We start from the raw sequence: 55,063 nt of genomic DNA, 5'->3' as shown, positions 1-55,063 counted from the left end.
CGCCGGGGAAACCCAGCATCTTCCAACTGACCATGTCACGGTTGCCGCCATACACCGGGTCGGCAAAGAAGCCTTCCATGGTGTTTTGCAGCACTTGCTCGAAAAACACCTGCGACGCGACGCCGGCAAACTCGATCTTGCCACCCTCCAGCGCTTGCAGCACTTCGTCGCGCTGCGCATCGGGCAGCTCGCTGAAATGCTTCTGGTAGGTCTGTTGGCAGTGTTTTTCCAGTTGTTCCAGACCCAGCCGATAACGCTCGCGCGGCACATGATCGGACTTGGGTTCGACACCAGCGACGAACGGCCCGTGCTGATACAGACGCTCGTAGGTGCCGTACTGGCCGGCCAACTGGCGGTCGATGAACACCGCACAACCGGCCTCCTTGCCGCTCACCGATAGCTCATCGCCGGGAATCAGGCGCTCGACGATGGCTTCGACTTCGCGCAACTGCTCGGCGCTGAAGAACTGTGGCTGCTGGTCCTGGTAGTGCAAAGGGCCGTTATGGTCGAACGGCAGCCAGCTCGGCACGCCCTTGACCGTGGCGGCCTGGGTATAGGCTGCCGCGCCTGCGGCAACGGTGGTGGCCGAGGCCTTGAGCAGGCTGCGCCGGCTCAGTCCTGGGACAGGGGGTGTGGTCATATCACGCTCCATTTATGTCCGCGCAACACAGCTGCACGGCTCAGGCTTTGGTATTGGAGCCACTGCACGACGGCATGCGGATGCACGGACATCCATGGCTAAGGGCCGCGAAACCTTTGCCGTTGCCTGGACAGGCGACAGCAGTGCCGGTGCTTGGAGCGCTGTAGTACCTTGCAACAATCCACTGGGCAGCTTTGCGGAACTTCCTCAATGCAGCTAGACCGCTGGCACAACGATAGCGTTCCGCAATTTTCCTGATGGATTGAACGGCGTGTGTATTGACGAGCCCGTCACATTAGAGGTCAGGGCAGGTTGAGTCAGAGCGGCAGGGTGGTTCAATCGGTAGACACGGTCTGTTACAGTCCGCGCCTTGTTCAAATCAGTAGAGAGGGATCTTGGATGCGGCAATTCATAGCGATGACCTTCGGCGGCCTGACGCCCGCCTATTACCTGCGCCAGCTGTTCTTCGGCGCGCTGTTCGCGGCGCTCTTCATCTGGATGAAGTCCCAGTCGACCCAGGGCCTGGACGTCGCGAGCGTGCTGATGGCGGTGGTCAGCACCTTGCTGTACCCCTATTCGCGATTCGTCTACGAGACCGTGATGGGCTTCATCATGGGGGGCAACCTGTTCGTGGTAAACGCGTTGCTGATGCTGTTCGTCAAGTTCATCACCATGATGTTCTGCTGGTTCCTGGCGGTCTTCATCGCACCCGTCGGACTCGCCTACCTGTATTGGCATCACCGCCGTCAGCAGGCGTCTTGAATGGCGACTGCTTGAGCCACTGTGGCTGAAGTAGAGTCGGTTTGAGCCCTGGTAAATGCCAGGGCTTTTTCGTTTTTGTGGTCGTACATACCGAGTGTCCTTGCACGCGCAGACCATGCTTGATGCGTTACACCTGGCACCCTGCTCAAAGGTGCACTTTGGCATGACAGGCACCGGCAATCAGACTCGCACCACAGGCCGTCTTCATCCCTTCCAGTGCGACAGGCGTGCCATTGACGTGATAGGTGCTGCTGCCCTCGATAATCGCAAACTCACCCTTGCAGAGCGGGCATAGAACCTTGTCGCCCTTGCCGGCGATGGGCTTGCCGTTGAGGTCGGTGTGAGAAATGGCGCTGAGTACCACCCCGCCGTGGGAAGTGGTGTCGCCGAGGCGGATGATCTTGTTCATGGGCAGGAATCCTTATCGGGGAGCGCAGCTTTAGTTGAAGAATTTCGATTTCGAAGTTTGATTTGCTGGGGTGTCGGATGAGAAAGGTGTTGCCAGCCATAAATAGACTTAGATATAACGAAATGTTGTTTTCGCTTTCATTTCGAAATAGTTTACATGAATGGCATTACTGATTAATTCTGTGCTGATTTTGATTGTTTTCTTGTTTGCAAGGATGATGTCTACATGCTCTTCAGTCCACAAATTATCGCACCGATCCTGAAGATGGATATGCGCTGTCATTTCTTGTGCAGCACATAAGAAGAAATTTCTCAGAGCGTGCAGAGTGTCAAGTGCTGCAAGTAGTACTATTTCGTCGAGAGCCATGCTCTGTACACTGCCAACTTCAGTGCCCCACGCTTAGTTGTTTTTTCAAGCTTGCCAATGAACCACCCAACCCGCGGGTCGTAATATCGATACCGGTTGTAATGCAACCCCGTCTCGGCATGACAGTACTTACTATGAAGCTGTGAAAGATTTCGTCCACGTATTGACAGAATCTGTACGGAAAAATTTGATACTTTGTTATGCTGCGTTGAAAACAGCTGAGTCGCCCATTCGGAGCCGCCATTGCCTTGTCTCGCCGATGTCTCAAATTTTGTCGTACAGAGCCTAGCAGTGTTGGAAGTTGCGGTGATTTATCTAGCTCTAAGACCATTGCTTCAACTGATTGTACCCTGAGTCATGATGGCTTTAAGTTTACTTTGCTCAAGTATTGTGTACTTGTAGGCTTGCCCAGCGCATAAGATCTTTCCGTGCTCTTTTTAAATGTTTTATTTTTATGACAAGGCATACTTCATTGCCTCCTTCAATTTCCTTGTAATGCTTTGCATATCCCCGAACTTGGTTGTATATGACGATTCTGAAGGCGTTGCCGGTCCTCTTATTGCGCACCGAGAAAATCGGATTGGCTTCTCTTATTTTAGCCCCATTGGCGTACTTGGCATTATAGTAAGGGCTAACAAACTCATCGGGCTTGATGCGCATTTTTTTTATGTAACCCTCGAAATAGGACGAAAAAATCTTTCAAGGTTGTCGTATGTTTCCTCATTGCACAGGAAGTCTTCAAACATCTAGTCCTCCACAAATGCCTTTCCGGCTCTAATCTCTATATCCACACGCTCGTGTCTAGTGCCATCCACCATAAAAGTCTGGCTTCTCTGAGCATATATTCCGCCGCGATTGCAGGCTCGCTCAACCCATCGTTCTGCACGGCTGAATGCGCCTTGTCTAAGCTTTAGATCTTTTTTCGACAATTTTCTTTTAAGCTCTTCCATCTTAGCTTGTGCATCAGATGCGCTTAAAGGAGAGTCCTGATCCCAACTGACCGATTCCTCAAGCGTTTTTCCTTGGGCTTGGAACCGCCCTCTGTGTGCGGCCAAACCAAGCGGATCAATCCAGTTTACTGGACTCGGCGCATACCGATAAACATTAACCCCACCCGCAAACCCAATCGGGTACTTGCTTATGCACCGCCCTGTCTGTGGATAATAGATTGCTTTTGACGTAGGGGGGTGAAGGTCAACTTCCTGAATTGGCTATCCAATGGCGCAAGCTTTCTAACAGCTCATTCAGGTTTTTTATCCCTCCGAAAGCAATGGTTTCAAGTCCGTTATCTTTGTTTTCCTCAACCACTGAGACATTATTGCTATCTTCTTCAATGATAATTCTAATGGTGTTGCTCGATTTCAAACTCTTTGCCGAAAATATCGGATTTGCATCACGGAATGGCTGCCCATTGTTAAATGCCGTATGATAATAAGGCGTAATAAAATTCCCGGATAGACCGTACGCCTCAATGGCTTCCTTGAATGTTCTCGCAAAGCAATCCTCAAGCATGTGGTAGCTGATAGCACTTGCCAAATAGTCTTCATGCATACTTTCTATTCCTTGAATGCTACGCCATTTATAATTTCTACATCGACGCGCTCGCCCTTTGTATCTTTCACCTTAAATGAGCGAGATGTCTGAGCGCTGACTCCCCCGCATCTGCAGGCATCGTCTATAAATCGCTCGGCCTTTTCGAAAGCTGTGCGCCTTAGAGTCAGGTCTCGATCAGTAAGTTTTGCCTTTAGCTCTCCCATTAGCCTCTTTCCATCTGAGACGGTGATGGGTTCGTCTTGATTCCAAGAAACAGATTCCTCCAGCTTTGCCCCTTGTGCTTGGAATCTTCCTCTATTTGCTGCTAACCCTAACGGATCAACCCAATTCCCCGGACTCGGCGCATACTGATAAACATTGACCCCACCCGCAAACCCAATCGGGTCCTTGCCAATGAACCGCCCAACCTGCGGGTCGTAATATCGATACCGGTTGTAATGCAACCCCGTCTCGACATCGAAGTACTGCCCCTGAAAGCGTAACGCATTGTGGATGTTTTTCCGCTTGGCGGTGTCGCTGCGCTCTTCGGTGGCCTGGCCCCAGGCTTTGTAGTTCCCGCTCCAGGCGATCTGGCCGTCGGTGTCGGTCAGCTCCATCGGGGTGCCCAGCTGGTCGCACTGGTACCAGGCGAAGGTATCGACGTTCCCGGGGGTCGGTTTGTGTTGCCAGACCGGGTCGCGGGCGGTGCTGTAGTACTCGCCGTAGAAGGGCTGGGGGATCAGTGTGAGCGGGGTGTTGATCACTGCCTGGGCGACGGGCACGAAGGTGCCGGGTTCGAACACGTAGTGCACGGTGAAGCCATGCTGCTGTTCGTCTACGCGGCACTCGATGGCGAGGGTGTCGCCGTCCCACAGGTAGCCGGTCAGGCCGCTGTCGGGGGTTTCGGCGCGCTTGCGCCGTATGTATTCGTTCCAGCGCGCTGGGGCCTGGGGGTCTTCGCGGTATTTGCACCTCGATTTCTTGTACAGGCGACGGCCGAGGGCGTCGTAACTGAATTCGACGATCAGCCGGTCATCTTCATAACGGCGCAGGCGGTTGTGGAGGTCCCAGCGGAAGTGGCCGTGTTGGCCTGCTTCGATGCGCTCGAGCAGGTTGCCGCGTGCGTCGTAGCGGTACTGGTTGCCGCAGTAGCTGCGCAGCAGGTTGTCGCTCAGCTTGACTGGGGCGTAGGGGTTGGGCCCGGGTGGGGCGTCGGGGTCGAGCAGGTTGCTTGCCGGGTCGAAGGCGAAGGTTTCTTGGCTGCGAAAGTGGCTCGCTTCGAGCAGTCGGCCTATGGGGTCGTAACGGTAGCGGATATCGCCGCGGCTCAGGTCCTCGAGGGCCGTGAGCTGCCCGCTGTCGTCGTAGCGGTAGCGGCGCAGCGCGGTGAGGTGGTGGGTGTCGCGCGGCCCCAGCATCTGTTCGCGCAACTGGCCGTTGGGTGTCCACTGTTGCCGCTGGATCAGGCCATTGCCTTGTTCGCGGGTGATTTCCCGGTGCAGGTCGTCACGCCGGTAGCTGAGCAGTTCGCGCTCGTCGAATTTCAGGCCCAGCAGGTGTCCGCTGCCGTAGGTCAGCCAGCTGACGCGGTGGCCGTCCGGGTGGGTGGTGGCGATGCGCTGGTTGAGGGCGTCGTATTCGTGGGTGAAGACGGCGACCTGGGGCTGCGTCAGGTAGCTCAAGTGCTGGTGTTCGCGGGTGTTGTTGCCGGCCAGGTCGTAGACCCACTGCAGCTTGCAGGCGCTGTTGCGGGCGAGCAGCAGGCGGCCGTTGCCGTCGTAGGCGAAAGTTTCGCTGTCTGGGTCTGTTCCGTCGGCTCGCTCGGCCTGACGCCGTACCAGCCGGCCCATGGCGTCGTACTCGAAGTGGGTGATGCGCTCGCCATCGGCGCGGTGCGTGGGCAGGTCGCTGCCACGCGCGTAGCGGTAGTGGGTGGTCTGCCGGTCGAAGCCGGTTTTGGCGAGCAGCCGGCCCAGCGGGTCGTAGCTGAAGGTCGCCTGGCTATCGTTCTCGTTGTACAGCCGCACCAACTGGCCGAGCGCGTCCCAGTGGTAGGTGAGCCGGGTGTCGTTGGCGTTGATGCGCTGGCGGATCAGGCCGGCTTCGTCGTAGGTCCACGCGGTTTTGCGATACAGGGCATCGGTGAAGCTGAGCAGGCGGCCTTCGGCGTCGTACTCGAACTGTTCACGGGTGCTGTCGGGGTAGATCACCTGGCTCAGGTGGCCGGCTTCGTACTGATACAGGGTGACCTCGCCGGCCGCGTTGGTCAGTTTGCGCAGTTGGCCGAGGGCGTTGTAGTGCCACTGAGTGGTCTTGCCGGAGCAGTCGATGTAGTGGCTCAGGCGCCCGTCGCGGTCGTAGGCGAGCTTCTTCTCGGTGCCATTGGCCTCGATGATCGCGGTGAGCCGGTTGTCACGGTCGTAAACGTACTCGGTCTTGTGCTCCAGCGGGTCCTGGGTCTGGATGAGGTTGCCGCGCGGGTCATGGTCGTACTTCCACAGCCCGCCCTCGGCATCGCGGGTCTTGAAGCGTTGATTGAGCTCGTCATAGGCGTGGTGCACCGAGGAGTTGTCGGCGCGGGTGTGCTGCAGCAGGTTGCCGCGCGGGTCGTAGGTGTAGTGGTCGATACCGCCATCGCGGTGCACGTGCTGCACCACATTCATCGCCGCGTCGCGGAAGAACCATTCCTCCAGGCCGTCGGGATGGACGATGCGGTAGGTGTAGCCGTCGCGGTTGTAGTAGTGGCGGGTTTGGTGGCCCAGCGCGTCGGTGACGCAGGTCATGCGGATAGTGGCGTCCCAGGCCAGACGCACCGCGTGGCTGCCATCGTCGGCCCACTCGGCAATGGCCCGGGCGTCGGGCGTGGTGCCCTGCCACTGCAGGTTCATGCCGCGGCCGGTGCGGTCGGTGTGGCGGGTGAGCAGGTGGTGCTGGTAGGCGTAGGTCCATTGCCGGCCGTGTTCGTCGCGGGCCGATGCCAGGTCGCCTTCGGCGCTGTACTGGTAGGCCGCCAACTGCCGGGTCGGCTCGCCGTCGTGCATCGACCACAGGCTTTCGATGCGGCCGCTGGCATCGAGGCGCGTGCGGATATGCTGGTGCAGGCGCTCGTCCTGGTAGGTGAGCAGGTCCGAGAGCACCTGCACGCCCTGGTGGCTGTGCTCGTAATGCAGCGCGATACACGCGCCGCCGCGCTGGCGGATGGCACAGAGGCGGAAGCGATCACCGCCCTGCTCGTAACATTCTTCGACCCGGTAGCCCCGGGCCAGTGACAGCGTGCGCTCGCCGGTGCGCATCAGGACGATGTCCTCGACCGGGTCATGGTGGAACTTGCCCACCCTGGGCAGCGGGTAGTCATGGCTGCGGCCATCGGCGGCCTGGTGGCGCACGGTGTTTTCGATCACTTCGAAGAACACGATGAAGGGGCTGATCCAGCGCGCGCCCAGCGGGCCGTCGTCCAGGGCCGCCTGGCTGGAGCGGTAATTGCGGCTCCAGGTCACGGGAAACGGCCCTGGCAAGATGAAGTCGGTATGCACCAGTTGCTCAGAGCCGCGGGCGAAGCTGATCGAGTTGCAGGTGCCCGAACAGGCGCCGTTCTTCGCAGCGCCTGGGTCCTGCCGCGCCGGGCGCTGCCGGCCGATGGCGCCCAGTTGCTGCTGGCGGGTGACATGCCTGACCTGCTTGGTGCCGGCCGGCGGAATGTTGATCGAGAGGTGGGTGCGCTTGTGCTTGGCCGCCTGCGCCAGCATGGACAACAAGTGGCCAATGCTGTGCGGGGTGTCGGCGTTGGCCAGCCTGCGCAGGTTCGGTGCCACCTCGGTCGCCAGTTGGCGCAGGCGCTGGGCATAGGTCAGGCCCAGGGTTCGGGTAGAAGCGGGAAGCAGTGTGGACAAGCGATTGAGGCTGGCCACGGTGGCCACTTCCAGCGGCAGCGTCGCGTGTCTGACCAGGGTGTCGAGCAGGGAAGCGTGCTCGTCCTGGACCACCGGGCTGGGCTTCAACTGACCGTTCAGAAAATCTTCGATGCCGCCTGCGAGCGCCAGGACGATCGCCGTGCCCGGGCCTGGGTGACGAAGTTCTCGAGTTCGCCAAGGATCGTGGCGTTCATGTGTCCGGCCAGCACGGTGACCAGGCCATTGCCAAGAGGTGCCCTGGGGGTGGCCTTGAGCTGCTGGCGGACCAGGTGCAGGGTGGGCCTCAGGCTCTTGCGGGCAAAGGCCAGGGCCGGCGGGATGGGGATGATGCCGATCAGGTTGATGCCCAGGCTGACCCAATCGAGTGGGTCGTTCTGCTCGCGCTCGGCCAGGGCGATGATGTCGCCAACGGCATCCACCGCCGCCATGATGTTGTTGGCGATGGGGATGTATTCGGCGGCCTGCTTGAGCGTGGCCAGGGTCAGGTGGTTGTCGCTTAGTTGCCGTAGCCAGAGGTCGACATGGTTGGCGGCCTCGGTGATGTCTTCGAGGGCGATGTCGGTTATGGGGGCGATGGCGGTTTCGGCGGTGTGCGGGGCTGGGGGTGGGGTCATGCTCGCGTGCTCCCGATGAGCGCGTCGGCTGACACCGGCGATTGCTGAGGGGCATGAGTGGCTTCGGGTTGCCTGAACAGGTTTTTCAGGCCGGCTCGACTGGCTGTCGAAAGGCCGCAGAGCAGCGTTGTCGCAAGTTGCTCTGCGGCCTCGCTGGCAGGGTCGACGGCGTCGGGACTGGCGCCGGACTCGTCCGAGCGTTGAATTGCACTGGCGTGTGACCAGGTGTCGGTCGGGTCGGCGCCCAATGCCGCGCTTGCCGGCCCGGTGGCAAGCCCGGCCACGCCGGCGAAGCCTTCACCGTTCAGTTTGCCGCTGAACACCTGACCCAATGCGTCTTCCACGCGGTAGTCAGCCGTCTCATAGGCATGCTGGCTGGCATAGTGCTGGAACAATTCAAGCTCGCCAGCGCTCGCCTGGATGTCCCCGGGAAACACCGCGCCCTGGCTTTTCGAACCTTTGTAGATGAAATCCGTCGCGTGGGTGGTGTACTGGCCCGCCGTGGCGTGGTGAATGCCGCTTGCGTTGTAGGTGCTGCTGCTGCCGCCGCCCTGGATGATCAGTTCTTCCTTTGCACTCAGGGTGATGCGTTCGGCGGTTGCGGTGACGTTGAGCTTGGCCAGCAGGTTGATGTTGTCCTTCAGGGCCTTGAGGTCGATGTCGCCTGACGCCGCCACCAGGCGCCAGCCCATGCTCTGCACGAACTGCCGCACGCCGCGACTGGCGCTGATCAGCAGGCGCTTGCCAATGGCCAAGCTGGTGTGGCCGCCGGTGCTCAGGCCCAGGTGTTCGCCGCTGGCGATATGGGTCGATTGCGCTGTGCTGGTGGCGATCCCGGTCGGACTGGCGAGCACCAATTGCGGGTCGGCCAGCTCGGGAAAACGATTGGCTTGAGGATTGCTGGCGTTGCCACGAATGGCGTCGTGCTGGAGCAGCAGAGCATCGCCCACTTCATCCTGATCGCCAAGGTCCTGGGCGAGGTGAGCGCGGGCTTCGCTGGCGAAGGTGGCATGATGCTCCTGCGCCATCTTCAGACGTTCGGCGGTTTCGCCGAGGTCGGTGTGGTGTTCGCTGGCTCGGATGCGGGATTCGGTGGTGAGCAGCAACCCGCCACCTGCACGCAGCACGCCATGGCTGTCGGTGCGCAGCTCGAAACCTTGTCCCCGAGGCTTGCCGCCAGCGTGGCGCGGGTGGGTGAGGTAGCCCAGGTGTATCGCCGAGTGATCGTGATCACTCATCAGCGCTGCGCTGATCTGCCCGGTGGTGTCGTCCAGGCGCAGTTCGTTGTGCCGTTTGCCGTGGTGCTCCTTGCTGCGGATCGGGCTGAGCGCCTTGAAATCAGGCAGGCGATAGGGCGGGCGGTTGACAATGTGATAACTGCGCCCGGTGATCATCGGTTGGTCGGGGTCGCCGTCAAGAAAACTCACCAACACTTCCTGGCCGATGCGCGGAATCGCCATGTGGCCCCAGTTGGCCCCCGCCCAGGCCTGGGTGACGCGCACCCAGCATGAGCTTTTTTCATCGTCCTGGCCGCGCCTGTCCCAAGGGAACTGCACGCGCACGCGGCCGTGTTCGTCGCAGTAGATTTCCTCACCCGGTGGGCCAACCACCGTGGCCATCTGCGGGCCGTCGATCACAGGCTTCGGGCGGGCAGGGGCGTGCCATTGGACATCGGCGGGTATCAGGGTGGCAGTGAGCGTGTAGGACGCACCGACGTCCGCCTGCGCGGCATCTTCCTCCAGCGCCGTGAACTGGCGACCTCGATGGGTGACACGCAACGGCCGCCAGGCGATGTTCATGTCCGCGCGGGGGTGGCCGGTCAGTTCAAAGGCAATGCCGGGTTGCAGGCGGGCATCGTCGCCCGCGACCTCGGCCACGCGGGTATCGCCGAACAGGGCGTCGATTCTGGTTTGGGTGAAGGGTTTACCCGCGTGGTCATGCTTGTAGCGACCGGGGTAGTCGTAGCGTTCGTAGGCAGCGCGCTGATTGCCCAGATGCCGCGGCAACATGACGTGTTCGTGCTTGTAGCGCGGATGGGTGAACGTGTAATCACGCTGCACCTGGCGGCTGCTGCGCACCTGCTCGCGGTAGGTGAAGTGCTGCAGGCAGGGTTGCTGCTGCAGGCCGCCCGGGTTGGCGACATAGCGCACCGGCTCGCCTTCCAGCGCGCCGAGCTGGTGGATGCGATCGGTCTGGATCAATGTGTGGCTGTCTTGGCTGTGCTGGAAAATCGACAGCAGGCCTTCCTCGGCGCACAGGCGCCAGTAAAAATCCAGGTCCAGGTCACCGGCCTGGACGCAGAACTCACGAGGTTGGTGCGGGTCGATCAGGTACTGGGTGAGGGTGCCCCAGCGGCGTTCGCCAGACAGTGCCTCGAGCAACTGCGGGACGGAGCGCAGTTGAAAGATGCGCCAGTCCGATTGCAGGGCGGCGCGGGCCAGTTGCGGTTCGATCACGGCGCGGTAGCGCGTGCGGCGATGGCCGGTCTTGCCCTGTTCGAAGCTGCTGATCAGGCCGTGGACATGGCGTACCGGGCGTTGCTGCTGCCAGAGGGTCAGCACGGCGGGCTGGTCGAGCAGGGCGGCGAAATCGGCCTGGTCGGTGAAGCTGGCCAGCTCGATTTCCAGCCGGTACAGCTCGCTGATGCCCTCGGTCAGTTCGAACGACACGACCTCGAAGGCGATTGCTCCATCGGCCGGGGTGCTGAAGGTGAAGCGCACTTCCTGCGCGTTGCTCATGCGGTCTCCTGCGGGACAGTCCTTTGGGCAGCGCCCTGTCATCGAGCACTTGCAGGGCGCATCGAACAGAGCGCCAAGGACCATACCGGGGAACCACTTCCATGTAGTTCAGACGCGTTCCTAACAACTTGTGGGAAGGTTCCTTAGTTGTAGTCGTGGCTTTTTAAAGACAAAACGTTACCGGCTGAACTCGATCGCACAGCAATAATTGTTTCGGCACCACTGCCGGTCGTGGCATTGATTCAACAGGTATCAACTGCGCGCCAATCAGCCCTTTATTCGTGCTCGCTTACCAGCCGCCTCCGGTGGAGCCGCCCGGCTACACCCAAGTCATTGCACTTGAGTGCGGCCACTTCTACACAGCAGCGCGGCGAGTAGAGACAAGTGCAATCACTGAGTCGAATACCTCGGGATAGGGCGATAGGAGCGCGAACAAGGGCGGCTATGCGAGGCGCAGATACGCCTAATCGCTGCCACCCCCGCCGTCACCGCCGCCGCCATCGCCACTGCCACCGTCGTAGCTTGAGCCGTCAGCGCAGAAATCACCGCCAGTGTGGCGGCCCGCACAAGGGGCGTCGTGGCGACTGTAGGTAAGGGTGTCACCCAGGGTTGTGGGTACCACCGGTAGCGTGCCGCTGCCAGAAGGTGCAGAGCAAGTGTTGCTAGCGGCAGTCTGCGCAGGTGCAGGTGCAGCCGCAGCCGCAGGGTTTCGGCTTCGGCTGAACAGCGCTTTGAGCCCGCTCCACAGCCCCGTCATCGCGCCGCACCCCTGTGCTGCCAGTGCATGTGCAGCTCTGCGGCGCCAGTCTGCGGGTCGACGGCTTCGCGTTGGGTGGTAAAGCCACTGGCCTGATAGAACCTCACCGCGCGCAGAGTGACGCTATACGCGCTCAGAAAACGCTCGTCGTGCTGCCGTAGTGCCTGGTTCAGCAGTCGTTTTCCCAGCGCTTGGCCTTCGAGATCGCTGCTGCGGTATTCACGGATCAAGGTCGTCACCTGCGCCTCCTTGGAAGCGCTCACCCTAGACACGCAGCCCAACCAATGCAAGTCAGCGGATGACATGTACCCGCTGCCTGCGTCGGGCGGAGCAATGTTCGGCTGCGCTGAAGGAACCGCTGGCATCAGCCTGAGGTCTGCTAATGGCATCGAGCCATCAATTTGCAACAAAATGCTACAGAAATAGCGCCGGCTGCCGATTACCCTTGCAGGTGCCAGGGACGCGGCCATTCTTTCCTTAGAGGTCCACCGTTCCATGTTCACCTTCCTCGCTCCACGCCGCGACCGTCGCGCGCTGCATCAACTCATTCAGGCGGTGGTCAATCATCGCCCGCCGCAGGTCTCGGGCTGTGCCGAAGCCCATGCGGTGAACGATGCCTGGGACAGGTTGCAGAGCACTCAGCAGGCGCACGCGCAGCGCCTCGAGCATCTGCAGCAACAAATCAGCGACACTTGCGCGGAACTGGCTGGGGCCAACGCCGCCGCACGATTGCACGAGGTGCGTTTCGATCTGGTCAACCGCGCCTCCAGCGAAGGCCTGTGGGACATGGAGGTGGTAGCCGGCGACCCGGTCAATCCGCACAACGTGTTCTGGTGGTCACAACACTTTCGGCAGTTGCTGGGCTTTCAGGGCGAGCACGATTTCCCTAACGTCCTTGCAAGCTGGGCCGACCGCCTGCACCCGCAAGACAAACAGGCCACGCTCGATGCTTTCGCGCGTCATCTGAATGATCGCTCCGGGATGACCCCGTACCGCGTCAAGAACCGTCTGGCCATGAAAGATGGCAGCTACCGCTGGTTCTACGCCCAGGGTGAAACCCTGCGTGACAATAAAGGCACGCCCGTACGCGTCGCAGGTTCGTTGCGCGACATTCACGATGAACTGGAGCGCGACCGTGAGCACGAGGTGATCATCACCCGCTTCGAACTGGCCCGCGAGATGCTCTCAGATGGCCTGTGGGACATGGAAGTGATTGCCGGCGATCCGGTCAACCCGCGTAATCCATTCTGGTGGTCGCCACAGTTTCGCCGTCTGTTGGGCTTCGAGACCATCGAGGAGTTTCCCGATGTACTGGACAGCTGGGCCTCGCGCCTGCATCCCGATGACAAGGAGCGCAGCCTGGCCGCCTTCGGCGCGCACTTGAACGACCGCAGCGGCAAGACGCCTTTTGACATCGAGTATCGGCTCAAGCACCGCAACGGCACCTATCGCTGGTTCCGCGCCCGCGGTCAGACCCGCCGTAGTCACGACGGCCTGCCCCTGCGCGTGGTCGGAGCGTTGGTGGATATCAACCTGGAGCATGAACAGCAGGCGCTGCGCGACACTCAGGCTGACTATCAGAAGAATCTGGAGGCCAACATCGCCAAGTTATCCAGCATCGTGGCCACCATTCAGAGCATCGCCAGCCAGACCAACCTGCTGGCGCTCAACGCTGCTATCGAAGCGGCGCGTGCAGGGGAGGCTGGGCGTGGCTTTGCGGTGGTGGCCGATGAGGTCCGCAAGCTGGCCACGCGTACCACCGAGGCCACCGAGCAGGCGGCGAGCATGATCGCACGTTAATCGTTGCGTTCGCTCTGAGCGGGGTTTGAGGCGTCTTGCGCCTCATCCGGCTCGCTCAACGAGACCGCTACCTTGGCCGCGTCTTCATCGCTGTCCAGAAAGTGCTCGGTGCCGCTGTCGTCGGTCACGCGAAACACCTGCGTGACCCCATCGCCACGACGCTCTGGGGGTATGTCCTGGCCTTCGAGTTTTTTCACCGTAACTGCCATGTAGTGTCTCCCCATTCAATGGCGCGGCAGCAAACAGCCGCCCTTCACGGACTACGACCACAGTAAAGTGTGCAACGCTCGCGCAAACGACGAATGGTGGGTCCGAAGAGATGAGCCAGGCCCGCGGTAGGGCCTCCCCCACGACGCACGCGTGTCGCGGATGAGTGCCTGAATGTGTCGTTTCGGACGAGCTGCGCGGCGCCACAGTGTGCCAAGATGAGCGTGCATGACTTTGCATCGGCCGGCCTTGTCTGCCGCTGCGCACTACCATCATCGGCTCGGAGCCGGCTAAGGAGACGACATGTTCGCACGCATCATCGTAGGTATTCTGATCGGCCTGGCAGCCGGTTACCTGGTCAATGGCAAGGTCGCGGCAAGCGCCAAGACGTTGCAGATTTTGCAGATCTTCGCCGGTATCGTGGCCGTCGCGTTCATCGCCTCATCGTTCATGTTCAGTGTGGGCTATGGCGTACTGGCCGTGCTGGAAGTCGCCGGTGGCTACTTCCTCTACACCAGCGTCATTCAGCCCAAGCTGGGCAAGCGCTGAGTCGCGCGGCAATCGTTCTGAACGCCTGATGCCGAGCATTGCCCAATGGCATGACATCACGCAGAGGGCAGTGCCATGAGCGAACAGCAGCAACCCCCTAAAGAATCTGACGTTCCCGCCCATTCCACAGAAGAGGAGCGAGAACGTCTCAGGGACAAGAACAAGGACGGCATTCCGCCAGGCGCGGAGTGAGTCATGCGGCGGGCCTTGAGCCCGCCGTTTTTTTACTCGACGGTAACTTGGTCAGGCTGGTGATTGGTGATCTTAAGGCCCGTAGCCTGGATGCTCGCCTGCACGGCTTCGCGGCGGGTCATTTCACCCTTGACCGGATTGGGCTTGATCGAGCCGGTGGCCGCAGTGTTGGTCTGCACGAAGCAGCCGCTGCCATGGGCGATCTCTTGCGCCGCCTCGTCGAAGCGGCTGAAAGCCATGTCGAAGCTGGCCACCTCGTCGCATTTGCCGTTGAGGTCTGGAACATTGGGAACAGGCGTGCCACTGCTGCAACCGGCCAGGACGAAGAGGGCAGCAAGGGCGCAATAGCGTTTCATGGTGGAAGAATCCTTGAATGAAAAATGCACGGTAAAAGGCGCTGAGTCCCGGGTGGGCTGGACTACATTGCGCAAGAGGCAACAGCTTGTCTGCTATGCGACCGTTCGTCCAGTCCCGGGCACCGAGCGACGACGACAAATGCCGAAGTACCAGATGCAGATAGGCTGCGTCCCTCTGTGGAGATCGATCATGACAGACGATAACAACGGCCCCGCAGCGGCCTACCCAGGCCCTGGCAATGACACCCCCGACACGGGCGAGGGGCACGGCTCAGGGCTGGAACAGACCCCCTCCGAACCCAAGCAGGCGCCGGCTGAAACACCGGCAGGCAAACGTCCTGAAGACTGGAATCCGCCGCCAGGCAATCCTGGTTCCGATCAGGATTCGCAGGTGCCGCGGGACAATGGAACGGCCCGCACCGAGTGAGCCTTAAGGCGCGCCAGGCAACGTAAAACCTAGCCCTGCTGCCAATGGCTATTGATTCAAGCACGAGCGCTCACTGGGCGCCCTATCGCGGCTAGAGCCGCTCCTGAAAGCCCCGGCAGGAGCGGCTTGAGCCGCGATAGTGCGTAAAGTCGCTGCGGCGCTTAGGCGCTGCAACCCATCCTTCAGACAGACTGCGGAGCTTGGTCTTCCATGCACGCATACAGAATGCAGCCCACCAGGCGTGCGAAGAGGCCCAGCACTTCGGCCAGATCAGGGTCATCGAAATACGACTCCCGGGTGTCCAGGGCGCAGAGGGCGCCATACAACTGGCCGTTAGGCAGGAAGATCGGTACGCCAGCATAGCTATCGATGCCCAGCTGATTGACGATGGGGCGATCGGCGAAGCGTGAATCATGCTCCAGAGAAGGCACCAGGAGTGCCTCGGGGCTGTGCAGAAACTCGCTGCACACCGTGCGTTCGAGAGGAAAAGCATCACCTTGCTCCAGGCCGAAATCGCCGCGGTCCAGTGCCGAGCAGATCACCCATTCGTTGTCATCGAACTTGGCGATGGCGGCAAACGGCATTGCGGTGAATTTCAACACCAGCTTGAGAATGTTGGTGGTGCCTTCGATCTCCGCAATGGCTGAACGCTCGGCGCCAGAAAGGTGGGAGTGTTGCGGGAACAGGGTAGGCGACATCCGTTGTAGGCCTCATCAGGCAGGGGTGGGCAGCGGTAGTGTGCTGGCATTGCCGAGGCCTGCGCAAGCGCCATGCTAGGGGCAATTGGCAGTTCGCGAGCAGGGTATAACCTTGGCATTAATTCGTTCGAATGAGCGCCGTTGGTCCACTGCGCTGCACCTTGTGACGGTCGTTGCACTCACTCCAGTAAGGGCGGCCCTTTTTCCGCCCCGTGGAGAGTCGACATGAAGCCAGATGAGCAAGCCCAGGACCCCCGCCACGGCACCGATGCCAGGCCGGAAGATCAAGCCCAACCAGACAACAACGGGCAGCCGGAGCAGGACACCGACAAACTCGAACGACCCACCAGGCCACGCACCCCGCAGGAGCAGGACCAACCCGATGTGGCAGTGAACAACTCGGTCAACAGCGAGCACCCTGGCGGGCAGTGAATGCCCACGCTCGCGCCACGTTCTTTTTCCAGAGGAACCTCGCCATGAGTACTGACCCACGTGACCCAGTCAACACGCCGCCAGACGGCCCGCTGCCGAACGATCCCGCGCGTGATCCTGGCTCGGAGCCAGGCCGTACCGACCCCCGCAAGCCTGGTTATCCCGATTTGCCCGGCGGTGATCCGCTGATCACCGATCCGGACAAGCACGGGTTCGAGCAGGATCCATCGCGAGATACGCGACATGATCCAGTCGTCCCGGACAATACGCTGCATGAATGAGGGCCTTGCAGGTAACGTCGCCGTGCAGGCCTGACCTGCCCACGATCACGCCGCCTTACTCGCGCCTGGAGCCCGATTATGGGCGGCAGGAGGGTGTTTCCAGTGGCGCATTGTGCGGATCCGTGCAGAGCACCTGACCGGCCTGGGTCGGCAGATCTGATCCAACCGTGCGCCCCAGTTTTTTGCCGAACGGTGCCGAAATCACGCAGTTGAACCCCGTTGGCTCGTAGATGAAGGCTGCGGTGCCATTGAAGGCATTGCGCAGTGCGCCGTTGACCATGATCGAGCCGTAGCCCTTGCGTGCCGGTGGACTGACTGGCGGACCATTGCGTTCCTGCCAGTTGAGGCTGAAGGTGTGGGCTTCATCATCGCCGTGCGTGGTACTCCACTCAATGTGCAATTCGCCACCCGCCTGGGACAGCGCGCCATACTTGGCGGCATTGGTGCCCAGTTCATGCACCACCATGGCCAGCGCCGCCGCCGCCTCACCAGCAAGGGTGATGTCCGGGCCGTTGCGTTCGATACGGTAGCTTTCTCGGTATGGTGAAAGCACCTCATCGACCAGGGTTGACAGCTCGATCTCTGCCGGGGCCAGGGCCAGAGCATGGGCGCGCTGCATCATCATCACGCGCTGATCCAGCACCCGACGGAACTGCTCCGGTTCCGGGTGACTGCGCAGGGTCAGAACGGCCACCCCGGACAATGTCGAGAACAGATTGCGCATGCGGTGTTCCAGCTCGCCGATGAGCAGGGTGTTGGATTCCTGGGTGCGGCTGTAGCGGCAGATGACCGCGCACAACGTCGCGGCATGTTCGAGGAAGCTGCGCTGCTCGGCGCCAGGCGGCTGGCCAAAGGGGTGGACCACGGCGATCGAGCCTTGTACGTGACCGTCGCCGGCAACGGCCGGGACCGATATGAGCGAGGTCAGCCCATGTCGGTGAAACAGCGCCTTCCACTGATCGGCGAAACGCTCGTCGCTGGCGACGTCCGGTACCTCGACGGTCTTGCCACTGGTCACCGCACGGCCACATGAGCCGCGGTCGGGACTGATCGGATTACCGACCAGTTTTTCCGAGAAGCTGGCCGGCAGACCGGGAAAGATGGCGTGGCGGAAGGTGTTGCCGGCGGTGTCGAGCACCAGTACGCCTATTTGCGTCCCGGGGATTTCTGTCTGCAAAGCCAGAACGAAGTCGGCCAGCAACGGCGTCACCGGTGCGCCGGACGCCATGACCTGCAGCGAACGATCGCTGAAGTGCTGAAGAAATGCGCGCATGGCGTAGCGTCTCGGGTAACGGGGTAGGGAAGTATTGCACTCAAAATGCCGTTATCCAAATGACCATGGCTTTTATTCCGGTGCCTTACCCGCATTAGCGTTCACGATGGCTCACGCCGAGCACTCCATGACGTGCTTGCCCTCGGCCACCCGCACGCTGCCCGGCAGGCGCACGCTGTTTTTCTCGGCCAGCAGTTCGGCCATCACACTGACGGCGATTTCTGCCGGCGTCTTGCTGCCGATGTACAGGCCGATGGGGCCATGCAGGCGTTGCAGCGAGGCCTGGGTCTGGCCGAAATGCTCGATCAGCCGCTCGCGACGGCTCTGCGAGTTGCGCCGCGAGCCAATTGCGCCGATGTAGAAGGCAGGCCCTTGCAGGGCCTCGAGCAGGGCCAGATCGTCCAGCCTGGGGTCGTGGCTCAGCGCGATGACGGCGCTGCGCTGGTCGGGGCCGAACGCGCGGACTGCATCGTCCGGCATGCCGGGCAGATGCTCGACCCCGGCCACGCCCCAAGTGGCGCGATACTCGGCGCGCGGGTCGCACACCGCCACCTTGAAGCCATTGAACAGCGCCATCGTGGCCAGGTACTCGGCCAGCGCGCCGGCGCCGATCAACAACAGTCGATAACCAGGGCCGAGGGTGCTGTGCATCACGTGATCCTGCAGGCCGGCGAGCGCCGGGTGATCGGTGACTTCGAGGTGGACTTGGCCGCTGCGCAGGTCAAGCTGGCGCTGGACCAGGTGTCCAGCGTCGAGCTGGCTGAGCAAGTAGCGCAATGTCGCCAGGTCAGGGTCGAACTCCAGTACCAGCTCCAGGGTTCCGCCGCAGGGCAGGCCGAAGCGGTGGGCGTCGTCGGCGCTGACCCCGTAGCGCAGCACTTCTGGCACGCCGCTTGGCATGCCTGGGCCGCCATGGGCGCAGGTGTAGCGCACGATCAGGTCGTCCTCGATACAACCGCCGGAAACGCTGCCGACCACGCGGCCGTCGGCGCGCAGGGCCATCATCGAACCCACCGGCCGTGGCGACGAGCCCCAGGTGCCGGCCACCGTGGCCAACAGTACACGCTCACCCTCGGCAAGCCACTGGCAGGCGCTGCGCAGTACCAATAGATCGATGCTTTCCATGTGAATCCTTGACGTCTCGGGCCCCGCCGTTGCGGCGCATTGCCCTGGTCAGGATTGGACCACCGGCAGGTCGCGTCGATTCGTTTTTTCTGCGCAGCCTGGCCGGGCTACGTGAGCCGCTCAGGAATGTGCAGGCTTGGCGTCGCCACTGGCACCGGCGTACTCGGGCTTGAGGTGACCGTGTTCATCGAGCAGCCAGGCATCCATTACCTCGCGCACTACCGGGCCTGCCACGCGTCCGCCGGCTTCGCCGTTCTCGATCATCACCGCAACCACGATACGCGGCGCATCGGCCGGGGCGAAGCCGACGAACAGGGCGTTGTCGCGGTGGCGTTCGAGGGTCTTGTCGCGGTTGTAGCGCTCGCCCTGGCGGATCGCCACCACCTGCGCCGTGCCGCTTTTGCCGGCGATACGGTACTGCGCGCCGGCTGCGGCGGCGCGGGCGATGCCGCGCGGGTCATGCATGACCATCTGCATGCCTTGGCTGACCTGATCCCAGGCGCGTTTGTCGTGCAGGACGATGTCGGGCATCGGGTCCGGGTCGGTGGGTTGGCGATCGCCAATGCGCGTGGCCAGGTGCGGGCGGTGCCAGGCGCCTTTGCTTGCCAGCAGGCTGGTGGCCTGCGCCAGTTGCAGCGGGGTGACCTGCATATAGCCCTGACCGATACCCAGAATCAGGGTTTCCCCAGGGAACCAGGCCTGGCGCCGAGTGGCACGCTTCCACTGCGCCGAGGGCATCAGCCCTGCAGCCTCTTCGAACAGGTCGAGCGAGACCTTCTGCCCCAAGCCGAACTCGGCCATGTAGTCGTGCAGGCGGTCGATACCCAGCTTGTGCGCCAGGTCGTAGAAGTAGGTGTCGTTGGAGCGCATGATCGCGCTGTACAGATCGACCCAGCCATCGCCGCTGCGATTCCAGTTGCGGTATTTGTGCGCGTAGTTGGGCAACTCGTAGTAGCCAGGGTCGAAGACCCTGCTGGACGGCGTGATGACACCGCTGTCCAGACCTGCGATGGCCACTTCCGGCTTGACCGTCGAGCCGGGTGCGTACAGGCCGCGCAAGACCCGATTGAACAGCGGACGGTCGATCGAATCGCGCAGGGCGGCGTACTGCTTGAAGCTGATGCCCTTGACGAACAGATTAGGGTCGAAGCTGGGCGTGCTGACCATCGCCAAAATGTCGCCATTGTTCGGGTCCAGCGCCACCAGCGCGCCACGTCGACCACCCAGGGCTTTCTCGGCGGCCGCCTGCAGGTGCGCATCCAGGCTCAGCACGATGTCCTGGCCAGGGGTAGGGTCGCGGTGGCTGAGCACGCGCATCACTCGGCCCTGGGCATTGGTTTCGACTTCTTCGAAGCCGACATGGCCGTGCAACTGATCTTCGTAGAAGCGCTCGATACCGGTCTTGCCGATCGATTCGGTACCGCGGTATTCGGTGCTGTCGAGGGTCTTGGCCTCGCGCTCGTTGATCCGCCCGACATAGCCGACCGAATGGGCGAAGTGCTCGCCCAGGGGGTATTCGCGGATGAACTGCGGCTCGACCTCAAGCCCCGGCAGGCGGAACTGATTGACCGCCACATGGGCGATCTGCTCTTCACTCAAGCCCACCATCAGCGTCACCGGTTCGAACGGTTTGCGGCCGCGTCGCAGGTCTTTGTCGAATTGTTCGCGATCATCTGCCGACAGGCCCAGTACCTGGGTCAGGGTATCGAGCACCTGGGCACTGTTGCCGGCGCGTTCGCGGGTCAGGGTCAGGTTGAAGCTGGGCTTGTTGTCGGCCAGCACCACGCCGTTGCGATCGTAGATCAGCCCGCGCTCCGGGGCGATTGGCAGCACATGCACGCGGTTGTTTTCCGATACCGCGCTCTGACGCTCATGCTGCACCACCTGCAGCACATACAGGCGACCCAGCAATACCGCAATCAGCAGCAGGGCCAGGGCAGCGCAGACCAGCAGGCGGCGGTTGACCAACGACGTTTCGGCGAGGTGGTCCTTGAGGGGAATCGGTTGCGGCATGCAGGGCTCTGGGATAGGGCGAAGCGGCGCGCCAGGCGGGCGAGCGTGGGCATGCTACCGGTGGCGGTGAGGCGGCTCAAGGCGCGCGGCCTGGCCTTGTCGGGCGGCGGGCGGCGAGCCCCCGTGCCTGCGGCGCGCAGCGGTCGATGAACAATGTTTCATGCGCCCAGCGGTGGGTATACTGCGCAGCTTTTGCGCCTGTTACGGAGATTCGATGCGCCAGGTCCTGCTGATCAATGATGTCCAGTCCACCTTCGAGCCGCCGGAATGGTTGGTCGATGGCGTCAGGGCGCTGTCGGCGCAGATCCTCACCATCGCCTCGCTGACCCTGCACGACGAACGCCACACTCCGTTCCAGCGCCAGTTGGGCTGGCACCCGGCAGGCAGCGACCAGAGTCTGCACGAGTTCGACCGGCAGTTCGTCAAGCACGGCTACGGCCTGGCACCGCAGGCACTGGAGTACTTGCAGCAGTTGGCGCCAGAACGGGTGCTGGTGTGCGGCATCGGCGCCGACAGCAGCATTTTGGCGGCCGGTTTTGCGCTGTTCGATGCCGGGCTCACGCCGACCCTGGTCAGCGACCTGACCATCGGCACCTGGGCCGACCGTTCTGGCGAGAGCGGCATGATTCTGTGGCGCGAGCACTTCGGGCAGATGCTTACCCGCGCCGAGGTGCTCGAGCAATTGCGCGCTGAGCGCGAGTAGGGCGGTTCAGTCGCTGGTCGGGCGCAGGTGCCTGGCCAGCAACTGCTCTAACAGGGTCCACAGCGCCGGGTCGGTGCTGAAGGCCACGTTGAAGCGCATCCACCCGGTGGCCTGGGCATCGACCATGAACAACTGACCGGGGCCGAGCATGATGCCCTGGCTCAGGGCATCGTCGAGCAGCACCGCGCTGTCGGGCAGACGCGGATGGCGGGTCCAGATGTACATGCCTTCGTCCGATTCGACGAACAGCTCGAAGCCCAGGCGGTGCAGGTGCTGGCCGACTTCCTGGTGGGCCTGGGCCAGGTGCTGGCGCAGACGCCTGAGGTGCTTGCGCCAGCGGCCGTCGATCACGGCGGCGTACACCACCCGTTCCATCACCTGCGAGGTGGTCAGGCCCGAGCGCATCTTGAGGCTCACCAGTTGCTGGATCAGTTGCGGGTTGGCCAGCAGGTAGCCGACCCGCACGTTGGGCGAGATGCTTTTCGAATAGCTGCCGACGTAGACCACCTGCTGCAGGTGGTCGAGGCTCGCCAGGCACGGCTGCGGCTCTGCGATCATGTCGGCGTACAGGTTGTTCTCGATCAGCCGGAAGCCATGCTGGCTGGACAGCTGCAGCAAGCGGTGCAGTTGCGCCAGCGGGGTGCGTGAACAGGTTGGGCTGTGCAGGTGGGGCTGGGTGAAGAAGGCCGTGGGGCGGTGTTCGGCCAGCAGCCGTTCGAGCTGGGCGAGGTCGTAGCCGTGGGGCGTGCGCGGCACACCGATCAAGGTTGCGCCTTGAAAGCGCAGGATGCTCATCAAGTTCGGGTAGCCCGGATCATCCACCAGCACCACGTCGCCTGGGCGCACCAGGCTGCGCACGGCCAGGTCCAGGGCCTGGCTGGCGCCGTGGGTCAGCATCAGTTGCGCCGGGTTGGCGACGATCGACAGTTCCTGTTGCAGGTTCTGTGCGGTCAGTGCGCGCAGCTCCGGCAGTCCCATTGGGTCGCCATAGCCCGACAGCTCCAGCGGGCTACCGGCGACCTGGCGCATGCCGCGACGCAGGCCGTCTTCATACATCCAGTCGTTGGGCAGCCAGCCGCAGCCCGGCTTGAACGGCAGTTGCCGGGTTTCGAAGATCTGTTGCAAGTACCACTCGGCGTTGAACGACGGGCGCTGGTTGTCGCCGACCGGCGACTCACTGCCCGGGCGTTCGGCCGAGGCGCGGCTGACGAAGAAGCCGGCGTTGCCGCGGCTGGTCAGCAGGCCTTGGGCAACCAGACGATCGTACGCCTCGACCACGGTGAACGTGCTCACCGAATAGGTGGCGGCGAAGGCGCGGATCGATGGCACCTTCGCCCCGGGTTTGAGGGTTTGCGAGTCGATCAGCTCACGCAACCCATCGATGATCTGGTTGACCAGCGGGGTCGGGGAGTCTGGACGTAGTTCGAGCATGCTGAGGCCTTGGTAAGACAAAACCGCCAGGAGGCGGCAGATGTGGCGCGGTGTATTGCATGGGCGGCCTGTACAGTGCAGTGCAGATTTCGCTGCGCTGTGCATGGCTCTCCGTGTCAGACATTTTTACATTAGGTGTCAGAGATCGCCACACAAAGCACGTGCTCCTGTGCTGGGCTCGGAGAAACACCGCCGTCGCCCCCTGTTGGGCCAGGCCCACGTCACGTTTTCTCGGCCGAACGCGCTGGAGTCTAGCCGCCGTTCGGCCTTTTCACGTTTCAGTTCGTCTGCCGGCCTGCCGGCACGCCGCCATGGATGGTCTGACCGCTCTGCGGGCATTAGCACTGATGTACAGGCAAGGCACCCGCCATCGGCGCCTTGTTCAATTCCTTGGATAAAAAGAAGCACGGGGTACACAACTGATGGACGCAACATCCTCATCCACCACCACCGCCAAGGTGGAGCACGAGAGCAAGCTCAACGCTTCGCTCAAGTCGCGCCACCTGACGATGATGTCCATCGCCGGGGTCATCGGCGGCGCACTGTTCGTCGGTTCCGGCAGCGTCATCCACAGCGCCGGCCCGGCCGCCGTCCTGGCCTATCTGGCCGGCGGCATCCTTGTGGTGCTGATCATGCGCATGCTCGGCGAGATGGCGACGTCCTCGCCCGACACCGGTTCCTTCTCCACCTACGCCGACCGCGCCATCGGCCGTTGGGCCGGCTTCACCATCGGCTGGCTGTACTGGTGGTACTGGGTGATCCTGATGGCCTGGGAAGCGTATGTGGCCGGCAAGATCCTGCACGGTTTCTTCCCTGACATCAGCACCAATGTGTTCGTCCTGGCGACGACCCTGGTGCTCATCACGGTCAACTTCTTCAACGTCAAGCACTACGGCGAGTTCGAGTTCTGGTTCGCCCTGATCAAGGTGATCGCCATCGTCTGCTTCCTCATCGTCTGCACCGCAGCGGTGATGAACATCTGGCAGTTCGGTGAAGTGCGCGGCATGACCCACCTGACCGCCGAAGGCTTCATGCCCAATGGTCTCACCACGGTGATCGGTGCCTTGCTGGGGGTGATGTTCGCCTTCCTGGGGGCGGAAATCGTCACCATCGCCGCCTCTGAAGCCAAGGACCCGGCCGGTCAGATCGTCAAGGCCACCAATTCGGTGGTGTGGCGCGTGTGCCTGTTCTATGTCGGTTCGATCTTCCTGATCGTCTGCCTGGTGCCGTGGAACGACCCGCACCTGGGTGAGTCGGGCTATGGCGCCTACCGCCGTACCCTGGAACTGCTGGGCGTGCCGTATGCCGAGCTGCTGATGAACTTCGTGGTGCTGACCTCGGTGAGCAGTTGCCTGATCTCGGGCCACTACACCGCCTCGCGCATGCTGTTCTCGCTGGCCCAGCGCGGCGACGCGCCGTCGGTGTTCAAGATCACCCGTGCCGGCAGCGGCGTGCCGGTGTTCGCGATCGTCGGTTCCTGCGCAGTGGCGGTGGTCTGTGCGCTGATCAACTTCAGCGAAACCCTGCGCCCCAAAGACGTGCTCGACACGCTGATGAACACCACCGGCATGATCGCCCTGCTGGTGTACCTGGTGATCGCCTTCTCGCAGCTGCGCATGCGCCGCAAGCTGATCGCCGAAGGCCGTGAGATCCGCCTGAAGATGTGGCTGTTCCCGTGGCTGACCTACCTGGTCATCGCCTTCATCGTGGCGTGCCTGGTGACCATGGCGTTCATGGAGGATTACCAGGTGCTGGTGGTCTCCACCGGTCTGGCAGCCGTGGTCGTGGTCGCGATGGGGCTGATTCACCAGCGGCGCGTCGCCCGCCGCCCGTGATCGACCTACCGTAGCGCAACGGCCGACGCCCGCGAGGGGTCGGCCGTTTTCGTTCCTGCCCTGCTCAAAGGCCCGCCAAAGCGGCTATTCTCTAGCCCCATGAGCACACCACTTCCCCTGCGCACGGCCTGCCCGGCAGGCGTCTGTGACTGCGGCCGCGAGCAGTTGCAGGACGATGCGCCCGCCGCCCAGCGCATCCTGCTGCTGACCCGCCAGGAAGAACAGCGCTTGCTGCAACGCCTGGAAAACCTGCGCGACCTGGACGACTTGCGCCACCTGCAACAGCGCCTGCTCGACAACCTCGGCATTCGCCTGCACGTCGTGCCTGGCGCCAATGAGGTGCGCACCATGCGGGGTATCGCCATTGAACTGGACGCCCAGCCTGGACTGTGCCGCAAGACTCGCCGGGCGATTCCGGCGGCCGTGCGCCGGGGGCTTGAGCGTAATCCGCAAGTGGCCTACCGCCTGCTCGATGCCTACGACCTGCTGGGCGGCGCCTGAGGCGATGTGCGGCGATCATCCTGGCCCATGCACTGCTGCCGGCACCGACTAATTTTCCGCCGCCTGACAACGTTTCCCCTTGGCAGCCCTGCGTCTCACGCAGCGGCCCCATCACGCTAGGAGACAGGCAATGACTTCCGTATTCGACCGCGACGACATCGTGTTCCAGGTAGTGGTCAACCACGAAGAGCAATATTCCATCTGGCCCGACTACAAGGCCATCCCCGACGGCTGGCGCACCGTGGGCAAGAGCGGGCTGAAGAAAGACTGCCTGGCCTACATCGACGAGGTGTGGACCGATATGCGCCCGCTCAGCCTGCGCCAGAAGATGGCCGAAGCGGCGGCGCAGTGATCCCAATCAAACTGCTGTGTCTGCCGTATTCCGGCGCCAGTGCCATGGTCTACGCCCGCTGGCGGCGCAAGCTGCCGGCCTGGGTGCAGGTGCAGCCGGTCGAGCTGCCCGGGCGTGGCGCACGCCTGGCCGAAGCGCTGCACACCGATATGCAGGCGCTGGCCCGGCAACTGGCCGCCGAGCAGCGTGGGGCGGCCAGTGGTCGCTATGCGTTGCTCGGGCATAGCCTGGGTGCACTGCTGGCGTTCGAGCTGGCCCATGAACTGCAGGCGCTCGGTTGCCCGCCGCCGCTGGCGCTGTTTGCCTGCGGCACCGCAGCGCCGACCCGCCGCGAAGACTACGACGGCAAGAACTGGCGCCAAGCCAAGAGCGATGCCGAGCTGATCGACGAATTGCGCGAACTGCAAGGTACGCCCGAGGAAGTGTTGAGCAATCAGGAACTGATGAGCCTGACCTTGCCGGTGCTGCGTGCCGACTTTCTCCTGTGCGGGCACTACCAGTACCGCCAGCGCCCGGCCCTGCGCTGCCCAGTGCATGTGCTGGGCGGTGAGCAGGACCGCGCCAATGCCGAGCAGTTGAATGCCTGGGGCCAAGAGAGCCAGGGCGAGTTCAGTCTGCAGCTGTTCCCTGGCGGGCACTTCTTCATCCACGAGCAAGAAGACTCCGTGCTCGCAGCCATCGTCGGTGGTCTGCACAAGCATCGGCTTTCTGCCTGATTGACGTAGCCCTTTGCCTGGGGGAGGCTAGTCCGTTTCCGGGGAAGGGCGCTGCATGTCGTTTGATACAGGCTGGGTAGGGTTCGGCAGGCTGACGATTCACCGTGACCTTTGGCTTAAGCGGGCGGCGTTACCCACCCGCCTGACGGGCTGCCTGCTGCTGGCGCTGGCGATGCTGCAGGGCTGCACCAGCCGCGAGTCGGTCGCACCTGCAGACGATCCGAGCGAGGTGCGGGCCCGGCTGATGCGGCTGCTGCCTGCGCAACTCAATGATCGCCAAGGCTGGGCCGAGGACATTCAGGCTGCCCTGGCGGCACAACGCATTTCCGCCGAGCAGAGCAACCTCTGTGCGGTGTTGGCGGTGACCGAGCAGGAATCGACGTTCAGTGCCGACCCGCAGGTGCCAAACCTGGGGCGTATCGCCCGCGCGGAAATCGACCGCCGTGCTGCCAAGGTGTTGATTCCAGGATTTGTCGTCGATCGCGCGCTGAACAGCCGCTCGGCCAACGGCCAGACCTACCAGCAGCGTTTACAGGCCGTGCGCAGCGAAGGCCAACTCAGTGCGCTGTACGACGACGTCAGCAATGAACTGCCGCTGGGCCGCACCTTGTTCGCCGGGCTTAACCCGGTGCGCACCGGTGGACCGATGCAGGTCAGCGTCGACTTCGCGCAAAAGCACGCTGAGGATTACCCGTACCCGTACAGTGGCAGCGTGCGCCAGGAAGTGTTCACCCGGCGTGGCGGGATGTATTTCGGCATAGCGCATCTGCTTGGGTATCCAACCCACTACTCGAAGCCGCTGTATCGCTTCGCCGACTTCAACGCCGGATGGTACGCCAGTCGCAATGCTGCGTTTCAGTCGGCGCTGAGCCAAGTCAGTGGGGTGCCATTGGCGCTCGATGGCGATCTCATCGCCCATGGCGCGATCATGCCCGGCACCACCGAGCGCGCGGCGCGGACCCTTGGCGCGAAGTTCGGCCTGCGCAATCCGCAGATCCGCCGGCAGTTGGAACAAGGCGATCAGCTGGATTTCGAGCAGACCGAGCTGTACGCCAAGGTGTTCGCCCTGGCCGATGCCAAGGCCGGCAAGCCGTTGCCGCGGGCGATTTTGCCGGGCATCGAACTGCGCAGCCCGAAGATCACCCGCCAGTTGACCACCGCCTGGTTCGCCGAACGGGTCGAGCAGCGGTATGTGCGCTGCATGAAGCGACCTTAGCCGCCAATGGGCTGGGCCGGCGTTGCCGGCCATCGCGGTTGAACCGGAGCGCCGGCCGGCCGCTCCTGCACGAAAAACGCAGCCCGAAGGCTGCGTTTGTTCATTTCAGGCGACGACCGAATCAGTGAATCACTGCCTTGCCGGGGTCTGGGTGCCCTCCACCTTGTTGGTGCTGCCGTCGTTGTTCTTCGGCACTGGCTGACCAGTGGGGTCGACGCTGTTAGGGGTGGTACCCGTGTCGGCGCTGTCGTTGGTGCCTTGGCCCCCTGGCGCGTTGGTGCTGGTGCCGTGGCCGGCGGTGGTGGCGTCCTTGTGGTCCATCGGCTGGCCGCTATGGGGCTTGGTGGCGGTGCCGTTGTTGTTCATGTCGGTGGCGGCGAAGCTGGCGGTGGAGGCCAGGCCCAGGCTCAGGGCAAGGGCGAAGGAAAGCGGGCGAATGCTGATCATGGTGTATCTCCTGATGAAAGTGATCTTACATTCGGTTCGGCTACGCCAGCCGGGCAGGGGTGCCCGGCTGGCGACAGACGGTCGTCTCGACGAGGTTACCGGATGTTACGCCTCGCTCGCTTTACCCGCCGTGGCCGGCTGTGGCGCGTCGGCATGGGTATCGGCCATGGTCGGGTGCTCGTGGGCCGCGTGAATCAGTTCTTCGGTCACCCGCAGCTCGGCGCCGGTGGGCGAGAAGGTCGCCGAGGGCGCGAACGGGGCCGGATGCTCCGGCGCCGGACGCTTGCCACGGCGCCAGAGGAAGAAACTGACCATGCTCAGGTTGATCACCGCGAAGGCCCAGAACAGCCCAGCCTCGCCGTAGACGGTCATGGTCGGAGCAATCATCAGCGGTGCCAGCGCCGAGCCGAGCGAGTTGATCAGCAGCATGCCCTGGATCATCGGCACGATGGCATCGGCCGGCGCTCGGTCGGCGGCGTGACTGACGGCCACCGGGTAGACGGCGAATACCCCGCCACCGAGCAGGAACAGCGCCACCGGCAACAGTTCGGAGCTCGACGGCAGCAGCAGAATCAGCACCGACAGCAGCACGCACAGCGTGCCGAGCACGATCAGCACATCCTGGCGGTCTGTGCGGTCGGACCAGCGCCCAACCGGATATTGCAACAGCATCGCACCGAGAATCACCCAGGCCATCATGCTGCCGACTTCGCCGGTGTCCAGGCCGATGCGTTGCAGGTACAGCGGCAGCAGCGAATACACCGCCGCAATCGCCACCCCCGAGCCGAAGCAGCCGACCAGTCCGCTCGGCGTCACGCTGAGCAGTTGCCGTGGCTTGAGTGGCTCGACCTGCTCGAGCAGTGGCGAGGCCCGCGGCAGCACGCCGATTGGCAGGATCGACAGCGAGGCGAGCATGGCTGCGACCATGAACGGTGCGGTGTCGCCCCAGCCGGCCAGTTCACCGAGGAAGGCCTGGCCCAGTACGCCGGCGCCATACAGGGCGATCATGTACAGCGCCAGCAGGCGACCGCGGATCTTCGCGTCGCCGGCCAGCAGCATCCAGCTCTCGATCACCAGGAACACCCCGACGGTGGCCCAGCCGTTGATCAGGCGCAGCACCATCCAGCCCCAGGTGTCGACGAACAGCCCCTGCAACAGGATGGTCGCGGCGATCAGCGAAGCGAAGCAGGTGTAGGCGCGGATATGCCCGATGCGCAGAATCAGGCGGTCGTTGAACATCGCGCCGAGGGTCAGGCCCAGGAAGTAGGCCGAGGCGACCAGACCGATCATGGTCGCCGACTCGCCGGCTTCGCCAAGGCGCAAGGTGGTCAAGGAAGACAGAAAGCCGTTGCCCAAGGCAACAATGAACAACCCGAGCAATGGCGCCAGCGCCATGCCCAGCAAACGCACAGACATACGTACCTCAGTGGCAGAAGGAAAAACCGACGGACGCCTTTTCAGACAATGCAGGACGACTCGGGCCGGTTCGACCAGAGGGTTGCATGGGAAGTGCCAGAGAGAATCTGCGACCAGGGCATGACGAAGGTGCCAGCCCCCGTTACGGGTGGTCAGGCGACGTCGGTTTAACCTGGTCGAGGCGGGCGGCGCAGGTACGGACGGGTCATGGCGACGGGTAGCCAGCGCTCGCGGCGACTGGGAAAAGACCGGGCGGATTCTACGGTTCCGGAGCGACGGTGGCTGATGAATCTGCTGCGACAAGATGACGCATTCAGGCGACCCGTCACGTGGCGCATCGACCGTTCTGTAGCTAGGGTTCAAGTGCTGACGCTGTGCGCATCAGACCTGCCACGACTCGCAGGCTCGATGCCACTGCCAAACGCCTGAGCAACACCCGTGACCACCCTGGATCACGGTTGACCGGATGTCACTTCATTCAGAGGACGCGACTATGAAGACCTTCATCACCTTGAGCTTCTGTGCACTGCTGCTGCCAGGTGTGGCGATGGCCAAGGACGATCACCACGAATGCGAGGCAGCCCTCGGCAAATTGCAGTCGGCGACGGAAAACGACTTCACCAGCACGGGCCACCATGAATATCAGCAGGCCAAGGAGGCCCACGCCAAAGGTGACTTCAAGAAATGCGCCGATCAGGCTGAGAAGGCCCTGGCCCACCAGAAGCAAGACTGATCGGACCGCCGCGAGTGCAAGCGCTGCGAGGCGCTTGCGTCGCTGACCCTGGCCCTGTCGGCGATCAGCCGCAGGCCCAGTCCAGTTCCATCAGTGCCAGATCGAGCTGGGCATTGCCACCGCCGAAATTGAAACCGCCAAAATCTTCTTCGCATTCCAGGTAACGCGGGCCGAAGGCCGGGTAGGCCTGTTGCGGCATCATCGTGCCGCCCAGATGATTGCTCGCGAAGAAGCGTTCCAGACCCAGCGCCTGGCCTTCTTCGCTGAAGGCGATGACATAGCCGCTGTCGATGCACTCGTCAGGCCATTCGCGCGGAGGCTTGCCGATGTTGGGGTCATCCTCGCGCAACACTGCGCGGATGGCGAAAGCGCTTTCCAGGCCGGTGCCAGGTGTACAGGCAAGGGCCGGCTGGCCCGGATTGCGCACCTGCAGGCCATGGAAATAGGTGACGTAGTCCTGTGCCAGCCACTGCGGCTCATCGCCCAGCCACGAGGCGACAGGCAGGCGCGGCGGCTGGCACAGGGTAGCGTCGAATTCGGCCTGGGTCAGCCACAGGGCAGCGTAGTGGGTTTCGAGAATGTCGCTCATGTCGAACTGTCGCGGATGCCGCCCCTGGCAGTGCTGCCACAGGGCGCGCAGGGTCGGGTCTTCAGGGGCTTCGGCTGGCAGGGGCGCTGCGAAGAACGCCTCGACTTCGGCACAGCCCGGCAGCTCTTCGTATTGGTCGTCGACGAACAGGCTCAGGGCGACGCAGTCCTGGCCCTGGGTGCGGTACTGCGGCGCCAGCCACAGGGTGAACGCGTGCCGCAGCGGGTGGCCGAGGCGGCGGCTCAGCGGCCACTGAACAGGGGTGATACCCGGTGGCAGCCCAAGGCTCCAGCCGCCGGCCCACTCGGCGCCACGGGCGCTGTGCGGCACGTGGCTGTGCGGCGCGCGCAGCAGGTCGTAGGCGCAGGTCAGACTAGGGTCGGCCAGTAGTTTGGGCGGGGCCGGATAAACTGCGCCAGGGCGGCTGATCTGCACGGCGGTGAGCACACCGTCGGCAAACATCACGGTAAGGTCGTGGCCCAAGGGAGTTTGCGTGTGGCAGCGCAGCAGCTCGCTCGGATCGTCCGGGCTGCTGGGTAGCGGCTCAAGCAACGGGTTGGCCGCGATGGCTGCGGCATAAGGCATGCCTATGTGCAGACCCTCGATGGCCACGCTGCGCTCGAAGCGGCCAAACCAGCGCACTGTGCCGATCTGGCCCTGATCGTCCAGGCGCACACCGAAGCCGCGGCCGTGGGTGCCGGGCAGGTGGCCATGGGCATCGGCCTCGGTGGCCTGCCGGGCGAGGGCACCGGGCAGTTCTTCAGCACGCAGGCCGGGGCGCAGGGCAGCGATACAGGTGGGCTTCATCGAAGGCTTCCTTGGAAAAGAGGGCGGCGCTGCACAGGGTAACCCAGCCAGTCCCGTACAAGATGCACCGAGGGACCAATGACAACGAGTCGATAAATGTGAAAAAAACGTGATTTTTTTCGAACTTTCTCGTGAAGCGGTGCTTCGAATGCCCCGCAAGCCCTTTTTCGCAACTTGTCATGGAGACAGCTCATGTCACGCCGCACAGTGTTCCGTCATTCCTGCGCACTTGCCCTGTTAGGCGCCCCTCTATTTGCCTCCGCTGCCCCGGTTACCGATCCGCAATTCACCTTCGGTCTGCTGGGCAGCTACAACGATTTCAATTTCCAGGGCGGTAGCCAGACCAACAAGGATCACATTGGCGAGGGTGGCGTGTTCGCCAACTTCGGTAACAAGATGACCGGCGAATCGGGCCTGATCTACGAGATCGGTGCGCAGGCCAAGTACTTCAAAGACGATGGTGACAAGCTCAAGGAAGCTCAGGCGGATCTGGATGTCGGCTGGCGTGCTGCGCTCGATGCGCGCAACTTTGTCGATGTGCTGGTCGGTGCCGGCTACACCTGGTCGCGTTATGAAATCGACCTGCGCCGTGAAGACGTCGAATTGAGCAACAAGGCGCCGTTCGCCAAGGCCGCGCTGGGCTACAACCACCAGTTCGACACCGCCACCCTGCGTGTGGAAGCCGGTGCCCGGCACACCATCGATGGCCGCGCCAAGATCAAGGTCAAGGACTTCGGCCACGATTCGGTCGACCTCAAGGATCGCCTCAACCCCTACGCCGAAGTCAGCCTGCTGATGAACCGCGACGGCGACCTGCCGATCTTTGCCGGTCTGTACTACGAGCACACCATCTACAAGCTCGACGAGTCGACCTACATCGCCGACGACACCCGCCTCAAACGCCACGAATACGGCGTCAAGGTCGGTATGGCGTTCTGATCAGGCCTGTGTCTGCGTAGAAGCAGCGTCGTCGGGGTCAGCGGCCCCGGCGACGCGACACCCGCGCCTCGATGTTCTTACGCCCGATCAGCAGCGCAGGCTTCTCGGTGACAGGCTCGTCGGCCAGCCACTTGTACATCACCAGACAGTCCACCAGGCCCAGCCGGGCATGCCGATAGGCCTTGGGCAGCCGCCCGACGATTTCAAAACCCAGCGCCTGCCACAGCGCCACCGCCACCTCGTTGCTTGCCACCACCGAGTTGAACTGCATCGCCAGCATGCCTTGCTGACGCGCGAGTTTCTGCGAGTGCTCGCACATCGCCCGCGCCACGCCACGCCCGCGGGCGGCGGGGCAGACCATGTAGCCGCAGTTGCCGACATGGCTGCCGGGGCCGGCGGCGTTGGCCTTCAGATAATACGAACCCAGCAGTTGGCCATCGGCTTCGGCCACCAGCGTGTGCAGGGGCATTTCAAGCCACAGCTGGCGCGCCTGCTCGAAGCTCAGCGCGGGGTCGTAGGCGTAGGTTTCCTGGGCCTGGACGACGGCCTGGAAGGTGGGCCAGAAGCGCTCGAAGTCCTCGGCGGTCATGGGGCGGATGTTCATGGACGGGGCCTTGCTGTGCGAACGGAGGCGGGCAGTGTGTGGTGCCCTGCGCCGCCGTGCAAGCCTGGCTCAGCCCTTGACCAGGTCGACCGCCTCCAGGGCGCGTGCCGAGTACACCAGTGCAGCGCCTGCATTCATCGCCACCGCCACCCCCAGCGCTTCGGCAATCTGCTCGCGGCTGGCGCCATGCGCCACTGCCTGTTGCGCATGCACGGCGATGCAGCCATCGCAGCGCGTGGTGACTGCCACAGCCAGGGAAATCAGCTCACGGGTCTTGCTGTCGAGGTGGGCGGTCTTGCTGCCGGCGCCGCTGGCGGTCAGGTAGCCGGCGACGGTGTCGGGCGACAACTGTTGCAGCTCGCCGATGCCGGCCATCAACTGGGAGCGGTAGTCATTCCAGTCCAACATGCTCATGTGCTTCACCTTTTGGAGTCAGGTCAGGAGCTGTCAGGCTAGCGGCCGACACCTGTGTCGGCGGTGCCTCTTGAGGGGTAAACGCCTGCTACTTTGGCAGCACGACCAGGTGCTTCAGATCACGATGAACAACGCCAGCAAGGCGGCCACGACGGCCCATTTCTCCAGGTAGTAGCGGGTGCGGTTGCGCTTTTTCAAGGCCTTGCCACGTTCGCGGATGCGGTAGATGCGGGTGAACAGGCGGTTGATCGCGCCGGTCTTGTCATTGGCATCGTTGGGCGCGGCGGCGGCGGCCATCACATTGCGGCTGAACCAGCGGTTGAACGCGGTGACCCAGCGGTACTTGAGCGGCCGTTCGATATCGCAGAACAGGATGATGCGATTGTGCTCGGTGGTGTTGGCGGCGTAGTGGATGTAGGTTTCGTCGAACATCACCGCTTCGCCGTCACGCCAGGCGTACTTCTCGCCGTCGACATTGATGTAGCAGCCGTCGTCGTTGGGTGTGTCCAGGCCCAGGTGATAGCGGTAAGAGCCTGCGTACGGATCGCGGTGGCGCACCAGTTTGGCGCCTGGTGGCAAGGTTGCGAACATCGCCGCCTTGACCGAGCCGATGCCTTGCAGCAGCTCGGTGGTGCGCGGGCACAGGGTCAGGGCGGAAGGGTGGCTTTCGCCGTACCATTTCAGGTAGAAGCGTTTCCAGCCGGTCTTGAAGAACGAGTTGAAGCCGACATCATCGTAGTTGTCGGATTTCTTGATCTCGCCGACCTCAAGCAACTTCACCGCTTCTTCGCGGATTTCCTGCCAGTGCGCTTGCAAGGGCGCCAGTTCGGCAAAGGCCTCGACCGGCAAGTAAGGCTTGGCCGGATGGCGCGAAAACAAGTACAGCAGGCAGTTGACCGGGGCCAGGAAGCTGGAGTGATCGCCCAGTTGCCGGGTCAGCTTGTGTCGCACGCGACCGCGCAGGTGCACGTAGCTGATGGACAGAACGAAGATCAGGACGAAAGCGATTTTCATGGGGGGTACTTGTCGAAATAGGGCGCAGACAGTGATGGCGCAAGCCCATCAGCATAACAACCGATCCAGACCTTTGTACATTTGGTTACATCACCATCGGCACTTTTGCGCTGCAATCGCCGTCCGCTACAGCCCGGAACGCGCAGATACGCGCGGCCCGGGCTGGAGCCTTGCTTAGCTGCGCAGCGCCGCCACCACCTGCTCGACGCTAACCTTGAGGCCGACGAGGCTGTCTTGGGCATCACTGTCGATGACCAGCAGTTTCGCCCCACCGGCTTTGACTGCCTCGGCCAGCGCCGCGTCGGGCTGGCGATGGTGCAACACCAGCGCCACATCCTGGGCCTTGAGCTCGTCGCTCAGAGCTTTGAGTGCCGGCGCATCCCAGCGGTCGTCTTCGGGCAGCGGCTGCTCCACCACATCCAGATTCAACCCGCTGGTCAGGTAGCCGAGCCGTTCGGAGAGGTTGACCACGCTGAGGTTGTCGACACTGGCCAGTTCCGTCTGGCTGCTCGAGAGCAATTCCAGCATCTGCCGCTTCACCTTGGCCAGGTTGGCCTGAATGCTGGCTTTATCGGCAGGCGCCAGGCGCTCCAAATCGTTGGCCAGCACGTCGGCCATGCGTCCCAGGTTGGTCGGGTTGAGCCATGGGTAGCCGGCGAAGGCGTTGTCACCCTGCACGGCGATGCCCGGGAGCGCACCATCGACCGGGCGCGCGGCATCGATTTCGACGATGCGGATGTTGCTGCGCCGCGCCATCGGGTACAGCGGGTCGTCGCGCCAGATCGAGCGCAGGCCGATGACCGCATCGGCCTGGCGCGCCGCCTTGTCCAGGCTGGCGCCACCGCGACCGCTGAAGAACGACGGCTGGCGGCTGGCCGGCAGGTTGGCCGGGGCAGCGCGCTTGAGCTGCACCGAGGTGCCCTCGAGCAGGGCCGCGGCCAGGCTGTGGGTCACCGCCAGAGTGGTCAGCACGCTCACAGGCGCCGGCTGAACCTGCGCGGGCGCTGCCGGCGCGGCCAGCAGCGGGGCCGGCAATGCAGCCAGCGCCAGGGCCAGGGTCAGGTGCTTGAAGGTCAGGTTCATGCCGGGTTTCCTTGCAGGCGGGGGACGAGGGCGCGGGCCAGCGCTGCCAGGGCGAAGCACAGCCCGGCCACCAGAATGATGGCGGCGCCGGAAGGCACCGGCAGGTCGAGTACGATCGGCAGAAGGATGCCGAGCAGGGTGCTGAGGGTGGCGATGATCACCGAGGCGAAGAAGAAGCCCTTGAGCGACTGGCTGACCAGCCGCGCTGCCGCCGCCGGAATCACCAGCAGGGCACCGACCAGAATCGCGCCGATGACCTTCACTGCAGCCACGGTGACCAACGTCACCAGCACCACGAACAGGTAGTCGAGGGTCTTCACTGCCACGCCGCGCACGGCCGCCAGTTGCGGGTTGAAGCTGGCCAGCATGATGCGGTTGTACAGCGGCACGGCCAATGCCACCACCAGCAGCGCAACGATGCCCAGCACCAGCAAATCTTCGGCGCTGACCGTCAGCACCGAGCCGAACAGCACGTTTTCCAGAATGTGCACGTTGATCTTGCCCGCCAGCATCAACAGCAGGCTCGCGCCCAGGGCCAGGGATACCGAGAGGAACACGCCGATCAGCGTGTCTGGCGACAGCCCGGTACGGTTGCGCAGGAAGTTGAGCAGAATGCCGAACAGCAGGCAGTAGCCGAACAGGCTGCCATAGGGCCCGGTGTAGGGCTCGCCGAGCAGGATGCCGATGGCCACCCCGGTCAGCGCAGCGTGCCCGACCGCCTCGGAGAAGAAGGCAAAGCGCTTGACCACCACCAGGGTGCCCAGGCCGCCGAGCACCGGCCCGATCATCAGGCCGGCCAACAGCGCGTTGACCACGAAGCCATAGGCCAATGCTTCGGGCAGATAGCCGGCAGTGGCCCAATCCTGGATCGTCTGCCGGAACAGGTCGTAACTCATCAGGCAACGCCCTCGCTGCGCGGGTGAACGGAAAACAGGCTGAGCAGCCGTTGCGGGGTCAGCGCTTCAGCCGGTGGCGCATCGAACAGCACCTGGCGACTCAGGCCGGTGACACGGTCGGCCAGGCGCAGCACCGCCTGCAGGTCGTGCTCGATCCACAGCACCGTGGTGCCGGCGGCGCGCCAGGCGTGCAGCAATTGTTCGAACACCTGAATGCCTGCCTCGTCGAGCGCCGACATCGGCTCGTCGAGCACCAACAGTTGCGGCGGCGGGATCAGGCCCTGGGCCAGCAACACGCGCTGGCGTTCACCACCCGACAGCGCGCCCATGCGCCGTTTGCGCTTGTCGAGCATGCCGACCTGGGCCAGGGCCTGGTCGATGGCGCCGCGCACGCGCCGCGACAGGCCGAGGAAGGCCGGGCGGCGCTGGCACATGGCGGCCATGAAGTCGTCGACGGTCATGGGCAGGCCGCGGTCGAATTCCAGCGCCTGGGGCACGTAGCCGATCACCTCGGCCGCGCTCGGCCAGTGCACCGTCAGTTGCCCCTGGTGCGGCATTTGCCCGAGCAGGGTCTTGATCAGCGAGCTCTTGCCGCCGCCGTTGGGGCCGACGATGGCATGCACGCTGCCGGCGGCGACGCTGAACTGTACCTGTTCGAGGATGCGTGTGCGGCCCAGGGTCAGGTCGATGCCGGCAAAGTCGATGCGCGGGCCGCCGGCTGCGGCGAGCTTGGCCGCAGCGGTCATGCGCGGTTCTCCTGAATGGCGCGGACCACCGTGTCGAGGTTGCGCTTCATTTCGACTTCGTATTTGTCCTTGGTGTATTCGCCGTAGGAAATGTGCGTCAGCGGGTACAGACGCACACCCGCTTCACGCTGGATGGTCTCGACGTAGGCAGAGGGGAAGTCCATTTCCGAGAAGATCACCTTGACGTCCAGCGCCTTGAGCTGGTCGATGGTCTTTTTCAGCTGCGCAGGGCTCGGCTCGATGCCATGGGCCGGTTCCACCACGGCGGTCACTTCCAGGCCGAAGTCGCGCACCAGGTAGTCATAGGCGGCGTGGATGGTGGCGACGCGGAAGGTGGCGTCGGGGGCTTCGGTGACCTTGGCCAGCGCTTCGGCGCGCAAGGCGCGCAGGCGTTTGGCGTAGGCGCGGGCGTTCTGCGTGTAGAACCTGGCGTTGTCCGGGTCGAGCTTGCCCAGGTCGCGGGCGATGTTGTTGACCTGGGCGATGGTGGTGCTGATCGACAGGAAGGTGTGCGGGTTGACCACCTTGCCCGCGCCACGCGCGGCGATGCCAGTGGCGGCCAGCAGCGGCACGTTGCGGTTGGCCTCGATGGTCGGCACGTCGGGCTTTTCGCTGGCGGCGATCATGCGGTCGGCGAAGTCGTCATGGCCGACGCCGTTGAGCACGATCACATCCAGGGTGCCGATGCGCTTGATGTCTTCGGCGCGCGGCTCGTAGGCGTGGGGGTTGAAGCCGGCCGGAATCAGCGGCACCACCTCGGCCTTGTCGCCGACGATGTTGCTCACGTAGCTGTAGTAGGGGTGCAGAGTGATGCCGATGCGCAGCGGCTTGCCGGCATCGGCCAGGGCCAGCACGGGCAAGGCGCAGGTGAGCAATACAGCGAGGGCGCGGCGCGCCAGGGTGGAGCGGAGCATGGACAAGTCCTTAGGTTCAGTGACGGTGCTGGCGGGTGACGCCGGCATCGAAGTGGCTGACGACATGACGCCAGCCGCTGGCGACCAGCGCCTCCTGGCTGAGGTTGGCGGGCGCGGCGACGCTGTCACGGCGGTTGAGCCACAGGTCGGTTGCGGCATCCTCACGGTCGGGCACGATCAGCAGCAGGCTACCCGCCACCTCTGGCGCCTGACTGCGACCGAAGTAGGCATCACCTGATAAACGCTGCCACTGGTGGCGACCCCGGCTCTGGCTGCTGGCATCGTCGACGAACGGCGGCAAGCCTTCTTCAGCCAGGGTGGCGACCTCGACCTGCGCTGCGCCATCCTCGCGCAGCAGAACGATCTCGTCGGCAGCAACCTGCAAGTCGCTGTGCAGTCCCTGCTCAGCCGGGGTCAGGTCGCGTCGGGCGTCGATCTCATGGCTGGCCAGGGTCACGTCATCGTCGCGCTCACCGCGCAGGCTGACCACACCGGCGGCGATCAGCACAATCAGCAGCGCGGCCAGCAGCACGTAAAGCGTTTCATGCCCGGCACCGGCCGGGCGGATGACCTGGGCGCGGCTCATGGCGCGCCTATGTCGGCATGGTCGACTTCGACGACGTGACCGGGGCCGGCATCGAACAGCACATAGAACTCGCCGTCAGGGCGCTTGAAGGTCAGCTTCGAGTCATCCCCCAGCTTGCCGCCGACCAGCACCTGTTCGTCGTAGCCGATGACATCGAGGGTCACGCCGGCCGCGCCGCTGCCATCGGAAAAACCACCTTTGCAGGTGATTTCGCCGGTACCGGTTTCATCGCATTCGCACATCGGGTTGTGCGCCAGCGCCGGGGTCGCGGCAGCCAGCAGCACGGGCAGGGCGAGCCTGCGCAGCAGCGGTTTCATCGTTTGTCTCCTTGTTTGGCGAGCCACGCGGCAGTCGCAGGGGATGCGTCGGCCAGCGGCACCGAGGCCTGATACAGGTTGCCGTCCCAGCCTTCGATGGTGATCCACAGCAGGGCATCGGGGCGGGTACGGGGTGGGATGGGCAGTGATGTGGCCATGCGGTACTGCGAGCCGAACAGGATGCTGCCGGCGGCACGCAGGCTGCGCGGTTTGCCGACGCGCAGGTAAATCGCCTTGACCCCTTCATCGCAGGTGGCACACAGCGCGGCGTTGAAGGTCTTGAAGTAACCGGCCGGGCCATCGGCCAGTGGCGCTTCGTCGCGCATTTCGGCCAGGCTCACGCTCCAGCGTCCGACCGGGATATCGGCTTGCACGTGCTGGCCGAGGCCATCTTCACCGCGGAACAGGCGCATGTCGGCGAAGTATTTGGGCATGAAGCCCAGTGGCACCAGAATCAGCAGGATGTTCAGGTGGAAGCGCCACTTCAGCCACCATTGTCTGGCGGCGCTGTGCTGCACGGTCTGGGCTCGGCTCATGGCTGCACCTCAAGCGTAGTGTCGGCACGGGTTGCGGCGCCGCGCGCCGGACGCTCGCTGCGCTTGAGCGCAGCGGCCGTGGCCTGGGCGGTGCGTTTGGTCCAGATCAGCAGCCCGCTGAGCACCATCAGGGTCAGCAACAGGCCGAAGAAGAACCAGATCAGCTTGATCGGCAGGCCGCCGAAGTCACCGGTATGCAGCGGCCGCATGGATTCGGTGACGAACTCCAGGGCGGTGCGGTCGGAGAGCAGGAACTGGCTATCCACGGCGCGGGTGTAGGGGTTGATCGAGGCGCCCTGATACATCAACGGATACCAGCCACGGCCATCCATGCTGATGTGGCTGTAGGCCGTGGCCGGCAGGGTGATGAAGCTGACGTCCAGGCCCGGAATCGCCTCCTGGGCGATGCGCACGGCTTCGTCCAGGCCAATGCGCGGTGTGGCGCTGCCGTCGGGCATCTGCGGTACCTGATCGCGGGCGATCACCGGCACGATCGGCTCGCTGGAAATGGTGATGTGGTTGTCGGCCAGGATCGCCTGGATCAGGAACCAGATGCCGGTGATGGAAATTACCGCGACGAACCAGATCGACCAGACCCCGGCCAGGCGGTGCAGGTCACCCCAGAAGATGCGTGGGCCGTGACCGGTGCGCACTGGCTTGAAGAAACCCTTCCAGAATTTCTTGTAGACCACCAGCCCGGTCACCAGCGAGGCGAGCATGGGCAGGCCGAGCAAGGAAACCAGGTACCAGCCCCAGCTGTAGCCATTGGTGAACGGCACCAGCCACCAGCCATGCAGGGCGCGGGTGAAGGCCTCGAAGTTGAATTCCGGGGTCTTGCCCTGGATCACCCCAGTGTAGGGGTTGACGTAATAGTTGGTGCGCGAGCCGTCGGGCAGGGTGACGCCGACATTGAGGGCGAAGTGCGAGCCGTCCGGCTGGTTCATCGAGTTGATCGCAAGCTCCGGGCGATCCTTGTGCATCACATCGATGACCTGCTGAAAACTCAGCGCGGTGGCATCGGCATCGGGTTTGGTCGCGCGCACGTCGGGGTTGGCGAGCCAGACGATTTCCTGGCTGACCACGGCGAGCATGCCGGTGAAACAGACGATCAGCACGAAGAACCAGATGGGCAGTGCCAGCCAGCTATGGACCAGGAACCACAGCCTGGACTTCGATTTCTTGGGGGATTGAGCCATCAGTCAGTCTTCTAAAAGTGGGGTCGAGCAAATGCCCAACCAATGGGCCGCACTAGTAAGGACGAATGAGAATGAAAATCCCGCACGGTAAAGTGAAAGCAAATGTTTCAAACGTCGTGCGCCGGCATGCGCAGGTTCGCGTCATGCCGGTGCCAGAGGGCTTGCTGCCTGGGGCTATTGACGTCTAGACGCTGCTCAAGACGACCGTCGGCGTGCGCCGCTCGAGGTGCCGACCCAAGTCATTGAACAGTGCCTGACCAATCTCCGCCGCCCGCGCGGGCAACACCGAGAGCAGGGTGTCGCTCAGGCCGTGGCTGCTTTCGCAGAAGCCTTGCAGGTACACCGCTGCGTGCAACGGCGGGCGCGCCAACGCACGGTAGTTGCGGTCGACGGCGAAGTCTTCGAGGTACTCGGCCAGTGGCGCCAGCAGTTCACGGTGCGAGCTGCGCGCGTAACCGGTGGCCAGAATCACCGCATCGTAACGGTGGGTCTGCTGCAGGCCGGTGGCCAGGTCGGCGATGGTCAGCTCGATGCCGTCACGGGTAGCGACCACGGCCTCGATCTGCCGACGGCAGAGCACGTTGTGGCGGAACTGATGGGCGACTTTCTGCCGGTACAAAATGCCGTAGATGCGCTCGAGCAGGTTGAGGTCGACCACCGAATAGTTGGTGTTGTGGAACTGCTCGATCAGCTTGCCGCGTTCGGCGGCAGGCTGGTTGAACACCAGGTCGGTGTAGTCGGGGGCGAATATCTCGTTGACGAACGGACTGTCGTCGGCAGGTTTGAGGCTGGCGGCGCGCAGGATCATGTCGACCTTCACCGACGGGTAGCTGTCGTTGAGATCGATGAACGCTTCGGCGGCGCTTTGCCCCGAGCCGATCACCGCGATGCGCATCGGCTTGCCTTCAATGCAGGGCAGGCGAGCGATGCTGCTCAGGTACTGCGAATGGTGGAAGACCCGTGGATCGTCCTTGAAGCCCTGGAAGATCGCCGGCACCTTCGGCGTGCCGCCAGTGCCAACCACCACGGCGCGGGTACGGCGCATCTGTTCGCGACCTTCGTTGTCGTGGGATACCACGCGCAGATGCTCGATACGTCCATCGCGCAGCTCCGGCTCGATGCGCAGCACCTGCTCGCCGTACTGCGCCTGGGTGGCGAAGTGGTCGGCGGCCCAGCGCAGGTAGTCGTTGTACTCCAGGCGGCAGGGGTAGAAGGTGCCCAGGTTGATGAAATCGGCCAGGCGCTGCTTCTGGTGCAGGTAATTGACGAAGCTGTAAGGGCTGGTGGGGTTGCGCAGCGAGACCAGGTCCTTGAGGAAGGAAATCTGCAACTCGCTCTGGCTGGCCAGGGTTTCGCCGTGCCAGCGGTAGTCGTGCTGTTTGTCGATGAACAGTGCATCAAGGGCGTACCCGTGGGTCTGAGCGAGTTCTTCCAGGGCGATGGCCAGGGCCAGATTCGAAGGACCGAAACCCACGCCGATCAGATCTTTGGGTGTTTCTGAGGATGGGGTCTGGCTCATGACGGGTGTCCATGGAAGAGAGGGGAGGCGCGGCGGCCCAGCGGCGGCGTCGGCACGGATACTTCCAAGGGAACGAGCCAGTTATCGGGGAATTTAGCGCCAGGCCACGTGCGCCGGGTCGGTGCTGCCCGGCTAAAGCCTGGCTTTCAGCGGCCGATAGCTTCGGCAAAGGCACAGTTCGAGGCAACCCCGATGGTCAACTTCTCAACGATAGTTACCCCTGGCGTCAGCAGCCCGCTGTCGGCCCTCGCCGAAGCAAGTGAATCCACCCCGTCCAAGGAGGCGCCCACCAGCGTGCGCCTGAGCGGCAAGGCCATGGCCACGCCCGAGCAAGCCCAGGCAGCCGCCCCGGCTCAAGGCAGCGGCGAGCCGGAAACCGTCAAGCAGATGAAGCAACTGATCAAGGACTTGCAAAAGCGCCTGGCCGAAGAGCAGAAACAACTGGCGCAGATCCAGGCTCAGCCCATGGACCCCAGTAGCAAGCAGGCGGCGCTGGCAGGCAAGCAGACCAGCATCGCCTCAATAAGCGCCGCACTGATGACCGCCACCACCCAACTGCTCGAAGCGCTGAACAGCGCAGGCGGCAGCACTGCCGGCAGCATGCTCAGCACCCGGGCCTGAAAAGCAGCTTGCTTGCCGCTTGAAGCTTCAAGCTCGAAGCTGCTTGCTTAGCAAGCTAACAAAAGCTTTGACATTCACTGCCTAAGCAGTAACATTTGCACACACTTCCTCCTGCGCGGTGTGCGATGCCTCATTTCACCCCCGACAACTTCCCCCATTGCGCCATCGGCATGCTGCTCGGGCGAGCGGCGATCCTCAAAGATCGCATCCTCGACTCGCATCTGGAGAGCGAGGGGGTGACCGCCGCGCAGTTCAAGGTGCTGATCATCGTCACCCTGTATCAGGTCGACACCCCGGCGGAGCTGTGCCGCTACCTGGGCGTGGACAGCGGGTCGATGACGCGCATGCTCGATCGCCTCGAGCAAAAGGCGCTGATCCAGCGCCAGCGCTGCCCTGAGGATCGCCGCCAGGTGCGTCTGGCGCTGACCGCCGATGGCCAGCGTCTGGCCGATCGTCTGCCAGAGGTGGGCGCCAAGGCCATGAACGAGCTGGTCGGGGTGCTCCAGGCCGATGAGCTCAAGACCCTCGAAGGCCTGTTGGCCAAGGTGCTGCTCAGCGCCGGTGACCCGTTGATCGTCCGCCGCTTCGGCGAGCGTTGAATCCCACGTCTTTTTCCCAAGGTACCGCCATGGCCACATCCTCTGATGCCAACGCCCCCGCCGCCCAGGCCGAGCAGGCTCCCGCCGCTGATACCGGCAACCCGCGCAAGCGCAAGCTGTGGCTGCTCGGCCTCTTGCTGCTGGTGATCCTCGGCGCCGCCGGCGCCTGGGCCTGGTACGAGATGGTCGGGCGCTGGGAAGAGAGCACTGACGATGCCTACGTCAACGGCAACGTGGTGGAAATCACCCCGCTGGTGACCGGCACGGTCATCAGCATCGGTGCCGACGATGGCGACCTGGTGCATGCCGGCCAGGTGCTGCTGCGCTTCGATCCCTCCGACACCGAAGTGGCGTTGCAGGCCAGCCAGGCCAAGCTGGCCCGTACCGTGCGTGAAGTGCGCGGGCTGTACAGCAACGTCGATGCGCTCAAGGCGCAGGTGCAATCGCGCCAGGCGGCGCTGAAAACCGCCCAGGACAACTTCAATCGGCGCAAGCTGCTGGCCCAGGACGGGGCGATTTCCGCCGAAGAGCTGTCCCACGCCCGCGATGACCTGACCTCGGCACAGAGCGCGCTGGACAGCGCCCGCCAGCAGCTCAACACCAGCACCGCGCTGGTCGACGACACCCAGGTCGCCTCGCACCCGGAAGTCATGGCCGCCGCTGCCGAGCTGCGCCAGGCCTACCTCGATCACGCCCGCACCACCTTGGTGGCGCCGGTCACCGGCTATGTCGCCAAGCGCAGCGTGCAACTCGGCCAGCGCTTGCAACCCGGCACCGCCACCATGGCGGTGATTCCTCTGGATGAGGTATGGATCGACGCCAACTTCAAGGAAACCCAGTTGCGCGACATGCGGATCGGGCAACCGGTGCAGGTGACCGCCGATGTCTACGGCAGCGACGTCAAATACCGCGGCAGCGTCGAAAGCCTGGGCGCCGGCACCGGCAGCGCCTTTGCCTTGCTGCCGGCGCAGAACGCCACCGGCAACTGGATCAAGATCGTCCAGCGCGTGCCGGTGCGCATTCGCCTCGACGGCCAGCAGCTCAAGGACCATCCGCTGCGCATCGGCCTGTCCACCGTGGTCGAGGTCGATCTGCACGACCAAAGCGGCGCGATTCTGGCCCAGCAACCGCCGCAGCAGGCCACTTACACCACTCAGGTCTACGACCAGCAGTTGGATGAGGCCGACGCGATGATCAGCCAACTGATCCGCGACAACAGCGCCGCCGGCAAGACGGCCACCCGATGAGCAACGCGGCCCCTGCGCAGTTCACCCCGCCGAGCCTGCTGCTGACCACCATCGGCCTGTCGCTGGCGACCTTCATGCAGGTGCTCGACACCACCATCGCCAACGTCGCGCTGCCGACCATTTCCGGCAACCTGGGGGTCAGCTACGAGCAGGGCACCTGGGTCATCACCTCGTTCGCGGTGAGCAACGCCATCGCCTTGCCGCTGACCGGCTGGCTGAGTCGCCGCTTCGGTGAGGTGAAGCTGTTCATCTGGGCCACCTTGCTGTTCGTGCTGGCTTCGTTTCTGTGCGGTATCGCCCAGTCGATGCCGGAACTGGTGGGCTTTCGCGTGCTGCAAGGGGTGGTGGCCGGGCCGCTGTACCCGATGACTCAGACCTTGCTGATTGCCGTCTACCCGCCGGCCAAGCGCGGCATGGCACTGGCCCTGCTGGCGATGGTCACGGTGGTGGCGCCGATTGCCGGGCCGATTCTCGGTGGCTGGATCACCGACAGCTACAGCTGGCCGTGGATCTTCTTCATCAATATTCCGATCGGCCTGTTCGCCGCCGCCGTGGTGCGCCAGCAGATGCGCGCACGTCCGGTGCACACCAGCCGCCAGCCAATGGACTATGTCGGCCTGCTGACGCTGATCGTGGGCGTCGGTGCCTTGCAGGTGGTGCTCGACAAGGGCAACGACCTGGACTGGTTCGAATCGCCCTTCATCATTGGCGGCAGCCTGATTTCCCTGGTGTTCCTGGTGATCTTCGTGATCTGGGAACTGACCGACCGCCACCCGGTGGTCAACCTGCGCCTGTTCGCCTATCGCAACTTTCGCGTCGGCACCATCGTGCTGGTCGGCGGCTATGCCGGATTCTTCGGCATCAACCTGATCCTGCCGCAGTGGTTGCAGACGCAGATGCACTACACGCCGACCTGGGCTGGCCTTGCGGTGGCGCCGATCGGCCTGCTGCCGGTGCTGATGTCGCCGTTCGTGGGCAAGTACGCGCACCGCTTCGACCTGCGGATTCTCGCCGGCCTGGCGTTCCTGGCGATCGGCGCCAGTTGCTACATGCGCGCCGGCTTCAACAGTGACGTCGACTTCCAGCACGTGGCCCTGGTGCAGTTGTTCATGGGCATTGGCGTGGCGCTGTTCTTCATGCCGACCTTGAGCATCCTGCTGTCCGACTTGCCGCCCCAGCAGATCGCCGATGGTTCGGGGCTGGCGACCTTCCTGCGCACCCTGGGCGGCAGCTTTGCCGCCTCACTGACCACCTGGATCTGGATTCGCCGCGCGGACCAGCACCACGCCTACCTCACCGAGCACATCAGCACCTACGACCCGGTGACCCGGCACACCCTCGAGCAGATGGGCGGGGCCAACCTGCAGAGCTACGCGCAGCTCGAGCAGATGGTCAACGCCCAGGCCTACATGCTGTCGACGGTGGACTACTTCACCTTGATGACGTGGATCTTCGCCGGGTTGATTCTGCTGGTGTGGTTCGCCAAGCCGCCGTTCTCGGCCAAGCCGGCGCCGGGGTCGGGCGGGCATTGAGGTGGCAGAGTCGCAGCGGCGGCCTGTTGGTCTAGGGTGTGGAGTGTCATCAGATCAGGAACTGGATATGAACAAGGTCATGCTCATCACCGGTGCTACCCGTGGCATCGGCGCTGCCACGGCGCTGTTGGCAGCCCGCGAGGGGTACCGCTTGTGCCTGAACTACCATGCCGACCAACAGGCCGCCGAGCAGGTGCTCGAGGCCGTGCGTCAACTGGGCGCCGAGGCCATCGCCGTTCGTGCCGATGCCAGCGACGAGCAGCAGATTTCGCAGCTGTTCGCCCAGCTCGACCAGCGCTTCGGCCGCCTCGACGTACTGGTCAACAACGCCGGCACCACCGACCTGCAAAGCCGCCTGGAAGGCATGGATCAAGCACGCCTGCTGCGCATGATGAACATCAACGTGGTCGGGCCGATGCTCTGTGCTCGCCAGGCGCTGTTGCGCATGTCGCAGCGTCATGGCGGCGAGGGCGGGAGCATCGTCAATGTGTCGTCGCTGGCGGCGCGGCTCGGCTCGCCCGGCGAGTACGTTGACTACGCCGCCTCCAAAGGTGCACTGGACACCTTCACCATTGGCCTGAGCAAAGAGCTGGCAGGCGAGGGCGTGCGGGTCAATGCCGTGCGCCCAGGCCTGATCAATACCGGCTTCCATCAGCTGAGCGGCGATGGCGAGCGGGTCAGCAAACTGCAGGCCGGCGTGCCCATGGGCCGCGGCGGTGAGGCCGAGGAAGTGGCCCAGGCGATTCTCTGGCTGGCCTCGGACAAAGCCTCGTACTGCACCGGCAGCCTGCTGGATGTGGGCGGCGGGCGCTGAGCGCGGGCATGTTCAAAGGAACGAGCGGATGATCTTGCCCAGGGTTTCCATCGCTTTTTCCGTGGTCTCGGTCCAGGGGCTGCCGTAGTTCAGGCGAATGCAGTGGCCGAAACGCTGGGTCGGCGAGAAGATTGGCCCTGGCGCGATGCTGATGCCCTGGGCCAGCGCCAGCTGGAACAGTTTCAGCGCATCGACCTGCTCGGGCAGCTCGAGCCACAGGAAATACCCGCCCGAAGGCTGGCTGACCCGGGTTTGCGCCGGGAAATAGCGGGCAATCGCTGCCAGCATGTTGGCCTGCTGCCCCTCCAGGGCATAGCGCAACTTGCGCAGGTGACGGTCATAGCCGCCGTGCTGCAAGTAGTCGGCAATCGCCGCCTGGGCCGGCATAGAGGCGCACAGCGAGGTCATCAGCTTGAGCCGTTCGATCTTCTGCGCGTAGCGCCCGGCGGCCACCCAGCCCACCCGATACCCCGGGGCCAGACTCTTGGCAAACGAGCCGCAGTGCATCACCAAGCCCTCGGTGTCGAAGGCCTTGGCCGGTTTCGGCGCCTGCTGCGCGTAATACAGCTCGGCGTAGACGTCGTCTTCGATCAGCGGCACCTGGTGCTTGCGCAGCAGCTCGACCAGGGCCTGCTTGCTGGCCTCGGGCATGCTTGCGCCCACCGGGTTCTGGAAGTTGGTCATGCACCACACCGCCTTGATCGGGTGCTTGTCCAGAGTCTGCGCCAATACCTCCAGGTCCATGCCCTGACGCGGCTGCACGGGAATTTCCACGGCCTTGAGCTTGAGCCGTTCGAGCACTTGCAGGCAGGCATAGAAGGCCGGCGCTTCGATGGCCACCAGGTCACCGGGTTCGGTCACCGCTTGCAGGCACAGGTTGAGCGCTTCCAGGGCGCCGTTGGTGATCAGCAGTTCCTCCATGGGCAACATCAACCCGCCGACCATATAGCGCAGGGCGATCTGCCGGCGCAGTTGCGGGTTGCCCGGCGACAGGTCGCTGACCACCACCTGCGGGTCCATGCTGCGCGTGGCACTGGCCAGCGAGCGCGCCAGGCGCTGCAAGGGGAACAGGCTGGGGCTTGGGAACGCCGAACCGAACGGTACGGTGGACGGATCCTTGATCGAGTCGAGAATTGAAAACACCAGCCCGCTGACATCCACCTCGGTGGACTCGCTGACCGGCGCCAGCGCCTGTGGCTCGACGAAGGTGCGTGGCACATGGCTGTTGACGAAGTAGCCCGAGCGCGCACGAGCACGGATCAGGCCGCGGCGCTCGAGCAGGTAGTAGGCCTGGAAGACTGTCGAAGGGCTGACGCCGTGGGTCTGGCTGGCGTAGCGCACGGAAGGGATACGCTGGCCTGGGCCCAGTACGCCACTGCGGATCAGTTCGGCGATGTCATCGGCAAAGCGTTCGTAGCGTTTCATGGCGGCTCGGCGGGCAGATCAAGTGGACAGGGCGGTTGATTCAACCGCCTGCCACTATGGCTGTCGAGCTGTTTTCAGCACAGGCTCAGTAATTGCGAATAACACCGTATCAGTTGCATTGCTCGTGCTCAGATCACCGAGCCGGGAACGCTGGCCTTGAGGTGTTTACGGCTGTCGCGGGCGCCGGCCACAGTCAGCGCATCGGCCTCAGCCTCGGTGATCGGCACGCGCAAATCCTCCAGTAGCGCGACCGACATGCGCAGTTGTTCGTCGGTGATGATCTCGATCTGGACGCCTTCGGCTTCGAGCGTGCGCTCGGCGCCGATCAGGGTGCAGCGATGGGTGGTGGCATCGATCTGGACAGGCATGGCGAACTCCTTTCGGTTTGGCTGACAGGCGTGTGACTGTGCGTCAGTGCAGGTTGCTGCATTCGCGCGCTTAACGGCGCCGATGGCACTCGCCCTCAGGTGCGGGGTCCATGCTCTATCAGCAGGCTGGAGACGTTTCGATGGATGACTGGCTGGAGAACGTCTGGGCGGCGGTGACTGCCGAGTTCGCCGACATCACCGATGAGCAGGAGGTGGCGCGCATTCTGGTGCGCCTGATGATGGCGGCAGTGCTTGGCGCGGTGCTGGGTTTCGAGCGCGAGCACCGCGGCAAGTCTGCCGGGGTGCGCACGCACATGCTGGTGTCGCTGGGGGCTGCGCTGTTCGTGCTGGCGCCGAGCATGGCCGGTGCCGACGAGCAGGCCTTGAGCCGGGTGATTCAGGGCATCGTCGCCGGTATCGGCTTTCTTGGTGCGGGCACCATTCTCAAGGGCAATGGCGGTGATCCCAGTCACGTCAAAGGGCTGACCACGGCGGCGGGTCTATGGATGACGGCGGCAATAGGCACGGCGGCGGGAATGGGGCGCGAGGCCACGGCGTTGATCAGTACGCTGCTGGCGCTGCTGGTGCTGAGCAGCATGCCGGCGCTGGTCGAGCGGATGGGCGGGGAGCAGGAGGAAAAGAAAAAGGAAGAAGGCACCAAGCACTGAGGGGAGCCTAAGCTCCCCTCAAAGTCGATTGCCTGCTCTTTTTATTGTTCGTGACACACCGATTGTTGTTTTTGTTGGCGTGTCCGGGTGTTGCGGTGGCCCCCATCCGGGGCACAAGAGCAAACGTATTTTTTTGAGCGCTGTCGGGGATTCATCATTGCTGATCCAACCGTGGCTGCCGCTACCTGAGGGTAGTTTTATTGTTCTGTGCCAGGCTGCGGGGCTGTGACCCCGGGAAAACCCTTCTACTTCAAAAAGATCTGCTTGCTACGCTTCTGCCGTGTTGTTCTTGTTATGTCAGAACCGTTGTCTGTTGTTTTTATTGGGTGAGGCATTTGTTGTTCTTGTTATGCAGGAATATATAGCAGATGGCGTGCCAACTTTTGGTAGCCCTTTAAAATCAATAGTTTAGGTTTTGAGTGCGACATTTTGCCTCGGTGAATTCTGTCGATTTGTTTCCCTGTTACCCGATTTTTCGCTGGAAATTGGGGTGGGGTAACACTTCCCGAAACACATCAGTGCACGCGGTGAACCTTTTTAGCCGGCAGCGCGCGCACGTGCGACCCGTGAACCGCTGGCACGGCCGAGCACTGCGCTGATGCGTTGCCCGGCGGCTACCAGCAAGTCGAGGTCGATACCGGTTTCTATGCCCAGGCCTTGCAACAGGTACACGAGGTCTTCCGTGGCCACGTTGCCGGTGGCGCCCTTGGCATACGGGCAGCCGCCGAGCCCGGCCACCGAGCTGTCGAATACCCCGATACCCTCCAGCAAGCTGGCATACACGTTGGCGATGGCCTGGCCATAGGTGTCGTGGAAATGCCCGGCCAGCTGCGCCCGTGGCACCCGCGCACCGACCACCTCGAACAGGCGTCGAGTGGCGCCGGCGGTGCCGGTGCCCAACGTGTCACCCAACGATACCTGGTAACACCCCATGGCCATCAGCGCTTCGGCCACCGGCGCCACTTCTTCGGCACGCACTTCACCCTGGTAGGGGCACCCGAGCACGCACGAGACATAGCCGCGCACCCGTACACCTTCGGCCTGGGCACGCGCCATGATCGGTTCGAAGCGTTGCAGGCTTTGCTGGATCGAGCAGTTGATGTTGCGCTGGGAAAACGCCTCGCTGGCGGCGGCGAACACCGCCACTTCGCGCACGCCGGCGGCCAAGGCGTCTTCCAGCCCGCGCAGGTTTGGCGTCAGTGCGGCATAGGTCACCCCTGGGCGCGGCGTCAGCGCGGCGAATACCTCGGCAGAGCCGGCCATCTGCGGCACCCACTTGGGCGAGACGAAGCTGCCCACCTCAATGTTGCGCAGCCCGGCCGTAGTCAGATCCTCGACCAGGCGCACCTTGTCGGCGACGCTGATCGGCTGGGCTTCATTCTGCAGGCCGTCGCGTGGGCCGACTTCCACCAGTTCGACGGATCGAGGCAGTGACATGGCGTGATTCCTCGTGGGTCAGGCAATCGAAGAGGGCGCATCGCTGGCCGTGGCCAGGGCTTGCTCGCAGCGTTCCTGCGCGGTGTCCAGCTCCAGATGCATCTGCTGGATGTCGAGCATCTGCTGTTCCAGCTGCGCACGCCGCTCGGCGATTTTCGCCAGCATGCTGTGCAACTGGCGGGTGTTACCGCCACTGGGATCGTACAGGCTGATGAGGTCGCGGCACTCGGCAAGCGAGAAACCGATGCGCTTGCCGCGCAGAATCAGCTTCAGAGTGACCTTGTCACGGGCGCTGTAGATCCGCTCAAGGCCGCGTCGTTCGGGGCTGAGCAGGCCCTGTTCCTCATAGAAGCGGATGGCTCGGGTGGTGATGTCGAGCTCGCGGGACAGGTCTGTAATGCTGTAAGTCGGATGGCTCATGCTGGGGCTCGCAGGGAAGGGCTGCACGTCGTTGAGGTAACGCTACTGTCCGCCTTACGTAAACGTCAAGCCAAGTATCCCTTAGCGTTAAACCGTTGGCAGTGCGCTGCTGGTTGAGACGCGTGGCGCAATCGTGAAAATTCCTGTGGAACGACTGCGGCCGATTGCTCTCATAAGAGTCAGACTCGGGCACCCAGGCCCGTTGAAAACGATGGTCTGTATGAGATGAATTCCTTGACAGACGGCGCCGCAGAGCGTCGGAGCGCCAATTTCCCGGGCTTCTTGCGTGAGGGTGGGACGGTTGCAACCTTGCTTCAGGCACTGGACTGGTCTCGCTCGCCCCTGAGCCCCCCCGACCAGTGGTCGGCCAGTCTGCAGACGCTGATGGCCACCATCCTTCCGGCCAAGGCGCAGATCGTTCTGTTCTGGGGGCCGGAGTATATCGCCCTCTATAACGACGCCTACGCTCCGACCATTGGCGCCAAGCATCCCAAGGCCCTGGGACGGCCTGCGCAGGAGAACTGGAGCGAGCTGTGGGATGACCTCGAGCCGCTGCTGCGCGGTGTGCGCGAAACCGGCGAGACGTTCTCGGCACAAGATCGACCCTTCTATATAGAGCGTCGTGGCCTGGGTGAGACAGCCTGGTTCGACGTGTCGTATTCGGCAGTGCGCGAGGTCGATGGCAGCGTCGGTGGCATCTTGTGCATCGTCACCGAAACCACCGAGCGGGTGCAGTTCGAGCGGCGCCAGGCGTTTCTGCTCGAGCTTGGCCGCACACTGCCAGCACTGGGCGATGCTGCGCAGATCGAAGCACAGGCAGTCAGCCGACTGGGTCAATACCTGGGTGCATCGCGGGTGTTCTTCGCTCAGGATAAGGGTGACACGCGGCATTTTGTCGTTGAGCAACAATGGCTCGATGGGGCGCCGTCGATGGCCGGTCAGCACCAGTACGCGCACTTTGCCGAGCACCTCCACCAACGTCTGGGCAACGGTGAGCGCATCGTGGGTGATTTTGCCGCCGGCGAGCAGGCCGACCTGTGCGCCAGTCTGTTGCTGCCGGTGACCGGTAGCAGTGGCCTGGAAGCGACCCTGGCCGTGCATTTCCATACGCCCCATGCATTTCTTGAAGATGAGTGCCTGCTGATCGAAGAAACGGCCAAGTTAGCCTGGTCGGCCATCACCCATGCCCGTGCCGAGGCCAAGCTGATCGCGCTCAATGCCAGTCTCGAACAGCGGGTGGCCAGCATGCTGGCCCAGCGCGAAGCGTCGCTGGTGCAACTGCATGAAGCGCGCAAGATGGAGATGATCGGCCAGCTCACCGGTGGCATCGCCCACGACTTCAACAATATGCTCACCCCGATCATCGCTTCGATGGAGCTGGTGCAACGACGGCTGCCGGATGATCGCTCGCAACGCCTGGTCAACAGCGCCCTGCAGGCCGCCGACCGTGCTCGCACCCTGGTCGGCCGACTGCTCACCTTCGCCCGACGCCAGACCTTGAAGCCGCAGGTGGTGGGCTTGGCTGGGCTGATCGACGATATGCGCGAACTGATCGCCCGCTCCCTGGGGCCGACCATCGATATTCACATCGCAGTCGACGCTGATCTGCCCGGGGTGGTCGTCGACCCCGGGCAACTGGAGCTGGCCTTGCTCAATCTGGTGGTCAATGCGCGTGACGCCATGCCTGAAGGCGGACGCGTGCAAATCCGCGCCGGTGTGGCTGACGAGACGACCGTGCGTCCTGCGGGTATCGTTGCCGGCCAGGTGATCTGGCTGCAGGTTGCCGATAACGGTTGCGGTATGGATGAGAGTGTTCTGGCGCGCTGTTTCGAGCCGTTCTATTCGACCAAGGCCGTGGGGCAGGGCACCGGCCTGGGCCTGCCGATGGTCCAAGGCCTGGCAGTGCAATCTGGCGGTGGCTTCACCGTGCGCTCACGGTTGCGCCTTGGCACGGAAGCCACCTTGTGGCTGCCGGCAAGCCGGGCGCCGAGCTTGCCTCGCGAGAGCGATATGCCACTGTCGCAGGCGCCGTTGTACAGCGCCCACGTGCTGCTGGTGGACGATGAAGACATCGTTCGTCAGGCCACTGCGTTGCAGTTGCGTGATCTGGGGTATCAGGTCACCGAAGCACAGAGCGCGGCGCAGGCCCTGCAACTGATCGATCAGGGCCTGGCCCTGGATGTACTGGTGACCGACCACGTCATGGCCGAAACCACCGGCGCCGAACTGGCCCACCAGCTGCGCCAGCGCATGGCCGACCTGCCGATCCTCATCATCACCGGCTATGCCAACCTCAGCCCCACCGAATTGCACGGCTTCGAAGTCCTGCGCAAACCCTTCCGCCGCGCCGAACTGGCCCATAGCCTGGCGCGGTTGCAAGAGGTGAAGATGGGGTAGGGGTCGGAGCCTGCAGCCATTGATCAGCGTCTTTAGCCGCGAAAAAGCGTGGATCTGTTACGTCCTGGGCCAGACGGCGGTTGTTACGGCCGCTACAGCAATGCCCACAACCGCTCATCGTTGAAATCCTCGATCACCAGTTGCGCCCCGGCCTCGCGCAGCTTTTGCGCAGGTTGGGTGGTGCTCAGTGCCACGGTATAGATCCCTGCTGCAACGGCGGCAGCGACACCCGGCAGAGAATCTTCGAAGGCCAGGGCCTCTGCCGCCTTGGCATCCAGTCGCTGCAAGCCGCTGAGGTAGGGCAGCGGGTCGGGTTTGGCGCGGGCCAGCTCTTCGGCCACCAGCACATGCTCGAAGGCATCGCCCAGGCCCATGGCGCCGAGCATGTGCTCGGCATTGAGCCGTGGCGCGTTGGTGACTACGCACAGCCCCATGTGCCGGGTGCGGGCGTGTTCGAGTACGCGTAGCAGGCCGGGCATGGGTTGCAGCTGCGGCGAGCGCTCGCGGAACAGCGCTTCCTTGCGCTCGGCCAGGGTCTGGCGTTCTGCGGCGCTCAGCGCGGGAAACAGATCGGCGAACAGCGCGGCGTTAGCGCGGCCGCTGACCTTGGCGTCGAATTCGGCCTGGCTCAGGTGACGGCCATCGTGCTCATGGAGCAACTCGCGGAAGGCTTGCAGGTGCAGGGTGTCGGTGTCGGTGAGGGTTCCGTCGAGGTCGAACAGCAACGCGCGTGGCATGCAGGCTCCAGGTGAAAGATCGCTTTGGCTGGCCATGATAACCACCTCGAGCGATGAACAGGGCTATTCAAGGCGTACGGAAAAGAGTACAAATGTGCTCCATGGATACCTTGACCCCCAAACGCCGGGCGATCCTCGCGTTCATTCGCGAGCGCATCGCCGAACACAACCAGCCACCCAGCCTGGCCGACATCGCCACGCGCTT

General features: G+C 63.3%; 57 protein-coding genes and 3 pseudogenes (2 of these 60 running past the window's edge). 24 read left to right on the top strand and 36 right to left on the bottom strand.

Annotated elements, in window-relative coordinates; translation table 11 throughout:
• Positions 1–640 carry the 5' portion of a gluconate 2-dehydrogenase subunit 3 family protein gene (locus tag LK03_RS18665; RefSeq protein ID WP_038413983.1) on the bottom strand. It extends 101 nt beyond the left edge of the window, so 640 of the gene's 741 nt are visible here — the first part of the coding sequence; the start codon lies at positions 638–640; its stop codon lies off the left edge, out of view.
• A 399-nt stretch (positions 641–1,039) separates the two neighbouring features.
• Between LK03_RS18665 and LK03_RS18660 the strand changes: the two genes are divergently transcribed.
• A complete protein-coding gene (locus tag LK03_RS18660) occupies positions 1,040–1,402 on the top strand; it encodes a hypothetical protein (protein ID WP_038413981.1) in 363 nt (120 codons plus the stop codon).
• A 145-nt stretch (positions 1,403–1,547) separates the two neighbouring features.
• Here LK03_RS18660 and LK03_RS18655 read toward each other — a convergent pair whose 3' ends face one another.
• The 8 genes from LK03_RS18655 to LK03_RS21640 all read right to left on the bottom strand — a co-directional run bounded on the left by LK03_RS18655 (position 1,548) and on the right by LK03_RS21640 (position 12,227).
• The gene (locus tag LK03_RS18655) at positions 1,548–1,811 is read right to left on the bottom strand and encodes a PAAR domain-containing protein (RefSeq protein WP_038413979.1); all 264 of its coding nucleotides are present in this window, start codon (positions 1,809–1,811) and stop codon (positions 1,548–1,550) included.
• 747 nt (positions 1,812–2,558) lie between these two features.
• Positions 2,559–2,837, bottom strand: coding sequence for a hypothetical protein (locus tag LK03_RS22245; RefSeq protein WP_156109548.1), 279 nt, complete (start codon positions 2,835–2,837; stop codon positions 2,559–2,561).
• An 86-nt stretch (positions 2,838–2,923) separates the two neighbouring features.
• A complete protein-coding gene (locus tag LK03_RS22055; protein WP_430962088.1) occupies positions 2,924–3,346 on the bottom strand; it encodes an RHS repeat-associated core domain-containing protein in 423 nt (140 codons plus the stop codon).
• A 25-nt stretch (positions 3,347–3,371) separates the two neighbouring features.
• Positions 3,372–3,728 (bottom strand): hypothetical protein, encoded by a 357-nt coding sequence (locus tag LK03_RS18650; RefSeq protein ID WP_038413977.1) that lies wholly within the window; start codon positions 3,726–3,728, stop codon positions 3,372–3,374.
• Between the two features lie 5 nt (positions 3,729–3,733).
• Positions 3,734–7,708, bottom strand: a complete 3,975-nt coding sequence (locus LK03_RS18645; protein WP_049870560.1) for an RHS repeat-associated core domain-containing protein — start codon at positions 7,706–7,708, stop codon at positions 3,734–3,736.
• An 8-nt stretch (positions 7,709–7,716) separates the two neighbouring features.
• Positions 7,717–8,235, bottom strand: a complete 519-nt coding sequence (locus LK03_RS22425; protein ID WP_038413975.1) for a hypothetical protein — start codon at positions 8,233–8,235, stop codon at positions 7,717–7,719.
• Positions 8,232–10,973: a type VI secretion system Vgr family protein gene (locus LK03_RS18635; protein ID WP_049870559.1), complete on the bottom strand. Its 2,742-nt coding sequence runs from the start codon at positions 10,971–10,973 to the stop codon at positions 8,232–8,234. The genes LK03_RS22425 and LK03_RS18635 overlap by 4 nt, the downstream gene beginning before the upstream one ends.
• 753 nt (positions 10,974–11,726) lie before the next feature.
• The gene (locus tag LK03_RS21640) at positions 11,727–12,227 is read right to left on the bottom strand and encodes a hypothetical protein (RefSeq protein ID WP_049870558.1); all 501 of its coding nucleotides are present in this window, start codon (positions 12,225–12,227) and stop codon (positions 11,727–11,729) included.
• On the opposite strand from LK03_RS21640, the pseudogene LK03_RS22675 reads away from it, so the two are divergent.
• Positions 12,226–13,248 (top strand): annotated as a pseudogene (locus tag LK03_RS22675) (PAS domain-containing protein); the annotation flags it as partial. The gene LK03_RS21640 and the pseudogene LK03_RS22675 overlap by 2 nt on opposite strands.
• Positions 13,237–13,524 (top strand): annotated as a pseudogene (locus tag LK03_RS22955) (methyl-accepting chemotaxis protein); the annotation flags it as partial. The pseudogenes LK03_RS22675 and LK03_RS22955, both read left to right, overlap by 12 nt.
• Positions 13,525–13,526: 2 nt before the next feature.
• Here the strand turns inward: LK03_RS22955 and LK03_RS18620 are convergent.
• Entirely contained in the window at positions 13,527–13,739 is a 213-nt protein-coding gene (locus LK03_RS18620) for a hypothetical protein (RefSeq protein WP_038413972.1), read from the bottom strand.
• A 301-nt stretch (positions 13,740–14,040) separates the two neighbouring features.
• Here LK03_RS18620 and LK03_RS18615 point away from each other — a divergent pair, with 301 nt between their 5' ends.
• Positions 14,041–14,286 (top strand): hypothetical protein, encoded by a 246-nt coding sequence (locus LK03_RS18615; RefSeq protein WP_038413970.1) that lies wholly within the window; start codon positions 14,041–14,043, stop codon positions 14,284–14,286.
• A 224-nt stretch (positions 14,287–14,510) separates the two neighbouring features.
• Here LK03_RS18615 and LK03_RS18610 read toward each other — a convergent pair whose 3' ends face one another.
• A complete protein-coding gene (locus LK03_RS18610) occupies positions 14,511–14,834 on the bottom strand; it encodes a hypothetical protein (protein WP_038413968.1) in 324 nt (107 codons plus the stop codon).
• A gap of 190 nt (positions 14,835–15,024) precedes the next feature.
• On the opposite strand from LK03_RS18610, the gene LK03_RS18605 reads away from it, so the two are divergent.
• On the top strand, positions 15,025–15,261 hold the full coding sequence (locus tag LK03_RS18605; protein ID WP_038413966.1) for a hypothetical protein: 237 nt from the start codon (positions 15,025–15,027) through the stop codon (positions 15,259–15,261).
• Positions 15,262–15,443: 182 nt separating this feature from the next.
• On the opposite strand, the gene LK03_RS18600 is transcribed toward LK03_RS18605, so the two are convergent.
• A complete protein-coding gene (locus tag LK03_RS18600; RefSeq protein WP_038413965.1) occupies positions 15,444–15,959 on the bottom strand; it encodes a GAF domain-containing protein in 516 nt (171 codons plus the stop codon).
• A gap of 225 nt (positions 15,960–16,184) precedes the next feature.
• Between LK03_RS18600 and LK03_RS18595 the strand changes: the two genes are divergently transcribed.
• A complete protein-coding gene (locus tag LK03_RS18595) occupies positions 16,185–16,391 on the top strand; it encodes a hypothetical protein (protein WP_038413963.1) in 207 nt (68 codons plus the stop codon).
• Positions 16,392–16,435: 44 nt separating this feature from the next.
• Positions 16,436–16,672, top strand: a complete 237-nt coding sequence (locus LK03_RS18590) for a hypothetical protein (protein ID WP_038413961.1) — start codon at positions 16,436–16,438, stop codon at positions 16,670–16,672.
• Positions 16,673–16,748: 76 nt separating this feature from the next.
• Here LK03_RS18590 and LK03_RS18585 read toward each other — a convergent pair whose 3' ends face one another.
• From LK03_RS18585 to mrdA, 3 genes are all read right to left on the bottom strand, one after another.
• Positions 16,749–17,945 (bottom strand): GAF domain-containing protein, encoded by a 1,197-nt coding sequence (locus tag LK03_RS18585; RefSeq protein WP_081951638.1) that lies wholly within the window; start codon positions 17,943–17,945, stop codon positions 16,749–16,751.
• A gap of 111 nt (positions 17,946–18,056) precedes the next feature.
• Complete coding sequence (locus tag LK03_RS18580) at positions 18,057–19,070, bottom strand: XdhC family protein (protein ID WP_038413960.1); 1,014 nt, start codon at positions 19,068–19,070, stop codon at positions 18,057–18,059.
• Between the two features lie 120 nt (positions 19,071–19,190).
• Positions 19,191–21,083, bottom strand: coding sequence for a penicillin-binding protein 2 (gene mrdA, locus LK03_RS18575; RefSeq protein ID WP_038413959.1), 1,893 nt, complete (start codon positions 21,081–21,083; stop codon positions 19,191–19,193).
• A 214-nt stretch (positions 21,084–21,297) separates the two neighbouring features.
• Here mrdA and LK03_RS18570 point away from each other — a divergent pair, with 214 nt between their 5' ends.
• A complete protein-coding gene (locus LK03_RS18570; protein ID WP_038413958.1) occupies positions 21,298–21,786 on the top strand; it encodes a hydrolase in 489 nt (162 codons plus the stop codon).
• A gap of 6 nt (positions 21,787–21,792) precedes the next feature.
• On the opposite strand, the gene LK03_RS18565 is transcribed toward LK03_RS18570, so the two are convergent.
• Positions 21,793–23,217 (bottom strand): PLP-dependent aminotransferase family protein, encoded by a 1,425-nt coding sequence (locus LK03_RS18565; RefSeq protein WP_038413956.1) that lies wholly within the window; start codon positions 23,215–23,217, stop codon positions 21,793–21,795.
• Positions 23,218–23,639: 422 nt separating this feature from the next.
• Here LK03_RS18565 and LK03_RS18560 point away from each other — a divergent pair, with 422 nt between their 5' ends.
• The 5 genes from LK03_RS18560 to LK03_RS18540 all read left to right on the top strand — a co-directional run bounded on the left by LK03_RS18560 (position 23,640) and on the right by LK03_RS18540 (position 27,837).
• Positions 23,640–25,052 carry an amino acid permease gene (locus LK03_RS18560; protein WP_038413955.1) on the top strand — a complete coding sequence of 471 codons (1,413 nt, stop codon included), beginning with the start codon at positions 23,640–23,642 and terminating at the stop codon, positions 25,050–25,052.
• Positions 25,053–25,151: 99 nt separating this feature from the next.
• Positions 25,152–25,553, top strand: coding sequence for a hypothetical protein (locus LK03_RS18555; protein WP_038413954.1), 402 nt, complete (start codon positions 25,152–25,154; stop codon positions 25,551–25,553).
• Between the two features lie 130 nt (positions 25,554–25,683).
• Positions 25,684–25,905 (top strand): MbtH family protein, encoded by a 222-nt coding sequence (locus tag LK03_RS18550; protein ID WP_038413952.1) that lies wholly within the window; start codon positions 25,684–25,686, stop codon positions 25,903–25,905.
• On the top strand, positions 25,902–26,621 hold the full coding sequence (locus tag LK03_RS18545; protein ID WP_038413950.1) for a thioesterase II family protein: 720 nt from the start codon (positions 25,902–25,904) through the stop codon (positions 26,619–26,621). Before LK03_RS18550 ends, LK03_RS18545 begins: the two co-directional genes overlap by 4 nt.
• Before the next feature lie 172 nt (positions 26,622–26,793).
• The gene (locus tag LK03_RS18540) at positions 26,794–27,837 is read left to right on the top strand and encodes a DUF1615 family protein (RefSeq protein WP_049870556.1); all 1,044 of its coding nucleotides are present in this window, start codon (positions 26,794–26,796) and stop codon (positions 27,835–27,837) included.
• Positions 27,838–27,966: 129 nt separating this feature from the next.
• Here the strand turns inward: LK03_RS18540 and LK03_RS18535 are convergent, their stop codons facing one another.
• Both LK03_RS18535 and LK03_RS18530 read right to left on the bottom strand, forming a co-directional pair.
• Positions 27,967–28,284 (bottom strand): hypothetical protein, encoded by a 318-nt coding sequence (locus LK03_RS18535; RefSeq protein ID WP_049870555.1) that lies wholly within the window; start codon positions 28,282–28,284, stop codon positions 27,967–27,969.
• A gap of 105 nt (positions 28,285–28,389) precedes the next feature.
• Entirely contained in the window at positions 28,390–29,700 is a 1,311-nt protein-coding gene (locus LK03_RS18530) for an MFS transporter (protein WP_038413948.1), read from the bottom strand.
• 493 nt (positions 29,701–30,193) lie between these two features.
• Here LK03_RS18530 and LK03_RS18525 point away from each other — a divergent pair, with 493 nt between their 5' ends.
• Complete coding sequence (locus tag LK03_RS18525) at positions 30,194–30,433, top strand: hypothetical protein (RefSeq protein ID WP_038413946.1); 240 nt, start codon at positions 30,194–30,196, stop codon at positions 30,431–30,433.
• Between the two features lie 64 nt (positions 30,434–30,497).
• Here the strand turns inward: LK03_RS18525 and LK03_RS18520 are convergent, their stop codons facing one another.
• Positions 30,498–31,829, bottom strand: a complete 1,332-nt coding sequence (locus tag LK03_RS18520) for a DUF7256 domain-containing protein (protein WP_038413944.1) — start codon at positions 31,827–31,829, stop codon at positions 30,498–30,500.
• A 192-nt stretch (positions 31,830–32,021) separates the two neighbouring features.
• Between LK03_RS18520 and LK03_RS18515 the strand changes: the two genes are divergently transcribed.
• Entirely contained in the window at positions 32,022–32,768 is a 747-nt protein-coding gene (locus LK03_RS18515) for an outer membrane beta-barrel protein (protein WP_038413943.1), read from the top strand.
• 37 nt (positions 32,769–32,805) lie between these two features.
• Here LK03_RS18515 and LK03_RS18510 read toward each other — a convergent pair whose 3' ends face one another.
• The 12 genes from LK03_RS18510 to LK03_RS18455 all read right to left on the bottom strand — a co-directional run bounded on the left by LK03_RS18510 (position 32,806) and on the right by LK03_RS18455 (position 42,593).
• Positions 32,806–33,372: a GNAT family N-acetyltransferase gene (locus LK03_RS18510; protein ID WP_038413941.1), complete on the bottom strand. Its 567-nt coding sequence runs from the start codon at positions 33,370–33,372 to the stop codon at positions 32,806–32,808.
• 69 nt (positions 33,373–33,441) lie between these two features.
• Positions 33,442–33,786, bottom strand: a complete 345-nt coding sequence (locus LK03_RS18505) for a carboxymuconolactone decarboxylase family protein (protein ID WP_038413940.1) — start codon at positions 33,784–33,786, stop codon at positions 33,442–33,444.
• 114 nt (positions 33,787–33,900) lie between these two features.
• The gene (lpxO, locus tag LK03_RS18500; protein WP_038413939.1) at positions 33,901–34,800 is read right to left on the bottom strand and encodes a lipid A hydroxylase LpxO; all 900 of its coding nucleotides are present in this window, start codon (positions 34,798–34,800) and stop codon (positions 33,901–33,903) included.
• Positions 34,801–34,974: 174 nt separating this feature from the next.
• The gene (locus LK03_RS18495; protein WP_430962087.1) at positions 34,975–35,877 is read right to left on the bottom strand and encodes a metal ABC transporter solute-binding protein, Zn/Mn family; all 903 of its coding nucleotides are present in this window, start codon (positions 35,875–35,877) and stop codon (positions 34,975–34,977) included.
• A gap of 2 nt (positions 35,878–35,879) precedes the next feature.
• Positions 35,880–36,779, bottom strand: a complete 900-nt coding sequence (locus LK03_RS18490) for a metal ABC transporter permease (protein ID WP_038413937.1) — start codon at positions 36,777–36,779, stop codon at positions 35,880–35,882.
• On the bottom strand, positions 36,779–37,525 hold the full coding sequence (locus tag LK03_RS18485; RefSeq protein ID WP_038413935.1) for a metal ABC transporter ATP-binding protein: 747 nt from the start codon (positions 37,523–37,525) through the stop codon (positions 36,779–36,781). Before LK03_RS18485 ends, LK03_RS18490 begins: the two co-directional genes overlap by 1 nt.
• Complete coding sequence (locus LK03_RS18480; protein ID WP_430962052.1) at positions 37,522–38,439, bottom strand: metal ABC transporter substrate-binding protein; 918 nt, start codon at positions 38,437–38,439, stop codon at positions 37,522–37,524. Before LK03_RS18480 ends, LK03_RS18485 begins: the two co-directional genes overlap by 4 nt.
• A gap of 16 nt (positions 38,440–38,455) precedes the next feature.
• Positions 38,456–39,025, bottom strand: coding sequence for a DUF6162 family protein (locus LK03_RS18475; protein ID WP_038413932.1), 570 nt, complete (start codon positions 39,023–39,025; stop codon positions 38,456–38,458).
• Positions 39,022–39,342: a hypothetical protein gene (locus LK03_RS18470; protein WP_038413930.1), complete on the bottom strand. Its 321-nt coding sequence runs from the start codon at positions 39,340–39,342 to the stop codon at positions 39,022–39,024. The genes LK03_RS18475 and LK03_RS18470 overlap by 4 nt, the downstream gene beginning before the upstream one ends.
• On the bottom strand, positions 39,339–39,878 hold the full coding sequence (locus LK03_RS18465; RefSeq protein WP_038413928.1) for a hypothetical protein: 540 nt from the start codon (positions 39,876–39,878) through the stop codon (positions 39,339–39,341). The genes LK03_RS18470 and LK03_RS18465 overlap by 4 nt, the downstream gene beginning before the upstream one ends.
• Positions 39,875–41,074, bottom strand: coding sequence for a PepSY-associated TM helix domain-containing protein (locus tag LK03_RS18460; RefSeq protein ID WP_038413927.1), 1,200 nt, complete (start codon positions 41,072–41,074; stop codon positions 39,875–39,877). The genes LK03_RS18465 and LK03_RS18460 overlap by 4 nt, the downstream gene beginning before the upstream one ends.
• Before the next feature lie 184 nt (positions 41,075–41,258).
• Positions 41,259–42,593: a lysine N(6)-hydroxylase/L-ornithine N(5)-oxygenase family protein gene (locus LK03_RS18455; RefSeq protein WP_038413926.1), complete on the bottom strand. Its 1,335-nt coding sequence runs from the start codon at positions 42,591–42,593 to the stop codon at positions 41,259–41,261.
• Positions 42,594–42,785: 192 nt separating this feature from the next.
• On the opposite strand from LK03_RS18455, the gene LK03_RS18450 reads away from it, so the two are divergent.
• The 5 genes from LK03_RS18450 to LK03_RS18430 all read left to right on the top strand — a co-directional run bounded on the left by LK03_RS18450 (position 42,786) and on the right by LK03_RS18430 (position 47,406).
• Positions 42,786–43,214 carry a hypothetical protein gene (locus LK03_RS18450; RefSeq protein WP_038413925.1) on the top strand — a complete coding sequence of 143 codons (429 nt, stop codon included), beginning with the start codon at positions 42,786–42,788 and terminating at the stop codon, positions 43,212–43,214.
• A 125-nt stretch (positions 43,215–43,339) separates the two neighbouring features.
• Positions 43,340–43,813, top strand: a complete 474-nt coding sequence (locus LK03_RS18445) for a MarR family winged helix-turn-helix transcriptional regulator (protein ID WP_028694085.1) — start codon at positions 43,340–43,342, stop codon at positions 43,811–43,813.
• A gap of 29 nt (positions 43,814–43,842) precedes the next feature.
• The gene (locus tag LK03_RS18440; RefSeq protein ID WP_038413924.1) at positions 43,843–45,060 is read left to right on the top strand and encodes an HlyD family efflux transporter periplasmic adaptor subunit; all 1,218 of its coding nucleotides are present in this window, start codon (positions 43,843–43,845) and stop codon (positions 45,058–45,060) included.
• Entirely contained in the window at positions 45,057–46,592 is a 1,536-nt protein-coding gene (locus LK03_RS18435; protein ID WP_028694087.1) for a DHA2 family efflux MFS transporter permease subunit, read from the top strand. The genes LK03_RS18440 and LK03_RS18435 overlap by 4 nt, the downstream gene beginning before the upstream one ends.
• Positions 46,593–46,659: 67 nt before the next feature.
• The gene (locus LK03_RS18430; protein WP_038413922.1) at positions 46,660–47,406 is read left to right on the top strand and encodes a glucose 1-dehydrogenase; all 747 of its coding nucleotides are present in this window, start codon (positions 46,660–46,662) and stop codon (positions 47,404–47,406) included.
• A 12-nt stretch (positions 47,407–47,418) separates the two neighbouring features.
• Here LK03_RS18430 and mapR read toward each other — a convergent pair whose 3' ends face one another.
• Together mapR and LK03_RS18420 are read right to left on the bottom strand one after the other, a co-directional pair.
• A complete protein-coding gene (mapR, locus tag LK03_RS18425) occupies positions 47,419–48,831 on the bottom strand; it encodes a GntR family transcriptional regulator MpaR (RefSeq protein WP_038413921.1) in 1,413 nt (470 codons plus the stop codon).
• Between the two features lie 128 nt (positions 48,832–48,959).
• Entirely contained in the window at positions 48,960–49,199 is a 240-nt protein-coding gene (locus tag LK03_RS18420; RefSeq protein WP_038413919.1) for a DUF3203 family protein, read from the bottom strand.
• Between the two features lie 140 nt (positions 49,200–49,339).
• Between LK03_RS18420 and LK03_RS18415 the strand changes: the two genes are divergently transcribed.
• Positions 49,340–49,867 carry an MgtC/SapB family protein gene (locus LK03_RS18415; RefSeq protein ID WP_430962051.1) on the top strand — a complete coding sequence of 176 codons (528 nt, stop codon included), beginning with the start codon at positions 49,340–49,342 and terminating at the stop codon, positions 49,865–49,867.
• 61 nt (positions 49,868–49,928) lie between these two features.
• Positions 49,929–50,197, top strand: a pseudogene (locus LK03_RS22950) (hypothetical protein).
• A gap of 207 nt (positions 50,198–50,404) precedes the next feature.
• Here the strand turns inward: LK03_RS22950 and LK03_RS18410 are convergent.
• Together LK03_RS18410 and LK03_RS18405 are read right to left on the bottom strand one after the other, a co-directional pair.
• On the bottom strand, positions 50,405–51,304 hold the full coding sequence (locus LK03_RS18410) for a hydroxymethylglutaryl-CoA lyase (protein WP_038413916.1): 900 nt from the start codon (positions 51,302–51,304) through the stop codon (positions 50,405–50,407).
• Positions 51,305–51,322: 18 nt separating this feature from the next.
• The gene (locus LK03_RS18405; RefSeq protein ID WP_038413915.1) at positions 51,323–51,724 is read right to left on the bottom strand and encodes a MerR family transcriptional regulator; all 402 of its coding nucleotides are present in this window, start codon (positions 51,722–51,724) and stop codon (positions 51,323–51,325) included.
• A gap of 225 nt (positions 51,725–51,949) precedes the next feature.
• Between LK03_RS18405 and LK03_RS18400 the strand changes: the two genes are divergently transcribed.
• The gene (locus LK03_RS18400; protein WP_038413913.1) at positions 51,950–54,121 is read left to right on the top strand and encodes an ATP-binding protein; all 2,172 of its coding nucleotides are present in this window, start codon (positions 51,950–51,952) and stop codon (positions 54,119–54,121) included.
• Positions 54,122–54,213: 92 nt separating this feature from the next.
• On the opposite strand, the gene LK03_RS18395 is transcribed toward LK03_RS18400, so the two are convergent.
• Positions 54,214–54,858: an HAD family hydrolase gene (locus LK03_RS18395; protein ID WP_038413912.1), complete on the bottom strand. Its 645-nt coding sequence runs from the start codon at positions 54,856–54,858 to the stop codon at positions 54,214–54,216.
• Between the two features lie 92 nt (positions 54,859–54,950).
• Between LK03_RS18395 and lexA the strand changes: the two genes are divergently transcribed.
• On the top strand, positions 54,951–55,063 hold the start of the coding sequence (gene lexA, locus LK03_RS18390; protein ID WP_038413910.1) for a transcriptional repressor LexA. It continues 505 nt past the right edge of the window; the window shows 113 of its 618 coding nt (coding positions 1–113); it begins with the start codon at positions 54,951–54,953; its stop codon lies beyond the right edge, outside the window.

Origin of the sequence: Pseudomonas cremoricolorata (assembly GCF_000759535.1) — a bacterium.
GTDB lineage: Bacteria > Pseudomonadota > Gammaproteobacteria > Pseudomonadales > Pseudomonadaceae > Aquipseudomonas > Aquipseudomonas cremoricolorata_A.
This window is presented reverse-complemented; position numbering and strand designations above follow the sequence as displayed.

Coding starts and splice junctions, on each gene's coding strand:
- LK03_RS18660 (WP_038413981.1), top strand. CDS start 1,040: ATGCGGCAATTCATAGCGATGACCTTCGGCGGCCTGACGCCCGCCTAT.
- LK03_RS18655 (WP_038413979.1), bottom strand. CDS start 1,811: ATGAACAAGATCATCCGCCTCGGCGACACCACTTCCCACGGCGGGGTG.
- LK03_RS22245 (WP_156109548.1), bottom strand. CDS start 2,837: ATGCGCATCAAGCCCGATGAGTTTGTTAGCCCTTACTATAATGCCAAG.
- LK03_RS18650 (WP_038413977.1), bottom strand. CDS start 3,728: ATGCATGAAGACTATTTGGCAAGTGCTATCAGCTACCACATGCTTGAG.
- LK03_RS22425 (WP_038413975.1), bottom strand. CDS start 8,235: ATGACCCCACCCCCAGCCCCGCACACCGCCGAAACCGCCATCGCCCCC.
- LK03_RS18635 (WP_049870559.1), bottom strand. CDS start 10,973: ATGAGCAACGCGCAGGAAGTGCGCTTCACCTTCAGCACCCCGGCCGAT.
- LK03_RS21640 (WP_049870558.1), bottom strand. CDS start 12,227: ATGGAACGGTGGACCTCTAAGGAAAGAATGGCCGCGTCCCTGGCACCT.
- LK03_RS18620 (WP_038413972.1), bottom strand. CDS start 13,739: ATGGCAGTTACGGTGAAAAAACTCGAAGGCCAGGACATACCCCCAGAG.
- LK03_RS18615 (WP_038413970.1), top strand. CDS start 14,041: ATGTTCGCACGCATCATCGTAGGTATTCTGATCGGCCTGGCAGCCGGT.
- LK03_RS18610 (WP_038413968.1), bottom strand. CDS start 14,834: ATGAAACGCTATTGCGCCCTTGCTGCCCTCTTCGTCCTGGCCGGTTGC.
- LK03_RS18605 (WP_038413966.1), top strand. CDS start 15,025: ATGACAGACGATAACAACGGCCCCGCAGCGGCCTACCCAGGCCCTGGC.
- LK03_RS18600 (WP_038413965.1), bottom strand. CDS start 15,959: ATGTCGCCTACCCTGTTCCCGCAACACTCCCACCTTTCTGGCGCCGAG.
- LK03_RS18595 (WP_038413963.1), top strand. CDS start 16,185: ATGAAGCCAGATGAGCAAGCCCAGGACCCCCGCCACGGCACCGATGCC.
- LK03_RS18590 (WP_038413961.1), top strand. CDS start 16,436: ATGAGTACTGACCCACGTGACCCAGTCAACACGCCGCCAGACGGCCCG.
- LK03_RS18585 (WP_081951638.1), bottom strand. CDS start 17,945: ATGCGCGCATTTCTTCAGCACTTCAGCGATCGTTCGCTGCAGGTCATG.
- LK03_RS18580 (WP_038413960.1), bottom strand. CDS start 19,070: ATGGAAAGCATCGATCTATTGGTACTGCGCAGCGCCTGCCAGTGGCTT.
- mrdA (WP_038413959.1), bottom strand. CDS start 21,083: ATGCCGCAACCGATTCCCCTCAAGGACCACCTCGCCGAAACGTCGTTG.
- LK03_RS18570 (WP_038413958.1), top strand. CDS start 21,298: ATGCGCCAGGTCCTGCTGATCAATGATGTCCAGTCCACCTTCGAGCCG.
- LK03_RS18565 (WP_038413956.1), bottom strand. CDS start 23,217: ATGCTCGAACTACGTCCAGACTCCCCGACCCCGCTGGTCAACCAGATC.
- LK03_RS18560 (WP_038413955.1), top strand. CDS start 23,640: ATGGACGCAACATCCTCATCCACCACCACCGCCAAGGTGGAGCACGAG.
- LK03_RS18555 (WP_038413954.1), top strand. CDS start 25,152: ATGAGCACACCACTTCCCCTGCGCACGGCCTGCCCGGCAGGCGTCTGT.
- LK03_RS18550 (WP_038413952.1), top strand. CDS start 25,684: ATGACTTCCGTATTCGACCGCGACGACATCGTGTTCCAGGTAGTGGTC.
- LK03_RS18540 (WP_049870556.1), top strand. CDS start 26,794: ATGCTGCAGGGCTGCACCAGCCGCGAGTCGGTCGCACCTGCAGACGAT.
- LK03_RS18535 (WP_049870555.1), bottom strand. CDS start 28,284: ATGATCAGCATTCGCCCGCTTTCCTTCGCCCTTGCCCTGAGCCTGGGC.
- LK03_RS18530 (WP_038413948.1), bottom strand. CDS start 29,700: ATGTCTGTGCGTTTGCTGGGCATGGCGCTGGCGCCATTGCTCGGGTTG.
- LK03_RS18525 (WP_038413946.1), top strand. CDS start 30,194: ATGAAGACCTTCATCACCTTGAGCTTCTGTGCACTGCTGCTGCCAGGT.
- LK03_RS18520 (WP_038413944.1), bottom strand. CDS start 31,829: ATGAAGCCCACCTGTATCGCTGCCCTGCGCCCCGGCCTGCGTGCTGAA.
- LK03_RS18515 (WP_038413943.1), top strand. CDS start 32,022: ATGTCACGCCGCACAGTGTTCCGTCATTCCTGCGCACTTGCCCTGTTA.
- LK03_RS18510 (WP_038413941.1), bottom strand. CDS start 33,372: ATGAACATCCGCCCCATGACCGCCGAGGACTTCGAGCGCTTCTGGCCC.
- LK03_RS18505 (WP_038413940.1), bottom strand. CDS start 33,786: ATGAGCATGTTGGACTGGAATGACTACCGCTCCCAGTTGATGGCCGGC.
- lpxO (WP_038413939.1), bottom strand. CDS start 34,800: ATGAAAATCGCTTTCGTCCTGATCTTCGTTCTGTCCATCAGCTACGTG.
- LK03_RS18490 (WP_038413937.1), bottom strand. CDS start 36,779: ATGAGTTACGACCTGTTCCGGCAGACGATCCAGGATTGGGCCACTGCC.
- LK03_RS18485 (WP_038413935.1), bottom strand. CDS start 37,525: ATGACCGCTGCGGCCAAGCTCGCCGCAGCCGGCGGCCCGCGCATCGAC.
- LK03_RS18480 (WP_430962052.1), bottom strand. CDS start 38,439: ATGCTCCGCTCCACCCTGGCGCGCCGCGCCCTCGCTGTATTGCTCACC.
- LK03_RS18475 (WP_038413932.1), bottom strand. CDS start 39,025: ATGAGCCGCGCCCAGGTCATCCGCCCGGCCGGTGCCGGGCATGAAACG.
- LK03_RS18470 (WP_038413930.1), bottom strand. CDS start 39,342: ATGAAACCGCTGCTGCGCAGGCTCGCCCTGCCCGTGCTGCTGGCTGCC.
- LK03_RS18465 (WP_038413928.1), bottom strand. CDS start 39,878: ATGAGCCGAGCCCAGACCGTGCAGCACAGCGCCGCCAGACAATGGTGG.
- LK03_RS18460 (WP_038413927.1), bottom strand. CDS start 41,074: ATGGCTCAATCCCCCAAGAAATCGAAGTCCAGGCTGTGGTTCCTGGTC.
- LK03_RS18455 (WP_038413926.1), bottom strand. CDS start 42,593: ATGAGCCAGACCCCATCCTCAGAAACACCCAAAGATCTGATCGGCGTG.
- LK03_RS18450 (WP_038413925.1), top strand. CDS start 42,786: ATGGTCAACTTCTCAACGATAGTTACCCCTGGCGTCAGCAGCCCGCTG.
- LK03_RS18445 (WP_028694085.1), top strand. CDS start 43,340: ATGCCTCATTTCACCCCCGACAACTTCCCCCATTGCGCCATCGGCATG.
- LK03_RS18440 (WP_038413924.1), top strand. CDS start 43,843: ATGGCCACATCCTCTGATGCCAACGCCCCCGCCGCCCAGGCCGAGCAG.
- LK03_RS18435 (WP_028694087.1), top strand. CDS start 45,057: ATGAGCAACGCGGCCCCTGCGCAGTTCACCCCGCCGAGCCTGCTGCTG.
- LK03_RS18430 (WP_038413922.1), top strand. CDS start 46,660: ATGAACAAGGTCATGCTCATCACCGGTGCTACCCGTGGCATCGGCGCT.
- mapR (WP_038413921.1), bottom strand. CDS start 48,831: ATGAAACGCTACGAACGCTTTGCCGATGACATCGCCGAACTGATCCGC.
- LK03_RS18420 (WP_038413919.1), bottom strand. CDS start 49,199: ATGCCTGTCCAGATCGATGCCACCACCCATCGCTGCACCCTGATCGGC.
- LK03_RS18415 (WP_430962051.1), top strand. CDS start 49,340: ATGGATGACTGGCTGGAGAACGTCTGGGCGGCGGTGACTGCCGAGTTC.
- LK03_RS18410 (WP_038413916.1), bottom strand. CDS start 51,304: ATGTCACTGCCTCGATCCGTCGAACTGGTGGAAGTCGGCCCACGCGAC.
- LK03_RS18405 (WP_038413915.1), bottom strand. CDS start 51,724: ATGAGCCATCCGACTTACAGCATTACAGACCTGTCCCGCGAGCTCGAC.
- LK03_RS18400 (WP_038413913.1), top strand. CDS start 51,950: ATGAATTCCTTGACAGACGGCGCCGCAGAGCGTCGGAGCGCCAATTTC.
- LK03_RS18395 (WP_038413912.1), bottom strand. CDS start 54,858: ATGCCACGCGCGTTGCTGTTCGACCTCGACGGAACCCTCACCGACACC.